Below are 55462 nucleotides of genomic sequence, written 5' to 3' on the forward strand. Positions count from 1 at the left end.
CCGGCCTCGGCCTCGTGCTCGGCCTTCAGCTCCCGGAACAGCTCGCGGACGGCGGCCAGGCGGGCCCCGGGGTCGGCCACGTCCACCGGCAGGTCGGCGAGCATGCAGGAGACCCGGTTGTCGCGGATGGCCGCCTCCCCGGGGGCGCGCACGTCGACCGGGACCAGGGAGCGGATGCGGTGCCGGGTGGGCCGCTCGCCCCGGTCCAGCAGCAGGCTCCGGAGGCCGGCGGTGACGGCCGCCATGACGACGTCGTTGAAGGTTCCGCCGAGCCGGTGGCGGACCGCGGAGACGTCGGCCACCGTGCCCCTGGCGACGGCGAAGCGGCGTTCCGCGGACAGGGGGCCGGTCAGGGAGGAGGCACCGGTCGGCCGCAGCGCCGTCGCCAGGCCGGCCGCGCCGCGGGCGGTGGCCGCGGCGGCCCGGGCCAGCGAGGCGGGGTGGCGGACCGCGCCGGCGACGGCCCGCACCTGCACGGCCGGCAGGAGGGCCAGGTCGCGGGCGGCCAGGAGGGCGAGGCCGGCCGCCGACGGCTCGGGTTCCGGGCGCCAGCCGTCGGGCACCCCCGGCCCGGGCTCCGGCGTCGGATCGAACACCACCCGGTACAGGTCGGTGCCCGAGACCCCGTCGACCATGCAGTGGTGGACCTTGGAGACCAGGGCCCACCGGTCCCCGGCCAGGCCGTCGACCAGCCAGTACTCCCACAGCGGCCGGCTCCGGTCCAGGCGGGTGGACATGATCGCGCCCATCAGCCCGGTCAGCTCCCGGTCCCCGCCCGGCGCGGGCAGCGTGGCGGTGCGCAGGTGGTCGTCGAGCGCGAAGTCCCGCGCGTCGGTCCACACCGGCGGACCGAGGTCCAGCGGCACCTGCCGGGCCCGCTGGCGGTACCGCGGGATCAGGGGCAGCCGGCCGGCGAGGGCGGCGCGGACGTCGTCCCGGGCCGGCGGCGGGCCCTCGAAGACCGCGATCGAGCCGATGGCGAGCGACGCCCCGGGCTGGGCGTCCTCCAGCTGGAGGAACGCGGCGTCCAGCGGGCTCATGCGGTCCACGGCCGGCCGCTCAGAGCACGAGGTGCGCGGGCTCGCCGGTGTTCCGCTCGACGTCGGAGGTCGCGACCCCGAGCAGGCGGTTGCCGAGGTCGCGCAGGGCCCGCGCGACCGCGATCTCGTCGCCGATCTCCGGGACGTCGCGGTCGGCGGGGTCCAGCCGGGCCAGGCCGATCCCGGCGAGCCAGTTCCCGCCCCGGCCCTGGAGGCGGGCCACCGCCCGCGTGCGCCCGTCGTGCTCGTCGACCTCGACGGAGACGGTCCAGGTGGCCCGGACGTCCGTGGCGGTGCTCATGGCGACCTCCTCGCGTGGGTGGCGTTCCACGGTGACCGCGCCGTGCCCGCCGGCGCCGCGGCCGGAGGGACCCTCCGCCGGGGACCTTCGGCACTGACCCGGGCGTGGGGACGATGGCCTCCCCCGGCCGGGGTCGAAGGCCCGTCGACGTCGCCCGGGCGCCGCCGGACCCTTCCGCCGAGGGGACCGACCGGGGAGGAGCGCCACCATGGACGCGGCAGCGATGGCATGGACGGCGGAGGTGCTGGCCGGGCCCGGCAGGGGGGTGCTCGCCGCCGACGAGAGCACGCCGACGATGGGGCGTCGGCTGGCGGCGGTCGGCGTCGAGAACACCGAGGAGCGCCGGCGCGGCTACCGGCAGCTGCTGTTCACGACCGAGGGGCTCGCGGCCACCATCAGCGGGGTGATCCTGGCCGACGAGACGATCCGGCAGCGGACCGACGACGGCACGCCGTTCCCCGAGGTGCTCCACGCGGCCGGCATCGTGCCCGGCATCAAGGTCGACCGCGGGACGACGCCGCTGGCCGGCTTCGCCGACGAGGTCGTGACCGAGGGCCTCGACGGGCTCCGCGTGCGGCTGGAGGAGTACGCGTTCCTCGGCGCGCGCTTCGCGAAGTGGCGGGCGGTCGTCCGGATCGGGGCGGAACGGCCGACGACGACGTGCCTGGAGACCAACGCCCACGCGCTGGCCCGGTACGCGGCCCTGGCCCAGGAGGCCGGCCTCGTGCCGGTGGTGGAGCCCGAGGTGCTGATGGACGGCCCGCACGACATCCGGCGGTGCGCCGAGGTGAGCCTGGCGACCCTGCGGGCGGTGTACGACCAGCTGGCGCGGCACCGGGTGGTCCCGGAGGCGACCCTGCTCAAGACGAACATGGTGCTGCCGGGCTCGGAGTCCGGCGCTCCCGAGGACCCGGAGGAGGTGGCGGACGCGACGATCGACGTCCTGCGCGAGGCGGTGCCGGCGGCGGTGCCCGGGGTCCTGTTCCTCTCCGGCGGGCAGAGCGACCTGCGGGCGACCCGGAACCTGGATGCCGTCAACCGCCGCGGCCCGCAGCCGTGGGAGCTGAGCTTCTCCTTCGGGCGTGCCCTGCAGGCACCGGTCCTGCGCCGCTGGGCCGCCGGTGACGAGGCGGGCGCGCGGGCCGCCCTGCTGCACCGCGCGGCCATGAACGGCGCGGCGCGGCGCGGCGTCCACCGGCCCGAGGACGAGCTGCTGCGCGAGCCGACCGCCTGACCTCGGCCGGCGCCCCGGCGCCGGTCAGCCCCGACGGCGCTGGAGGGGCACCTGCAGCGTGCCGCGCGGATCGAGCCGGAAGTCGGCGTCCCGGACCCGGACCGGCAGCTCCGGCACCACCTGGGCGGAGTCGCCCACGGTCAGCGTGCGATGGGTGATCGCCACGTCGAGCTCCGGGTGCTGCCGGTAGTGCAGGCGGAACCGCATGCCGGTCAGCCGCTCGGGCAGGTAGGGGTCGAAGCCCAGCGCCCCGCCGTGGGTCTGCAGCCCGGTGAAGCCGCGCTGCAACAGGTCCACCGTCCCCGCCATCGCGCCCAGGTGGATCCCCTCGCCGGTCGTGCCGCCCTGCAGGTCGGCGATGTCGCTCTCCAGCGCCTGCTGGAAGTACGCCCAGGCGCGGGCCCGGTCGCTGCGGGCCAGGACCCAGGCCTGCACGACGCGCGACAGCGTCGAGCCGTGGCAGGTGCGGGCGGTGTAGTAGGCGACGGTCGTCGGGATGGTGCGCCGGTCGTGCGCGTAGCCGAGCCGGTCGAGCACCGCGTAGAACTCGTCCGCGGTCAGCAGGTGGAACAGCATGAGCACGTCCGCCTGCTTGGACACCCGGTACCGGTTGGGCGTGTCGCCCTCGGCCTCGAGGATGCGGTCCAGCCGGCTGATGTCGCCGTAGCGCGCGCGGTAGCCGGCCCAGTCGAACTCGGCCAGGTCGGCGTAGCCGCGGAACTGGCTGAGCACGCCGTCGGGGTGCCAGCACAGCCGCAGCCGGCGGCTCACGTGCTCCCAGCGCAGCAGGTCCCGCTCGCCGATGCCGAGCCGGTCCAGGAGGTGCTCGCGCCGGCGGGCGGGGAGCTCGGCCACGCACTCCAGCGCCCGCGTGAGGGTCCAGGCCGCCATGACGTTGGTGTAGGCGTTGTCGTCCAGCCCGGGCCCGTCGCGGCCGGGGAGGGCGTCGTGGTACTCGTCGGGCCCCATGACGCCGCACAGGTCGTACCGGTCGTCGGTCCGGTCGTAGGTCGCCAGATCGGCCCAGAACGAGGCGACGTCGAGGAGCAGTTCGGCGCCGTGCTCGACGAGGAACTCCGTGTCGCCGGTGGCCTCGTGGTAGCGCCAGGTGTTGTAGGCGACGGCGAGACCGATGTGCCGCTGGAGGGCCGAGTTGTCCGGTACCCAGCGCCCGGATCGGGGGTTGAGGTGGACGGTGGGGGACTCCTCCCGCCCCGTGGCCCCGCTCTGCCACGGGAAGAGCGCCCCCCGGTGGCCGGCGGCGCGCGCCGCGGCCCGCGCCTGGGGCAGCCGCCGCCACCGGTACATCAGCATGGCTCGGGCGACCGACGGCAGGCGCAGCACGAGGAAGGGGAGGACGAAGACCTCGTCCCAGAAGACGTGGCCGCGGTAGGCCTCGCCGTGCAGGCCGCGGGCGGGGATGCCGGCGTCGAGGTCGACCGAGTGCGGGGAGACCGTCTGCAGGATGTGGAAGACGTGCAGCCGCAGCACGAGCGAGGTCCGGGACGGGCCCTCGATCCGGACGTCGCAGCGCTCCCACAGGTGGGCCCAGGCCTGCACGTGCCGCTCGAGCAGGCGGTCGAACGACGGCGCCCGGCGGGCCTCGTCGAGGGCGGCGGCGCCCGGTTCGCCGATCGCGCGGTCCCGGGAGGTGCACAGCGCGACGACCTTCTCCACGGTCACCGCCCGGCCCGGCCGCACGTCGACGTCGAACTCCACGGCGGTCAGTCCGTCGCCGGCGGTCGCCCGGTGTCCCGGCTCGTGCTCCACCCCGTCCACCAGGAGGCGGTGGCGGGCGGCGAGGCCGACCCGGATGCGCGACTGCACCGTCTCCACCACCAGGGTGAGCAGCCCGGCGCAGTGGCCGCCCGTGACGAAGGCCAGGTGACGGCCGTCCAGGCCCCGGTACCGCGCCACCCCGGCGTTCTCGACGCGGCCGTCGAGGGCCGAGCGGACGGTCAACCGCCCCGACCAGTTCTCCGGGACCACCGAGCAGTCGAGGGCGGCGAGCATCGGGTCGGCCATGGACACCAGGCGTCGCTGCGCCACCCGGCTCCGCCGGCCCGCGCCGTCGGTCACCACGAACCGGCGGGTGAGCACGCCCCGCCGCAGGTCGAGCTCCTGGACCTGGTCGCCGGCGGTGAGCGCGGCGTCCCCCAGCCAGTCGCCGTCGTCGATCCGGAACGTCAGGGGCTGCCAGTCGGGGAGGTTGACGATGCTCTCGTTCTCCACCGCCCGGCCGTCCACCCGGTCGGCACACCGGTCGACCACCCCCGCGGCGTACGTGCCCGGGTAGTGCACGCCGTCCGCACGGGACTCCGGCGCCGCCCCCCGGGTGACGAACCGGCCGTTCCCCACGGCACACAGCACCTCGCGCACCGCCTCGCGGCCCGGATCGGCGCCCTCGTAGCGCAGCACCCAGTCGCTGTCGGCCGACTCCGCGGGCGAGGAGGTCATGCCGGCGGCACGGACCCTCGGCCCGGCGCCGGCACGGGGGAGCGCGCCCGACCCGGGGCGGAACGGCGGCCGGTCACGGGTGGGCGCCCACCGGGACCACGGCGACCGGGCACCCGGCCCGGTGGAGCACCGAGTGCGTCGTCGACCCGAGGCGCGCCAGGCCGCGCCGGTGGCGGTGGCCGAGGACGAGGAGCTGGGCGGTCATGCTCGCGGCCAGCAGCGCCGAGGCGGCGCGGTCGCGGACGACGACCTCGCGGACGACCAGGTCGGGGTCCTTCTCCACCCAGCCGGCGAGCGTCTCCGACAGCAGCCGCTGCTCGTCGGCGAGCACGCCCGCCCAGTCCACGAGCGGGCCCATCGACCGGAACGCCGTCTCCAGCACGGCGTCCTGCCACGCGTGGACCGCGACCAGGTCGGTTCCCCGGGCGAGGGCCTCGGCGACGGCGAACGCGAGCACCTCCTCGTCCTCGCGCCGTCCCTCGATGCCCACCACGACCGCGGTCCGGCCGCGGACCACGACCGCCGTCTCGTCGGGCAGCACGAGCAGGGGACACGGCGCGGCGGTGACCAGGCCCGCGGCGGTCGAGCCGAGCACCAGGCCGGCGACGCCACCCACGCCCCGGGCACCGACGACCAGCAGCTGGGCTCCGGTGGCGGCGGTGGACAGCGCTCGCACGGCATCGCCGTCCTCCACCGACCAGGACACCCGCTCGGACCCGAGGACGTCGGCGGCCTCGCCGGCCAGGTCGCGCAGCAGGACCTCGGCCCCGCCGCGGACGACGGCTCCGAACTCGGCGGACTCGCCCGAGGACAGGGCGAGATCGCGGATCGGCCAGGTCGTGACCGTCAGCAGCCGCAGCGGTGCCTGCCGCAGGCGCGCCTCGTCGGTGGCGGCCGCCGCCACGGCCCGGGAGGACTCTGAGCCGTCGATGCCCACGACGACCGGGGCGGGGGTGGTCGCTGAGCTCATCGGTGCTCCTCGGCCGGGCGCGGGCACGGGTTTCCGTGGTGCTCGCACCGGAGGCAGGGAGCACACGTCGACGCTAGGCAGGGGCGGAGGCCGGGTCCCAGGGTCGACCGACCGGGCGTCGCATGACCCAGGACCCCCCGGGGCGGGACGTCCGGCCCGCGTCCGCGCCGCGCCCGGGGCCGCAGAGTGGGGCGCGGAGGCCCGGCGCTCGCCCGGGCGGGAAGCCGAGGACGACGGTGGCGACGCAGCAGACATCCGCGGCCGGCGACGCGCACGGCGGCACGGACACGAGCCCGGAGCGGTGGGTCGTGGGGGTGGACGGATCACCCGGTGCCCGCGCGGCCCTGGTGTGGGCCCTGGCCGCCGCGGCGCGTGCGGGCGCGAGGCTGGAGCTGGTGAGCACCTATCCGGCGGACTTCTACTGGACCGATCCCTACCTGCTGGACACCGTCCGGCTGGACGAGATCCGCGCGGACACCGCCGGGCTGGTCCGGGCGGCGCTCGCCGAGGCCCGCCGGGACCCGGCACTCGCCGCCGTTCCCGGGGCCGCCGAGGTTCCCACGGACGTCGTCGTCGGCGGGGGCGCGGCGGCGGCGCAGCTCGTCGAGCAGGCGCAGGGCGCGCAGCGGCTCGTCGTGGGCAGCCGCGGGCGCAGCGGCGTGCGCAGCACCCTGCTGGGGTCGGTGGCGCTGCACTGCGTCGCGCACGCGCCGTGCCCGGTGGTGGTCGTGCACCCCGGCGCCGTGCAGCCGCCGCCCCGGGTGGTCGTCGGCATCGACGACACCGACGTGTCGCGGGAGGCCCTCCGGGAGGCGGCCGAGGAGGCGCGCCGGCTGGGCGCGGAGCTCGAGGTCGTCGCGGCCTGCCCGCTGGAGGTCGTGTGGAGCAACATCTACAGCGTGGTCGCGCCGCCGGCCGAGGAGACCCGGGCGCGCGCCCGGGAACGCGCCGAGATCGTCGTGGCCGAGGTGCTCGGCGCGGACGCGCCGGTCCGGCTGCGCGTGGAGGACGGCGAACCGGCCGAGGCGCTGCCGCGGGTGGCCGCCGGCGCGGTCCTGCTCGTGGTCGGCAGTCGCAGCCGCAGCCGCATCGCCGGCATGCTGCTCGGGTCGGTCGCGCTGCACTGCGTGGTGCACGCGCCGTGCCCGGTCATGGTGGTGCACCCGCAGCCGGCACGGGCGGCCGGCCGGCCGGCGGCGGACCCGGCCGCCGCGGCTGCCCGCTGAGGCGCCCGTGCGCGCCTGGGTGGTCGGCACGCCGGCGCCCATCGGGACCGGGCCGCTCGACCGGGTCGAGCGGCCCGCACCCGAGCCCGGACCCGCGCAGGTCCGGATCGACGTGCGCTGCTGCGGCGTCTGCCGCACCGACCTGCACCTGGCCGAGGGCGACCTGCCGCCGCGCCGGCCCGGCACCACCCCGGGGCACGAGGTCGTCGGCCGGGTCGGCGCGCTCGGCCCGGGCGCGACCCGGTTCGCCGTGGGGGAGCGGGTGGGCGTGCCGTGGCTGGGACGCACGGACGGCACCTGCCGGTTCTGCCGGCGCGGCGACGAGAACCTCTGCACCGCGCCGCTGTTCACCGGATGGGACCTCGACGGCGGGTACGCCGACGCGTGCCTGGTGGACGAGCGGTTCGCCTACCGGCTGCCCGAGGGCCTCGCCGACGAGCAGGCCGCGCCGCTGCTGTGCGCCGGGATCATCGGCTACCGGGCGCTGCGCTGCGCCGACGTCCCACCCGGCGGCCGGCTCGGGATCTACGGCTTCGGCGGCAGCGCCCACCTCACCGCGCAGGTCGCCCTGGCGCAGGGGCTGCGGGTGCACGTGCTGACCCGGGGCGAGCGGGCCCGGCGGCTGGCCGGTGACCTCGGCGTCGACTCCGTCGGCGGCGCGACCGACGCGCCGCCGGAGCCCCTGGACGGCGCGGTGCTGTTCGCCCCGGCCGGGGAGCTCGTGCCGGTCGCGCTGCGGGCCCTCGACCGGGGCGGCACCCTCGCCGTCGCCGGCATCTGGGTGTCGGCGATCCCGGCGCTGGACTACACCGCGGACCTGTTCCAGGAGCGGCGGCTGCGCAGCGTGACCGCCAACACCCGGCGCGACGGCGAGGAGTTCCTCCGGCTCGCGGTCCGGCTCGGGGTGCGCGCCACCACCACCGTCTACGCGATGGACGACGCCCCGCGCGCCCTGGCCGACCTGGCGGCCGGGCGCTTCGCCGGCGCGGCGGTGCTGCACGCCTGATCCCGCCGGAACCCCGGCCGCCTCACACCCACCGGGTCCCCCCGCGACCGTCGGAGACCGGCCGGGGGACCGCCGTCCCGCCCGCCGTCGGCGCTGCGGGGGCCGGCCACCCCAGGCGGCTGGGCAGCGGCGGTGTCGCCGGTCGGGGTGGCCGCGTGCTGTTCTCCACGACGTCGTCGCGCAGGCGGTGCGGGGGCGCCGGGGTCGGCGCCGCCCGGCCGATGCGGAGCAGCATCTGGGGATGCGAGCTCGCGGTCAGCGCGGACCGGAGCCGGGTCCGGGTGACGGGGACCTCGATCGCCTGGGTCAGGGGGCCGGCGGCCCAGCCCTGCCGGGTGAGTTCGAGCAGCACGCGCTCCAGCGCCTCGCCCGCGCGCAGCCACGAGGCCTGGTCGTCGCGGGGGGTGGCGAGCAGCACCATCGTCTGCCCCGAGGTCGACGCGGTCTCGGGTGGGAGTGCGCCGGCGCCCGCGCTGTCGAAGTCGCGGAGCGGGACGTCGTCGTGCTGCAGGCCGTCGACGTGCGGCACCACCGCGGCGGGCACGCCGTCGCCGCTGCCCGGTGGCCGGGTCGTCCAGCGCCGCACCTCTGCGCGGTACGCGGGGTCGGCGTTCTGGACGGCGTCGGCCTGCTGCGTCAGCCGCGCCACGAGCTGCCGGTGCGCCTCCCGGCTCACCCCGATGAGCCGCGCGCCCTCGGCGGCGACCGCGTCGGCGAGATCGCGCAGCAGGTCGTCGGGCAGCGCGTCTCCGCCGAACGCGCGCCGGTTGGTGCGGCGCCGCCGGACCGAGGGCGCGAGCGCCGCCTCGGCGGCGTCCGGCGCTCCGTCGACGGGGCGGACCACTCCCAGCAGGTCGGGGTCCGCGGGGTCGGGGAGCCGGTCGACCTCCACGGCCCAGCCCGAGGCGGCGAGCGACACCCGGGCGTTGAACAGGGCGGCACCGACGCTCTGGGCGAGGGCGCGGCCCACCGGGTCCAGCGTGAGCAGCTGCCGGGTGCGGTCGGCGTGCAGCTCGAGCCGGTCGCCGCGCAGGACCAGCCGCCAGGGCTGGGTGTTGTGGATGGACGGCGCGAGCAGGGCCGAGTCGACGGCGTCCTCGAGCGCGTCGGTCAGGGTGCGGCGGGCCCGGCCGGTGGGCGGCGGGGGCGCGGGGCTCGTGGGGGTGGGCATGGCTGCTCCTCGGTGCGGTGTCGCCGGTCCAGGGTCCGACGCGACGGCCGCCGGGCGCCGGGGGCTGCCGTCACTGCGCCGCGGGCCGAACGTCCCGCGTGGCCGCCGCCCTCCGCGGGCGGGTGCGCAGGGTCTTGGCCAGCCCGTCGACGAGCAGCACCGCCGGGACGGCGAGCAGCGCCACGAGCAGCCCGGGGAGCGGCGGCGGCCGCTGGCCGAGCAGGTCGGCGACCGGCGGGACGGCGAGCATCCCGACCAGGACGAGCAGCTCGACGGCGACGGCCCACACGAGCAGCCGGTTGCTCCGCCAGGGCAGCCGCCACGCCGGCCGGTGGGTGCTGCGGCACGCGAAGGCGGTGGCGAACTGGCCCAGGACCACGGCCGTGAAGGCCGCCCCCGAGGCGCCGGCGAGCGTCCCGGACGGGACGTCGTCCCCGTAGGACCAGCCGGCGCCCAGCAGCACGGTCAGGAACGCGCCCATCGCCACGGTCGCCTCGACGGGGCCGAGGACCAGGAGCGCGCGGCGCAGCAGGCCGCGGTCCACGAGGCGGCGGCGCGGGGGCGGCCCGTCGAGCACGCGGGGGGAGGGGGGCTCGGCGCCCAGCGCGAGGGCCGGCAGCAGGTCGGTGGCGATGTCCAGGCTGAGCACCTGCAGCACCGACAGCGCCAGCGGCACCCCGCCGCCGGTGGCGGTGAAGACCACGAACGGCGTCAGCTCGGCCACGTTGTCGGTCAGGTGGTAGGTCAGGAACCGGCGGATGTTGGCGAACGTCGTCCGGCCCTGCCGGACGGCCGCGACGATGGTCGCGAAGTCGTCGTCCAGCAGCACGAGGTCCGCCGCCTGCCGGGCGACGTCGGTGCCACCGACGCCCATGGCGATCCCGATGTCGGCCGCGCGCAGCGCCGGGCCGTCGTTCACCCCGTCGCCGGTCATGGCGACCACGTGGCCGCGCTCGCGCAGGGCCCGCGCGATGCGCAGCTTGTCCTCCGGCTGGACGCGGCAGAGCACCATGCCGTCGGCGTCGAGCAGCTCGCCCAGCGCGGCGTCGTCGGCGGGGAGGTCGGCGCCGTGCACCACGCGGCTGCTGCCCTCGCGCCACAGGCCGGTCTGCCGGGCGATCGCCTCGGCGGTCGGGCCCGAGTCGCCGGTGACCATGGCGACGGCGATGCCCGCCCGCCGGCACTCCGCCAGGGCGCCGACGACGCTCGCGCGCGGCGGGTCCTCCAGACCGATCAGGCCCAGGAGCTCGAGGTCGCGCTCGGCGGAGTCGGCGTCGGCGTCCGCGGCGAGCGGGCCGGTCCGCCGGGCGACGGCCAGCACCCGCAGCCCCCGGGCGGCCATGCGCACCGCCTCCTCGGCGGCAGCGGGGTCGGGAGCGCACAGCGGCAGCACGCCGTCGGGCGCACCCTTGAGGGAGAGGACGCCGTCGGCCCAGACCGACATCCGCCGCCGCCGCGGGTCGAACGGGAACCGGCGGGTGCCTGCGGGCGCCCCGGAGGCGGTGCCGTCGGTGCCCAGCCGCCGGGCGAGCGCGTCGATGGCCGCCTCCATGGGGTCGCCCACGGCCACCCAGGTGTTCCCGTCGGCCGCGATCCGCCCGGTCGAGCAGAGGGCCGCGGTCCGGGCGAGCACCCGGGCGGCCGCGACGGCCCCGGCCGGGCCCTCGACCGCGGCCACGGGCTCGTAGCCCTCGCCGCGGACCGCGAGCGTGCCGGCCGGCGTCCAGACGTCGAGGACCGCCATCCGGTTCTCGGTCAGCGTGCCGGTCTTGTCGGTGCAGATGACGCTCGTCGCGCCGAGCGTCTCCACCGACTCCAGCCGGCGCACGAGGGCGTGCCGGCCGGCGAGCAGCTGGGCGCTCTGGGCCAGGGAGAGCGTGACGGTGGGCAGCAGCCCCTCCGGTACCAGCGCGACGGTGACCCCGACGGCGAAGAGGAAGCCGTCGTCCAGCGGCAGCCCGAGGACCAGCCCGCCGGCGAAGCAGACGGTGCCGATGCCGAGCGCGAGGACGGTGATGGTCCGGACCAGCCGGTCCAGTTCCCGCGCCAGCGGGGTCCGGGCGCGCTCCACCGACCGGGTCATCGTGGCGATCGACGCGAGCCGGGTGTCGCCCGCGATCGCGGCGACGACCGCGGTGCCCTCGCCCTCCACCACGAAGCAGCCGGCCGCGACCGGATCGCCCGGGGCCTTGCCGACCGGCTCGCTCTCGCCGGTCAGCATCGCCTCGTCCACCCGCAGGCCGTGCACGTCGAGCAGCCGCAGGTCCGCCGCCACCCGGTCGCCGGCCTCGGGCAGCACCAGGTCGCCGACGACGAGGTCGGCGGCGTCGATCTCCTGCCGGTGCCCGTCGCGCACGACCGTCGCGCGGTGCGGCACCAGGTCGCGCAGGGCCTGCGCGGCGCGGTCGGCACGGTGTTCCTGGACGAAGGCGAAGACGCCGTTGAGGACGACGACCACGGCGATCGCGACGGCCAGTTGCGGGAGGCCCCCGAGCAGCGCGAGCACCGACGCCGCCCAGAGCAGCAGCGCGAAGAAGTGGCTCAGCTGGGCGAGGAACAGGCGCAGCGGGGACGGCGGCCGCTCGACCGGCAGCCGGTTGCCGCCCGGTGGTCGGCGGGCCGCGGCCTCGGCGCTCGTCAACCCGGCGAGGGCTGCTCCGGACTGCGGAGGGGCCCCCGTGCCGGCGCTCACCGAGAGCTGAGCCGCTGCATCTCGCGGTCGATCGCCCGCTCGCTGATCGGCCGGCTCGGCGGGCCGAAGGTCGCCCACGCGTGGAACGCCAGGCCGATGCCCCACCCGGCCATCGGGAAGAGCGGCCAGGGGAACCAGGCGTCGGCGGTGAGCCCGACGACCAGCCAGACGGTCCAGAGCAGCCCGTTGACCCCGACGTAGGCGATCAGGTGCTCGGCGAACTCCCGCTTGGCGCGCAACCGCCGCACGGCGGCCGTCCTCAGGTCCGCGGGCGGCTCGGACGGCGGGCGGTCCGGGACCGGGCGGTCGTCAGGAGTCGAGGGATCGTGGACGGACATGGCCTCTCCCGTGCTGCCGTCGCCGACCCGGTGGCCGGCTCGTCCCAGGATCGGGTCGGACGCGCACCCCGCGCGGCGGCCGGAGGTCACGCCCGCACGGGCCAGCGGCCCTCCCGGCCAGAGACCTCCGGCCCTCCCCGGCCCGGGCTCCGGCGGGAAGCGTTCGCCCGACCGTTGTGGCCGGCCGACCCGTCGCCGGCCCGCGGCACGGACACCCGTCCGGCAGCGCACGGACTCCCTGGAGGTCCCGATGAGTGCAGATCGCCCCATCCGCATCCGCCGTCCCGTCGCGGTCGGGCCCGTCGTGGGCGGACCGGTCGCGCTGCGCGCGCTCGCGGTCGGCGCCCTCGCCGTGGGCGCCTTCGCGGTCGGGTCGCTCGTGGTCGGCTCGGTGGCGGTGGGCCGTCTCGCCGTCGGCCGGGCGGACCTCAAGCGGGTCCGGATCGCCCGCCTGGAGGTCGACGAGCTCGTCGTCCACTCGGTCACGGGCCTGCCGGTGGGCGGCCCGCCGGCCTCGACGCCGCCCGGGCCTGAGGGCCTCGCGAGGTAGAGCCCTTCGCCCGCTCCCCGCGGCGGACCGGGGGCAGCAGGGTCGCAGGGCGAGCCCCGGCGCACCGCCGGGCCGGCCGGGGGAGGACCCGTGAACGCTCCCAGCACGTCAGCCGCCGTCCCTCCCACCGGCGTCGGCGCCGGCTCGGGACACCCCGTCGTGCGGACCCGGTCGGGCCGGGTGCGCGGCACGACGACCGCCGGCGTGCACGCCTTCCTGGGCATCTCGTACGCGGCCCCGCCGGTGGGTGAGCTCCGCCTCCGTCCCCCGCGGCCGGTGCAGCCGTGGGAGGGGGTGCGGGACGCGACCGCGCTCGGGCCGGAGCCCCCGCAGCCGCAGTTCGGCGAGGACCCCACCGGACTGCTCTTCGACCCGGCCGTCCCGGGGGACGACTGCCTCAACCTCAACGTCTGGACGCCCGACCCCGGGGCCGGCGGCCTGCCGGTGCTGGTCTGGACCCCCGGCGGCTCCTTCCACTTCTCCTCCGGGGGCAGCTACGACGGCAGCCGCTTCGCCCGGGACGGGGTCGTGTGCGTGACGATCAACTGGCGGACCGGCGCGGACGGCTTCCTGTACCTGGGCGAGGGGGACGACGGGGCCGACCTGGGCCTGCTCGACCACGTCGCCGCGCTCACCTGGGTGCGGGACAACATCGCGGCCTTCGGCGGCGACCCCTCCCGGGTCACCCTGTGCGGCGAGTCCGCCGGCGCCATGTGCATCGGCGCGCTGCTGTCCATGCCCCGCGCCGCGGGGCTGTTCCGGCGCGCGATCCTGCAGAGCGGCGCCGCGCACCACGTCCTGCCCGCGCCCGAGGCCGCGCGGATGGGCGCCCACCTGGCCGACGCCCTCGGCGTGCCGCCCCTGCGGGCGGCGCTGGCACGGGTGCCGGTCGACCGACTGCTCGAGGCACAGGCGCAGATCGACGCCGAGGTCCTGGCCCATCCGGACCCGGCGCGCTGGGGCGCGGAGGTGGTGGCGAGCACGATGCCGTTCCACTCCGTGGTCGACGGCGACGTCCTGCCGGGACCGCCGATCGACCGGATCGCCGCCGGCGACGCCGCGGGGATCGACCTGCTGGTGGGCACCAATTCCGACGACTGGCGGATGTTCCCCGTGCTCGGCGGCTTCATCGACGCGGTGACCGAGGAGGCGCTGGCCGGACCGGTGGACCGGTACGGGTCCTGGAGCCTCGCCGCCTTCGGGCTGGCGCCGGGGACCGCGCTGCCGGCGTACCGGTCCGCCCGTCCCGGCGCCGCTCCCGGGGACCTGCTGGCGGCGGTGCTGACCGACTGGTGGGTGCGTGTCCCCGCGCTCCGGCTCACCGACGCGCACGCCCCCGCCCCGGCCGGGACCTACGCCTACGAGTTCGCCTGGCCGTCCCCGGCCTTCGGCGGGCGGCTGGGGGCCTGTCACGCCCTGGAGATCCCGTTCGTGTTCGACACCCTGGACCTCGGGCGCCGGCAGATGCTCGGCGGTGCGCTCGGCGACGACCCGCCCCAGGAGCTGGCGGACACGGTGCACCGCGCCTGGGTCGACTTCGTGACCACGGGTGACCCCGGGTGGCCCCGCTACGACCTGCTCCGGCGCCGGGTCCAGCGGTTGGACGTCCGTTCCCGCGTCGTGGAGGACCCGTACGCAGCCGAGCGCGCGCTGTGGGAGGGGATCCGCTGACCGCTCCGGCCGGGCGCTGGTCGGGACCGACGGCCCGGGCCTTCGGGCCCTCCGGCAGCAGCCGGGCGGCCCCGCGGTCGGCCACGGTGGCGCGAACGAACCCGCGACGAGGAGGCCCCATGGTCCGCGCGCTGCCCGACGGCCGGACCCGGAACCGGGCTCGTGGAGTGCTCGTCGTCGTCCTGCTGCTCGGCGGCCTGGTGGCGTGCGGCGGCGACGACGACGGCGACGGCGACGACTCGGGAGCCGACGCAACGCCGTCCTCGTCCGCGGCCGCGCCGTCCCCGACCGACGCCGACGGCGACGACGGCACCGGCGACGACGGCGGCTCGGACGGCGGCGACGGCACCGGCTCCCCGCAGCCGCCGTTCCCGGCCGACACCCGGCCCGACACCCAGGACGCGTCGGGCGACGCGCTGGGGAACGTGACCGACATCCGCATCGGCCGGCACGAGGGCTACGACCGGGTGGTGCTCGAGTTCGAGGGCACCGGGACCCCCGGCTGGGACGTCCGGTACACCGACCAGCCGGCCCGGCAGGGCAGCGGCGAGCCGGTCGACCTGGCGGGGGAGGCGGCGCTCCAGGTCACGGTGACCGGGGTGGGCTACCCGCCGGACACCGGCATCGTGGAGTACTCGGGGCCGCCACGGCTGTCCGCCGCGGACACCGAGGTCGTCACCGAGGTGTTCTTCGACGGGACCTTCGAGGGGGTCACCGCGGTGCTGGCCGGCACGCGGGCGGAGGTGCCGTTCCGGGTGTACCTGCTGGAGGCGCCGGCGCGGATCGTGATCGAGGTGGCCGATCCCGCCTGAGCGGTGCCGCCCGGCCCCGGTGGAGGGGACCTTGGGCCGTGCCCGGGCCGGCGCCCGCCCCCCGAGCATGGACGCCGGACCGCTCCGCCGGGGGCGGGAGGAGAGCCGAGGTGCGAGGGACGATGATCCAGACCAGCACGGCAGCCGACACCAGGACGCTCGCGACACCGGCCACCTCGGTCGCCCGGCTCTTCCACGACCGGGTCGCGGCGAGCCCGGGCGCCGAGGCGCACCGCTTTCCGGACGGCGACGGCTGGACGTCACTGACGTGGCGCGAGACCGCCGCCGCGGTCGAGGCCCTGGCGGCCGGCCTGCTCGCGCTCGGGATCGGGCCGGAGGACCGGGTGGCGATCGCGAGCGGCACCCGGATCGAGTGGATCCACGCCGACCTGGCGATCATGTGCGCCGGCGCGGCGACGACCGCCGTCTACCCCTCCAGCGGCGCCGAGGACGTGGCCTTCATCCTCGCCGACAGCGAGTCGCGGATCGTCTTCGCCGAGGACGACGCCCAGATCGCGAAACTCCGCGCCCAGCGCGACCGGCTGCCCGACCTGATGCGCGTGGTCACCTTCGACGGCGAGACCGACGGCGACTGGGTGATCGGCCTGGCGGACCTGCGGGAGCTGGGGACCGGGCACCTCGCCGAGCACCCCGCCGCGGTGGACGACGCGGTGGCCGCCGTCGGGCCGGAGCACCTGGCGACCCTGATCTACACCTCCGGCACGACGGGCCGGCCCAAGGGCGTGGAGCTGCCCCACCGGTGCTGGACCTACATCGGCGCCGCGGCCGAGGCGCTCGGCACGCTCAGCAGCGACGACCTGCAGTACCTGTGGCTGCCGCTGGCGCACTCGTTCGGCAAGATGCTCGGCGCCGTGCAGCTGCAGGTCGGGTTCGCCACGGCCGTCGACGGCCGCATCGACCGGATCGTCGCGAACCTCCCCGTCGTCCGCCCCACGTTCATGGCGGGGCCGCCGCGGATCTTCGAGAAGGTCTACGCCGGTGTCGGCCAGACCGTGCGGGCCGACGGCGGCGTGAAGCTCCGCCTGTACACCTGGGCGATCGCGGTCGGCGACCGGGTGCGGCGCGCCCGCCTGGAGGGGCGGCGGATCGGGCCGGCCCTCCGGGCCGAGCACGCGCTGGCCGACCGGCTGGTGCTGTCGACGATCCGCGCCCGGCTCGGGGGCCGGATCCGCTTCCTCATCTCGGGCAGCGCCGCGCTCTCCGCCGACGTCGCGACGTGGTTCGCGGCGACCGGGATGCCGGTGCTCGAGGGCTACGGGCTCACCGAGACCGCGGGCGGGGCGTGCGTGGCCGACCTCGACCGGCCGATCCCGGGATGCGTGGGCGCGCCGGTGCCGGGCACGGAGATCGCGATCGCCGACGACGGCGAGATCCTGATCCGCGGCCCCCTGGTCATGCGCGGCTACCACGGCCGGGCCGAGGCCACCGCCGAGGTGCTGCGCGAGGACGGGTGGCTCGCCACGGGCGACGTCGGGGAGCTGGACGCCGAGGGGCGGCTGCGCGTCACGGACCGGAAGAAGGACCTGATCAAGACCTCGAGCGGGAAGTACATCGCGCCCCAGTCCGTCGAGGGCATCTTCAAGGCGGTCTGCCCGCTGGCCAGCCAGATGGTCGTCCACGGCGACGGCCGCAAGTACGCGACCGCGCTGATCGCCCTCGACCCCGAGGCGCTGGCCCGCTGGGGCCAGGCGGAGGGCCGGGGGACCTCGGACTACGCCACCCTCGTCGCCGACCCCGCGGTCCAGGAGTACGTGCGGGGCTGCGTCGAGGAGCTGAACGCCCGGCTCAACCGCTGGGAGACGATCAAGGACTTCCGCGTCCTCGACCACGACCTGTCGGTGGAGGGCGGCGAGATGACGCCGAGCATGAAGGTGAAGCGGAAGGTCGTCGAGACGAGGTACGCGGCGCTGCTGGACACGATGTACGAGACTCCCGGCCCGGCGCCGGGAACCGGTGGGTCCGGCCGGTCGGGGAGCAGGGCGGGCGCCGCGACGGCCGACCCGGGCCGCGGACCGCAGGCGTCATGACCACGACCGGGCTCCGCAGCACCGGCGTCGACGTGCCACGGGCGTCGCGCGACCGCAGCCTGGCGGGCCTGCTCCTGCTCGTGGCCGGCTCGGCGGTCGTGCTCGGCATCATGACCGCGGAGGTCCTCTACCCGACCGACTACGACGTCCACCGGAACACGGTGAGCGACCTCGCGGCCATGCGTCCCGACGACGTCGTGCGGCAACCGTCGGCGGCGGTCTTCAACACCACGATGATCGTCTGCGGCGTGCTCATCGCGATCGCCGCCCTGCTGCTGCACCGCTCGCGCGCCGGCCTGCGCGCCGTCGTGCCGATCGCCGGGCTCGGCCTCGGGATGGTCGGCGTCGGGCTGTTCCCGGGCAACACCGTGATGGCGGTCCACCAGCTGGTCTCGATCGCGACCTTCCTGTCCGGCGGCCTCGCGGCGATCCTGACCGCCCGGCTGACCGCCCGGGCGCTGCGCCCGGTGCACCTGGTCCTCGGCGGGACCGCCCTGGCGTTCCTGATCGGCTACACGTTCCTGGAGGACCTGGCGGTCTTCGACCGGCTCGGGGAGGGCGGGGTGGAGCGGTGGATCGTCTATCCGGTCGTCCTGTGGATGGTGGCGTTCGGCGCCGCGCTCGCCGCGGCCCGGCCGGACGACGCGGCCGCGCGGCCGGAGGCCGCCCGATGACCGCCGCCGGTCCCCAGGTCGGCTCGCTCGCCTGGATCGACCTCACGACCCCGGACGTCGACGCCGCCGGGAGCTTCTACTCCCGGCTGCTCGGCTGGGAGCTGGAGTCCGCGGACACCCCGATGGGCCGGTACGTCACCGGCTCGGTCGGGGCCGGACCCGTCGGCGGGATGATGGCGCCGGCGCCCGGGGAGGACGCCGCGCCACCGGCCTGGGCGCTGTTCTTCGGCGTGGCCGACGCCGACCGGGCCGTCGACGCCGCCCGCCGCCTCGGCGCCACGGTGCTGCAGCCGCCGATGGAGATCCCCGGCGGCGGGCGGATCGCCGTGGTCACCGACCCGGCCGGTGCCGTGGCCGGCCTCCTGGAGCCCGGCGACGGCGGCTCGACGGTCCGCGGCGAACCTGGGGCGGTGGCGTGGGTGGAGTGCCAGAGCCGCGACGTGCCGGCCAGCGAGGCGTTCTACGCCGAGCTCCTGGGCTGGCACGCCCGCCCTCCGTCCGACGGCTACCGGGTCCTCGAGCTCGGCGGCGAGCAGGTCGCCGGGCTGATGGCCATGCCCGACGAGGTGCCGTCCGCGGTGCCCGGCTACTGGCTGCCCTACTTCGCCGTGGACGACGTCGACTCGGCGTGCGGCCGGGTGGAGGAACTCGGCGGCGGCGTCCTGGTGCCGCCGAGAACCGTCCAGGACCTGCGCTTCGCCGTCGCGCAGGACCCCGCCGGAGCCGTGTTCGGCCTGCTCCGGACCCCGGGTCAGCGGGCGGCGTTCCAGTAGCCGGTCAGCCGCACGCGGTCCCGGGCCAGGCCCGTCTCCTGGCGCAGGGAGGTGCGCAGCTCCCGCATGCGGGCGGCCTCCCCGGCGCCGAAGACGAACACCCCGTCGCGGTCGGCGAGGAGCGGGCTCTCGGCGAGGGCGGCCCGCACGCCGTCGAGGAGCGCGGGCGTCGTGCCCGGCGCCGCCCCGGACCGATCGACCCAGCGCACCTCGACGCCGGGCCGCACGGGGAGGTCCGGCCGGCCGCCCGCGTCGGCCGTCTCCGCCACCACGACCGCCCGGGCGTCGGGGGCCAGCCCGTCCAGGACGGCGGCCACGGCACCCAGCGCCGTCTCGTCGCACACCAGCAGGTGGGTGCGCACGCCGGCCGGCGGGTCGTAGCTGCGGCGGGTGCCCCACACCGCGATCGGAGTTCCCGGCCCGGCCGCGGCGAGGCGGCTGCTGACCGCGCCCTCGTCGCCGTGCAGCACGAGCCACACGTCGCCCTCGCCGGAGGCGGGGCGCCGCGCCCGCATCGTGTACGCGGCCCGCGGCGCTGCCTCGAGGGGGATCCCGGCCAGGTCCTGGACGCTGAACCCGGGCCGGAGCACCTCGGCCGGCGGATCGGGCATGAGGACGACGTACTCGTCGCCGCCGCGCAGCGGCAGGGGAGCGAGCCCCGCCAGGGTGATCTCGAGCAGGTTCGGTGCGAGCAGGCGGCAGGCGGACACGGTCGCCGCCACGGTCGTCATCGTCTGGTCCTCGAGGAACTCGGCCTCGATCGAGGTGAGCGGCTCGCCCGTGCCGACCACCCCGCGGGCGGCGGCGACCAGCCCCATGAGCGCCCCGTAGATCTCCAGTGACGTGCGGACGGGCGTTCTGAAGGGGATCTGCACCGGCCGCTGCGAGCCGTCGGTCGTTCCGACGGCCAGGCGCAGCCCGTCGGGTCCCACGCCCAGGATGTCGACCGACCGGGCGTCGGGCTCGGCGCCGAGCGCCCGGGCGACCAGGAGCACCGTGTCGGGGTGCTCGTCACCGATGTGGTCCAGACCCTCGGCGAGCTCGGCCGCCTCGTCCGCCGGGAGGTCGAAGTCGACCGCCGGGAGGACGGCTGCCGTGGTACCGGTCACCGGGTGCCGCCGGTGGAGGCGGGGGGCGTCGTGCTCGCGGGCATGGGGGCCTTCCGGTCGGTCGGGAACGAGGGCGGACCTGGCCGGGACGGACCGCCCCCCGACCGTCGTCGACGGGGCGCGCTCACCCGGCCGGGCTTAGGCTAGCCTCACCTCTGCCTTCAGGGCAGGGGTGTCCGCCGGCGACGGCCCGCACCCCCGCCTCGAGCCCCACCCGGCCACGCCGTCCGGGGCGTCGCACCGGCCCGCGATTCGCTGCCGGTGCGACGTCGGTGGCTCACGGGGTCGAGTGCAGGGCCTCCGGCTTCAGCTGGACCTTGACGCAGCCGTCCGACTTCTCCTGGAACATGCGGTAGGCGTCCGGCGCCTCGGCCAGGGAGAGCCGGTGCGTGGCGAACGTGTCCACGCCCAGCGGGTCGTCGTCGGTGAGCAGCGGCATGATCTCGGGGATCCAGCGCTTCACGTTGCACTGACCCATGTGCAGGGCGATCTGCTTGTCGAACAGCGTGAGCATCGGCATCGGGTCGGCGGTGCCGCCGTACACGCCCGACAGCGAGATGGTGCCGCCCCGGCGCACGATGTCGATCGCGGAGTAGAGGGCGTTGAGCCGGTCCACCCCGGCGGTCTCCATGATCGGTGCCGCGACCGCTCTGGGCAGCAGACCCACGGCCTTCTGGACGAACGTCGTCGCCGGGGAGCCGTGGGCCTCCATGCCGACGGCGTCGAGCACCGAATCCGGGCCGCGGCCGCCGGTCATCCCGCGGATGACGTCGCCCAGGTCGTCCCCGTGCTCGCCGAGGTCGACGACCTCGATGCCGCGGTCCCGCACGCGCGCGAGCCGCTCGGGCACCCGGTCGACGCCGATGACGCGGTAGCCCTTGTGGGCGCCGATCCGGCAGGCGAAGTCGCCGATCGGGCCGAGCCCGAGGACGACGAGGGTGCCGCCGTCGGGCACGTTCGCGTACTCCACGCCCTGCCACGCCGTCGGGAGGATGTCGGAGAGGTAGGCGAACCGGTCGTCGGGCGGACCCTCGGGGACCACGATGTGCGTGAACTGCGCCTGCGGGACCCGGAGGTACTCGGCCTGCCCACCGGGCACCTCGCCGTAGAGCTTGGAGAAGCCGAACAGCGACGCGCCCATGCCCTGGTCGCGGACCTGGGTCGTCTCGCACTGCGTGTACAGGTGCTGCCGGCACATCCAGCAGTGCCCGCAGGAGATCTGGAACGGGATGACGACCCGGTCGCCCACCCGCAGGTCACCGCACTCCGTGCCCACCTCGACGACCTGACCCATGGCCTCGTGGCCGAGCACGTTCCCGACCCCCATGAAGGGGGCCAGCGGCTCGTAGAGGTGCAGGTCGGAGCCGCAGATGTTCGTGGTCGTGACGCGGATGACCGCATCCGTCGGGTTCTGGACGAAGGGATCGGGCACGTCCTCCACCCGCACGTCACGCTTGCCGTGCCAGGTCACTGCCTTCACGAAGGGCCACCATTTTCGTCTCGGAGCTCGGACTCCTGAGGTCCCCGCACCCGTGTCCGCCGAAACGGCGCGGCCGGCCCGCCGCGCGGGGACCTGGTGCCGGCCGGCCGTGCGCTCCTCGCCCCCGTGGGGGTCATCTCTGCTGGGTGATGCGCTCCTCGCCGACGCTTCCTACCGTCGCGTGCGGCGCGGGCGACGGCCCGCCCCGGAGCCCGCACCGGTCGGAGGGGACACGGGAGCGCGATGGACCACTCGGCGGGGGGAGACGAGCTCGCTCGACCCGAGAGCTACACCTGGCCGCTGCTCGTGGTGGTGGTGGCGGTGCTGCCGCAGGCGGTGGTCCCCGCGCAGTACCGGGTGGGTCCGCCGCTGGTGGTCCCGGTCACCGAGACCGTCGCGCTGCTGGTGCTGCTGGCCATCGCGGCTCGCCCCGGCCCCGTTCCGCGCAGCGCCCGCTCCGCCCTGCTCGTCCTGTTCGGCCTGCTGGCCGCGGCCAACACCTTCGCCGCCGCCCGGCTGGTGACGCTGGTGCTGGGCGACGGGGAGTTCGAGGGCGTCGAGCTCACGGCCGGGCGGCTCCTGGTCGCGGGCCTCCTGGTCCTGGTGATCAACGTGGTGACCTTCGCGCTGCTCTACTGGGAGCTGGACGGCGGGGGGCCGGCCGGACGCGTCGCCGAGCGGGCGCCGTACCCGGACTTCCAATTCCCGCAGACGGGCACCCAGGGCCTGGCGGAGCCGGGCTGGCAACCGCGCTTCGGGGACCACCTGTACGTCGCGTTCACCAACCTGGTCGCGTTCGGCCCCACCGACGCCATGCCGCTGACCCGTCGGGTCAAGGGCCTCATGGCGCTGCAGTCGACGATCTCCCTCGGCGTCCTCGTGGTGGTGCTCGCCCGGGTGATCAACATCCTGCCCGGCTGAGCGGTCAGACCGGCCCGGGGCCGCCCTCCGGGGTGATCACGTACCACCACCCGCCGTTGAGGAACACGTCGTGGCAGAGCACCTCGCCGGGCCCCTCGTTCGCGTAGGTGTAGAGCGGATGGCCGGCATAGGTGACCTGCACCGTGCCGTCCCTGCGCTGCGTGGTGCCCAGGAGTGCGGAGTCGGCGGCCCCGTCGGCCTGCGGGGTGCCGTCGGTGAGCACGGGCGGCCAGGCGGCGGCGCACTCGTCGTAGCAGTCCGGGGAGTTCGGCCGCTCCCGGTCGAACAGGTAGATCGCCTGACCGTTGCCGTCGAAGAGCATCACCCCGAACTCGCTGTCGCCGGTGACGATCGTCGTCCCGGGGGCGGGACCGGGGGAGGGGGGCGGGGACGGCGTCGTCGGCGGCGGCGGCTCGGACGTGCCCGGGGTCGCGGATGTCGGGGTGCCCGTCGCCGACGCCCCGGTCGGCTCGTCGTCGCCGCACCCGGCCACCAGCAGACCGGCGGCGAGGGCGAGCGCGGACAGGGCGGTGCGGGCAGCGGGCACGTCGGCCTCCTCGACAGCGGTGCGGCGGAGCCACTCTCCCAGGGCCGGGTCGGCGGGGGACCGGGTGCGCGAGCGGCTGTCGGGGGGGCACGGCACTCTCCGGGGCCCGTTGACGCGCACCGGCGCGAACCCCGATCGTGGGCCTCCCGTCCCGGTGGACCGACCCGGAGGCACCGCCATGTCCGAGCAGGCCGGAACTCGCCGCACCTCCGGGCGCCCGCCGGGCAGCGCCGTGCCGGACGGGAGCGCCGTGCCGGACGGGAGTGCCGTGCCGGACGGCAGCGCCGCGACCGTCGGCAGCAGCGCCGTCGTCGGGAGCGCCGCCACCGCGGGGAGCGTGGCCGTCGTCGGCAGCGCCGCCACCGCGGGGAGCGCCGCCGTCGTCGGCAGCGCGGCCACCCTTGCGAGCGCCGCCGTGTCGCTGAGCACGGGGGTCGCCGGCAGCGCCGGGGTGATCGGCAGTGCCGGGGTCGCCCTCAGCGCGGGCGTCGTCGGCAGCGCCGGCATCGTCGCCGGCCTGGCCAACGTCGGCTGCACCGCGTGCGTGGCATGCATCGCGTGCGTCGACTGCGTGGGCTGCGTCGGCTGCGTGGGGTGTGTCGGGCTCCGCGGCGCCGTGGGCGCGGTCGGCGTGCGCCGCCGGTAGGGCACCGGCGGGAACCGGGCCCGGGGATCCCGGCGCGGCTACGGCGTGGTGGCCAGGTAGACCGTGTTCGTGGCCGAACCACCCTGCAGCGGGTTGGCGAAGCCGACCACCGCCGCATCGACGTCGACGAAGACCTCCGACAGCGCCGCCAGGTACTCCCCGTCCGGCGGATCGTTCGACCACAGCGAGAAGACGCCGCCGGGCCGCAGCGACGCGGCCAGCCGCCGGATGCCGGCCGGGCCGTAGAACGGGGCGGAGGCCTCGTGAAGCAGGTGCCCGGGGGAGTGGTCGATGTCGACGACGACGGCGTCGAAGAGCCGCCCCGGGGCGTCCGGATCCACCCTGCCCTCCTCGACCATCGCGAAGAAGTCGCCGTGCACCAGCCGGCACCGCGGGTCCGCGGCGACGGCCCGCCCCACCGGCAGCAGCCCCTGCTGGTGCCACGCGATGACCGGCTCGAGCAGGTCGACGACCAGGACCTCGTGGACCCGGGGGTCGGCGAGGACCGCCTGCGCGGTGTAGCCGAGACCCAGCCCCCCGACCGCGACGTCGAGCCGGTCGCCCTCGAGCCGCTCCAGGGCGAGCCGGGCGACCTCGACCTCGGCGACCGTGAACAGGGAGGACATCAGGTACTCGTCGCCCAGCTTGACCTCGAACACGTCGGCCCCGGTCACCGGTTCCCGCCGCCGGCGGAGGGTGAGCTCACCGATCGGGGTCGAGCACCAGGCGAGCTCCTCGAAGCGTGTGCCCACGCGGCCCCTTCCCCTCGTCGATCGACCGGCGCGGCCCGGCTCCCGTGGCACTGTCCCTCCCCGGGCCCCGTGGCGCACCTCAGTGCGCCGCGCCGGCCCTGAGCGCGGCCTCGACGAGCCAGCCGGCGACCTCGTCGTCGATGTCCCGGAGGTCGTGCACCTCCAGATGGTGCATCCAGTGCGCCGGGGTCGGGTGCGCCACCTCCTTCCAGCGGGGCGAGGGATCGTGCCGGCCGAGCACGATCGACAGGACGACGTCGGCCGCCGGGCGGTGCAGGTACTGCCCCGGGCGCCAGAGGTGGGCGAAGCTTCGGTGGCGCCGGAAGGCGACCTGGCTGGTCGTCGCCCGCACCCGGACGTCGCCGACGTCCCGGAGCAGGTCCGAGACGCGAGCGAGCACGGCCGACCCGAGCGGCGAGTCGGCGAAGAACTCCTCCGGCGTCATGTGCTGCGCGCGTCGTGCCGGGCGGTCGTCGCCGCCGCGCGCCGGTCGGCGGCCAGCACGGCCATCGCCGCGGCGATCACACCGACGGAGACCACCGCTGCCACCGCGCCCTCGCCGCCGCGCGTCCCGCTGACGACGTTCACCGCCGTGTGCGCCAGGGCGACCACCAGGAGGCTGCCGCTGCGCTCGTACAGCCGGCCCAGGACGACGGCGCCGCTGGCCAGGCCGATCAGCCAGCCGGGCACGACGACGGGGGAGAGACCGGCGAGGCCGCTGTCGATCCAGAACAGCGGGAGGTGCCACAGCGCCCACGGGACGGTGAGGATCAGGGCGGCGTCGCGCAGCCCGAGCCGCCGGCGCAGGCGCGTCCACGCCAGTCCGCGCCAGCCGACCTCCTCGCCCAGTCCGCCCACGACCAGGAGCAGGAGGAACACCACCGGCCACGGCCAGGCCGGCACCCCGGGCATCTCCGCGAAGTCGCCCGCCGAGGGCCCGTCGCCGACCACGGTCACGACGGCGGCCGCGACCGCGCCGAGGAGCAGCGGGGTGAGCGCCAGGACCCACCAGCGGATCGCGCCCGGCCGGCCCCGCAGCCGGCGCAGCCCCGCCCGTCCGCCCGTCGCCGCGGTCACGAGCAGCGCAGCCAGCATCGGACCGACCAGACCCGGGACGTGGCTCGCCGTCCCGCCGGCGAGCGCGACCGGCACCCACCACGCCCAGGAGAGGGCGACGGCCAGGACGACGTAGGCGACCAGTGGCCGGTCGCGGACCACCTCGCGCAGCACCTCGCCGAGGTCGGCACGGCTCACGTCCGCGTCCTCCTCCTGGCACCTGCTGTCCCGGGCGACGCTAGCCCGGGGGGCGCCCCGGAGGGGACGGACCAAGGACCTGCGCGGGAGGGCCGGACGGCCACGGGTGGCTGGTCGGAACGGCGTCGGGCGTCGTCCGACGGCAGGGAGGAGCGTTCTCGGCGTGCAGGCGGGTGGTTCCCTACCGCAGGCCCCAGGCGAGCGCCATCGGCTGCTCGACGGGCATGCGACCGTTCACGACGCCGGGCGCCCAGCCGCCCAGGACCTGGCGCTCCATCGCAGCCCTGGCCTCCTCGGGGGCCTCGGCGACGAGCGTGCCCATCGGCGTGAGATCGATGTAGTTCCAGAGGAATTCGACCGGTCCGGGTAGGTCGAGGACGGCGAAGTACTCCGTGCACGTGACGTCACGGAAGCCGGCCCCGGTCAGCAGATCCGCGAGCACCGACGGGTCGTGGAGGGAGAACACCGCGCTCACGAAGGCTCCGAGGTGCGGATCCAGGTTGTCGGCGATGGCCCGTTCCATCACCTCGAACAGGGGCTGGATCCGACCGGGGGTGTTGACGACGACCCGGCCACCCGGTGCCAGCACCCGGTGCAGTTCGCCCAAGGCGCCCGCCCGGTCCTCCATGAACATGAGCCCCATCTGGCAGAGCGCCACGTCGTAGGACTCGTCGGGCAGGGGGAGCGACGCCGCGTCGGCCACCTGCCAGGCGATGGGTGCGCCGCCGGACGGGACCGACTCGGCGATCTCGATCATGTCCGGAGCGAGATCGATGCCGGTCACCGACCCGGTCGGACCGACCTGCTCGGCGGCTGCCCTGGTGATGACTCCCGTTCCGCAGGCGACGTCGAGCACCCGCGCGCCGGGCTGCAGCGCGGCCGTGCGCAGGAACTCGGCGGACACGGGCGTGGCGATCGAGGGCACGAAGAAGCGCTGGTAGAGCTCGGCTGCGGTACCCGAGTAGTGGCGGTAGGTCGCGGTGGTCATCGCGGTCTCCTCGCAGGGCAGGAGATGGGGACGAGGGGACCCTAGGAAGCGCCGCTCGGTCCCCGCATCGCACGATCGACACATCCGGTCGGTGGTGCGCATGGGTCATGCGCACCACCGCCGGTCTACAGCAGGTCGTGCTCGTAGGCGTAGGCGACGGCTGCTGCTCGGCTCCTGACGCCGAGCTTGGCGAAGGTGTTCTCGAGATGCCGGCGCACGGTGTGCTGGCTGATCCCCAGCCGGGAGGCGATCTGGCGGCTGGTGCTGCCTCCGGCCACCAACACCAGCACCTCCCGCTCGCGCTCGGACAGCGGGCCTCGTCCCACCTGCCCGCCGGCGAGCCGGCACACCCGCCTCAGGTCCGGCCCTGCTCCCAGCGACGTGAAGATCGCCCGGGCGGTGCCGAACTCGAGCGCCGCCGATGCGCTGTCGCCCGATGCGGCGCAGCCGAGACCCATGAGCACTGCGCTCCGGGCGGCGTCGTACGGCATGCCGAGTCGCTGCCACGTCGTGCGGGCTTCGCGCAGGTGCACCATCGCGTCGGTGGTCCGGCCGGACGCGAGCAGGGCGGCACCCGTCGCCTGACCTGCCATGGCCTTCAGCACGGGGGAGCTCGTCTGGTCCGCGATCGAGGTCAACTCGGCCGCGGCCTCGGTCGCGCCCGTGACGTCGTCCACGGCGACCCGGATCTCCACCGCGGCGGCCAGGAGGCCCGGCCGCCGGAACGGCTGGCGCGCCTCCCGCAGGGCCCGCCCGATGCCGGCCGCCGCCGACGGTGCGTCTCCGCGCACCAGCTCCAGCAGCGCCAACCCCGGCATCGGCTCGTAGCCGGCCCGGCCGGCCCTCCGATACGCAGCGGCCGCTGCCGGGAGGTCACCGCGCACGCGGCACAGCTCGCCCTCCTGGTAGCGCGCCAGGCCGAGTGCCGGATGGGGCGGATCGCTCAGCCGATCACGGGCCTCCGCCACCGTCGCGAGCGCGCCCGCCCAGTCCCCGGCCGCCTGGCGCAGCTGGGACTGGTGCACCAGGCACTGGCCGCGATAGGGGACCAGATCCGGCTGCGCCCGGCACCACCCGTCGAGTGCTGCCGTCCATTCCGCCGCCCGGGCCAGATCGAAGAGCTGCAGGCACTCGAGGATCACCGCGCAGTACGCGATCCCCGACACGATCGGCCCCACCTCGCCGGAGCAGACCGCGAGCATCACCTCGTCCAGCCGCGCCAGCCCGCCCGCCTCGTCTCCCGATGCCACCAGCGCCTGGCCGTGCCCGAGGGTCGACAGCGCCGCCAGATCGGCGTCCTGGAAGCGCGAGGCGATGTCTCCGGCCTGCACGGCGAGCCCTCGCGCGCCGGCGGCGTCGTCGGCGTCGAGAGCGGCCAGCACGCCGGGGATCAGCAGGTAGCCGCGTGCCGGGCAGTCGAGGTCGGGGCCGAGCACGGACCGGCCACGGCTCAGCCAACCCCCGGCGTGCGCCATCTGTCCGCGCATCATCGAGCAGAAGGCAGCCCAGAACGCGCACCGGGCCGCGTCCGCCGGTTCCCCCACGTCGGCGTGGCGGTTGTACGCGTGCTCCCAGGTGGCAGCCGCCTCGCCGTCCTCGCCGAGCAGGTAGGCGGCTACGGCGCGCCGCTCGAGGTCGGCGGGGGAGAGGTCTGCGAGCGGGACCCGGGACAGGAGGCGGTACGCGACTGCCCAGGTGCGCTCCGCGAACGGGTCAGCGGCCGCTGCTCCGGCCATGCGGACCAGCGTGGCACACAGACGAGCCGATGTGCCGTGGACTCCTCGTCGTGGACGGAGTGATGACCCGGTACCGGCCACGGCGTGCGGACCGGTAGCCGTCCAGCTCGGAGCGCAGCCGCTTGCCGACGCGGGAGGGGTCAGCTGCCAGGGGGCCGTACGGGAAGCCGACCACTTGCACGGCAACGGGCTCGGGGAGGTCGTGCTCGATGGCCCGCGTGGCGGCCGCGGACAGCAGGCAGCGCGGCGACAGGCTGGTTCTCAGCACCCTGGCCGCGGGCGTGCTGCCGGCGCTGACGGCAAGACCCGTAGTCACCGCGGAGCTCGCTCTCGTGGTCGCGGTGAGCACGATCCCGGGCGAGCTGGAGCGGCTACCCGCCGCCGTGCTCGTGAACGTCGTCCTGCTCGCCGCGGCGATCTACCTTCACCCGGTGCAGGGTCTGCTGGGCACCGAGGCGGTCGGTCCGGTGGAGCTGGCCGCCGACGTGGTCCGGGCCCTGCCGGCGGCGTCGGCCGTGTTCGTCTGCCGGCGTGTCGGAGCGGGTCGGTGACCGGCGACGTCGGCGCCTGGCTCTCGACGGCCGCGGGTGCGGCGCTGGTCCTCTTGGTGCTCCGGGATGTCTTCGACCGGCTTTGGCACCCCAGCGCGCGGGGTGGCCTGAGCCAGTGGCTGCTCGCGGGCGTGTGGGGGCTGACCGCGCCGGTCCGCCGCCGGCCCGGCCGCAGCCCGCGCGGGATCGAGCTCACCGGATCCGCGGCGATGGCGGCCGTCGTCGGCAGCTGGGTCGTCCTCGTCGTCGTCGGCTGGACCCTCGTGTACCTGCCGCGCATGCCGGAGGGCTTCCTCTTCGGCGGCGGGGAGCAGGGCGCTGCCCCGGGCGGCGCCCTGCTCGACGCGCTCTACCTGTCGCTGGTGACCCTGAGCACCCTGGGCTTCGGGGACGTGGTCCCGGACGCGGGGTGGCTGCGGGTCGTCGTCCCGCTGGAGGCGCTCGCCGGCTTCGCGCTGCTCACCGCGGGGGTCACCTGGGTGCTGCAGATCTACCCGGTGCTCAGCCGTCGCCGGGTGCTGGCGGCGCGCCTGGCGCTGCTGCGGGAGTCGGTGGAGGGCGCTGGCGTGCAGCCGGACGTCCGGCTGCTCGAGGACCTGGCCGTCGAGCTGGTGCGCGTCCGGGTCGACCTGGTGCAACACGCCGAGACGTACTACGTCGCCGACGGCCAACCGGAGGTCTCGCTGGCTGCCGGACTGGAGGTGGCGGCCGCGCTGGCCGACCAGGGGCGGCGCTCGCCGGATCCGGAGGTCCGCGGGGCCGCGGCACTGCTGGGGAGCGCGCTCGCCTCCCTGGCCCGCCTGCTGGACCACGACTTCCTGCGCACCGGCGGGCCGGTCGAGCAGATCGTGCGCGCGTACGCGGCCGACCACGGCCATCCGTTCGGCGAGCGGTCGGCCTGACGACGGACCACCCGTCAGGTGGTCAGCGACAGGGCGGCTCGACGGAGTCGATGGTCTCGTCCACCGGGCGCCGCCCTGTCGGCGGAACCGGAGGGGCGCTGATCGGCGCCCACCCCAGGCGCAGCACGACCTGGGGGGAGCGCCCCTCGGCGAGGAACGCGGCGCTGCTCGATTCGATGTACCAGGCCTCGACAGCTGGTGCGCGATCAGCGCCGTGAGCATTCCCGGGAGGTGCCGCATCGGGCCCAGGTGCCCCTCGCCGGGGTAAAGGACCAACTGCGCGTCGGGTACGTGATCGGCCGGCCGGCGGCCGTGGGCGATGGGGATCGTCGTGTCGCATGCGCCGTACCGGAGGTTGGACCGGCGCCGTCGCAGGAGTGGCAGAAGTCCTCGGCCGCCGGGGCGGAGGGACCTGCCCCCACCGGTCCGTGAGGGCCGGGACCCGTGACCCGAAGAGCCCCGTGCTGCACGAACTGCCATGGGCCCTCCCGGCGGGGCCCTTCGCCCCCTCTCCCGGACGAGGCGGCAACCGACGATGGTGATGCACCCGCTCGCAGGGAGGGGCTCATGCAGTGGGACCTGGGACTGCAGGGACTGGCGGTGCTTGCCGCCATGTCGCTCGGCTTCGGTGTGATCGCCGGACTGATCGCCGGCAGGGACGTGGCCCACCGCCTGCTGGCAGCGGGGATCACGACCGTGGCGTGCTTCGGAGCCGGTTTGGTCACCAGCGAGGTGCTGTTCGGCTGGGCCACCGAGGAGGATCTGCAGCCGAACGTCGACGGCCTGTCACGGGACGAGGTGCTCCTGTCCAGCGTGCTCACGACCGCCGTGGTCGTGCTGGTGATGAGGCATGTCGCGCGCCGGGCACGAGACGGCGCAGCGCGCGGCGACCACGCGGGCAGCCACCGCCACGAGGACATCGGGAGCGCACCCGGCACGGGTGAGCGGTTCGACCGGAGGTGACCGCCGGTCGGTGACTGCCCTCCCTGGGCCGGATGGTCGTCCGGCGGTGCTCCCGCGCCGACGGCCGGAGGACGACGGCGGATCGTCCGCCGAGGACGGGGTGTGGACCGATCCCGCCCTGCCCCACCCGGGTGCGGTCGCGGAGCGGTGTGCCGGTTCGGGGAGGCTCGTGGCAGGCGTTCCCCGATCCGCGCTTCGAGAGGGCCGGCCCGCGCTGCTGCGCCGGCGGCCAGCCCGTCCTGCTCTGCTCGCCCCGTTGCCGGGCCGGCTGCGACCACCGGCGCCGTCGCCCGCCGGCTCGGGCTCGTCGAGGGAGTGCTCGTCACTGGTAGCGCAGCGCCTCCGCTGGATACGTGCTCGCGGCCCGCCGTGCCGGCCCGTAGGTGGCCAGCATCGCGGCGGCGTAGACGGCCACGAAGACGCCCGCGAACTCGCCCCACGGCACGACGAACTCGATCCCCGAGTACGTGGGCTGCGTCGCCGCGTCGGCGATCACGTTGTGGGCGCAGACCAACCCCAGGACGGAGCCGACGACGATCGCGACGAGCGAGATGAACGACGCCTCGATGAGGAAGCTGCTCTGCACCATCCGGCGCTGGAAGCCGATCGCGCGCATCACGCCGATGTGCGCCCGTCGCTCGACGACGGAGCGGGCGCTGATGACGCCCAGTGCCGCGATGCCGACGATGAGCCCGAGGGCCATGAAGCCGAGCACGATCCGCTGCATCGTGCGGTTCGCGGAGATCGTGTCGGAGAGCAGGTCGCGGAACGCGTCGGCCTGCATGCCGTTGGCGAGGAACGACGACTCCAACATCCGCGCGGCGGCTGCCGGATCGACCCCGTCGGCGAGCGTGAGGTCGAAGATGGTGGGCACGGCGCGCTCGCCGAAGGCCGCGGAGACCGACTGCTGCGAGGCGGAGATGCCCAGCATGCCGAGCGAGGCGGTGTCCTTGAGGACGCCGATCACGGTGTAGTCGACGGTGGCCCCCGTCTGCGGGTCGCGCAGCCCGAGGTGCACCGGAGTGAACGAGTCGTCCTCGATGTGGAAGCCGCTCAGCTTCAGGTCCACGATGCTGCCGAACGACCAGTTGTCCCGGCGCGGCACGACCATCGCGTCGACGACGGCGAGGTGCGGGTCGTCCGCGAGCGCCTGCCACACCTGCTCGGCGGAGTCGTACCCGGTCGCCATGGTCGCGAAGCCGTACGTCGTGTGCGCGAGGAAGGAGTCGTCCAGGCCACGGACGACGTAGGGAACCGGGTCCTGCCCGGTACCCACCTGCGCGGCGTCGACCGGCACCACCGACTGCGCACCCACGTCCCGCACCGCATCCGCCGGCAACCCGGGAACGTCCCGCACGGCCGACTCCATGTCGGGCACCGGGCTGAACGGGGACGTCGACGCCTGCACGTCGAAGCCGCCGCCGTAGGACTCCACATCGTCGAAGGCCCCGGTGAACGCGTTCGTCGTGGTCGAGCCGACGACCAGCGTGAAGACGACGAGGGTGAACATCGCGAGGGTGATCCCCGTCCGGAAGCGGCTGCGCAGCGGATAGGCGATCGAGGTCTTCAGCACCGGTGCGACCGATCGGATCCGCCCGAACAGCGCCATGACCCCGGCCAGCAGCAGATCGGCGTTGTAGACGATCAGCCAGGACATGCCGAGCACGACCATCAGGCCGGCGACCACCCACATGGAGAAGTCCATCGAGGCGTCCGGCACGAGCGACCGGATGAGCCCGAACGGCAGGGACCACCAGACGACGAGGAACGCCCCCGCGATCGTGTAGGCGGGGCGGGGCGGGGCGCCCGCGGCGCGGGCGAGGGAGGCGACGCTGATCGCCACCAAGGAGACGCCCAGCATGAACGTCGTCACCTGCCCGCTCGACCGGCCGCTGACGGCCAGCAGCAGCCCCGCGAGCAGACCGAGGGCGACGCGCAGCCAGGTCAGCCTGCGCGCCCGCCGGCCCGGCTCGGTGAGGTTGCGGATGGCGGCGACGATGTCGAGCCGGCTCACCCGCCACGCGGAGGCGGCGACGACCACGAGGGTGAGCAGAAGGCCGATGCACCCGCCGACGACGATGCTGGACGTCTGCGCCGACCGTTCGATGGACAGGCCGCTGCTGCTGTCCAGCGCGCTGGACATGATCGAGACCATGGCGAAGGCGACGCCGACCCCGAGGATCACGCCCGCGATCGCGGCCGCGACGTCGTAGATCAGGCCCTCGAACAGGAAGGTCTGCACGAGGTGGCGCCGCTGCATCCCGACGGCACGGGCGATGCCCATCTCGCCCCGCCGCTCCGCCGCGAGCATCACGAAGATCAGGAAGATCAGGAGCAGCCCGGCGGAGATGGAGAACGTGCCGAACGTCGTGAACAGCTGCATGAAGGTGTTGCCGATCTCGTCGGCATCGTCGATCGCGTCGCTCTTCACCGGCACCGCCTCGAGCCCGTACGGGGCCACGATCGGGGTCGCCGCACTCACCACCGAGGACGAGTACCGCTCGCCCCCGAAGGCGCCGCCGTCGTTGGACACGAGGACGCGGTTGACCTGACCCGGCCGGTCGAGCATCGCCTGGGTGGTGCCCAGCGGCGCGAGCATCCCCGCCTCCGTCGTCCCGCCGCCGTCGAACGTCACGACGGCGCGCACGGTCGCCGGGCTCTGCGCCGACCCCGCGAGCACCAGCAGCGGGTCCCCGGGCCGGGCGTCCAGGGCGTCCGCGGCCTCCACGTCCAGGTAGACCTCACCGGGCCCGAGGTCGCTCAGGCTCACCCGGCGCCCGTCGCTGGTGATGGGGCCGAGGCCGCGCATGTCGGCGGGGGAGAAGACGGTGACCTGCGGCTCGTTCTGCCGGCTCCTGCCGTCCTGCACGGCGACCTGCTCGATGACGGCGGGGGTGGTGGCATCGACGTGCGGGACGTCCGCGAGCTGCGCGGCGACCTGGTCGGCCGTCGCCTGCGGGAAGTAGCCGATCGGAACGGGTGCGCCCAGCATGTCGGCGGTGGAGGACTGTGCCCCCTCGACGGCGATCATCTCGTCGGTGTTGCCGAGCGACGAGGTGACCGACGACCGGATCGTGTGCGTGATCGTGTCACCGGTGACGAGCGCCGAGGTGATGATCGCGGTGGCGAGCATGAGGCCGAGGACGATGAGCGCGCTGCGGCCCTTGCGCCGCCATGCGTTCCGCCAGCCCAGCGTGAGCAGGATCGGCTGGCGCAGCACGAGCACGCCGACCACCACGAAGGCGACGGCCAGCACCGAGCCCAGGACGACGGCGAGGCTGCGGGTCGGGACACCGAAGAGGTCCTGCATCGACTCCTCCTGGACGAGGCGATCCTCAGCGTCGGATCAGGCGCCCGTGGGGGCCGGGACGTCCGCGAAGCGGACCTGGTAGCACTCCCGCCCCGGCGGCGCCTTGAAGACGGTGACGAACTCCGACAGGACGTCGGCGTAGAACCCGACCGGTGAGGACACGTCGGCCGCCTCCGCCGTCGACCACAGCGTCATGACCAGGCCACGGCCCTCAGGGGTGCTGAGCATGTAGATGCCCTCGTAGCCGTTCTGCTTCCGCAGCTCGGGCAGGGCCTTCTCGAGGTAGGTCTCGAGCGCCGCGTCGACGCTGACCCGGGTGGTGTCGATCTCCAGAACAGTGACCCTCGCGTACACGGCTCATCCCCCCAGGTACTGCTCTTCGACGATGCGGCCGTCGAGCATGCGCAGCAGCCGGTGGGCCCGGCGTCCGACGGAGATGTCGTGCGTCACGATGACGAAGGTCAGCCCGCGCTCCTCGTTGAGCCGGCACATCAGCTCGCTGATCTCGGCGGCGTTGTCGCTGTCGAGGTCGCCGGTCGGCTCGTCCGCCCAGACGATGGCCGGATCGTTGACCAGCGATCGGGCGATGGTCACCCGCTGGCGCTCTCCGCCGGACATCTCGTCCGGCACGTGCTGCGCGCGGTCGGCCAGGCCGACCAGGTCCAGCGCGTCCATCGCCCGGCGGCGTGCCTCGCCCAGAGGACGGTGCGCCAGCAGCAGGGGGAGCTCCACGTTCTCGACCGCGGTCAGCACCGGCATCAGGTTGTAGAACTGGAAGACGAAGCCCATGTGCAGGGCGCGGTAGGTCGTGCGCTGCCGGTCGGTCATGGAGGCCAGCGACACGTTCTCGACGAGGACGTCGCCGGCGTCGATGGAGTCGAGCCCGGACAGGCAGTTGAGCAGCGTCGTCTTGCCGCAGCCGCTCGGACCCATCACCGAGACGATCTCGCCCCGGCCGACGGTGAGGTCGATGCCGTTGAGCGCCAGCACCTGGACCTTGCCCGTGTCGTAGACCCGGCGGACTCCGCGAGCCTCGACTATGGGGGTCCGCGCCACCGGTCCGGAGCCCGGGCGCACCTCGGACGGGGTCACCAACGACGACGCCATGGCCGCCTCCTCATCGGAGAGCCGGAGAACGTGCGTCATCGTGGGTCGGCGCGCAGGGCCCCGGAGAGAGGCGAAGGTCGGCTCCGACCCGTGATTCCGTGCGACGTTGGGCCCAGGTACTTCGACCGCGTCCGCGCCCGCCGGCGCGCTGGGGAACCCGGACCGCGGACCGGCGCGCCGTCAGCGCCTGCCGGCGCCGGGGCCGGACGGCGACCGCCGGTGCCGGCCGCGCTCCTGCAGCGTCCGGCTCCCATGGTGTTGCAGGGCTTCGATCGTGGCTGCCCGGCCGGCGACCATGAACGCCGGCCAGTCCGACGGGTCGATGAACTGCCTGTAGAAGCCGGTTCCCCGCACCCTCTCCGGCCGGCCGGGCCACATCTGCTCGTTCCCGGGGTGGCCCGCGAGGAGGCCGCGCGGAGGGGGCGTCGGCGTAGGTGGGCTGAACTCTCCCCAGCGGCCGGCTGGTGACGCGGAGGCTCGAACGTCGCTCCAGGGGCCCGCGGGCCGCTACCTTGCCGCTGCGAGCGTCTGTGTCTCTCGTGGGAGGTCTCCGGACGGCACACGTCGGTGTCGACCGGAGACGGGACCCAGGTGGAGGTGTCCGGTGTCCGTGTCGCCGCCGTGGTCCCCCTCTCCGCACCGCTGGGGTGGGCAGCCCGGCCCAGCCCAGCACGGTCGCTCGGCGTCGGTTCGATCGGACGGCGGCCGCACCGCCCGGGTGGCCGCGGGACCTCTCAGTCCAGGAGGAAGACGTGAAGACCCGCAGCGCAGTGCTCCACACGCAGCCCGGCCGGTACGAGGTCACCGAGGTCGACCTCGACGGACCTCGGCAGGGCGAGTTGCTGGTCAAGATGTCCGCCGTCGGGTTGTGTCACACCGATGACCACGACGTCCCACCCGGGTCCTCTCCGCCGCTGCGCCTGCCGCTCGCCGGCGGCCACGAGGGCGCCGGCGTCGTCGTCGGCGTCGGTCCGCACACCCCGGGGTGGGCGGAGGGCGACCACGTGGTGCTCAGCTTCATCGCGGTCTGCGGGCGCTGCCGAATGTGCTCGAGCGGCCGGCAGAACCTCTGCGACCTCGGCGCACGGAACTTCATGGGCGCTCGGCTGGACGACCCCACCAGCTTCCGGATGTCCTATCAGGGCGAGCCCGTGGGCCAGGCCTTCGGCCTCGCGGCGCTCAGCGAGCACACCGTCGTCGACGCTCGGGCGGCGGTGAAGATCGACCCCGACCTGCCGCTCGACAAGGCCGCGCTCGTCGCTTGTGGCGTCCCCACAGGATGGGGATCGGTCACCAACATGTCCGACGCCCGCTCCGGCGACGTGGTCATCGTCATGGGCATCGGCGGGATCGGGATCAACAGCGTGCAGGCCGCCCGTGCCATCGGCGCCCGCGCGGTGATCGCCGTCGACCCCGTCGAGTTCAAGCGGGAGACCGCCAAGCAACTCGGCGCGACGCACGCCACCGACGGCATGGCGGAGGCCACCGAGGTCGCCCGGTCCCTGACCAATGGGCAGGGCGCCGACGCGACCGTCGTGGCCGTCGGCGTGGTCACCGGCGACCACATCGCCGAGGCAGTGACCTCCATCCGGAAGGGCGGCACCGTCGTCGTCTCGGGTACCGGGACCATGCGCCAGTCGGGCATCCCGATCAGCAACACCCTGCTGACGGTGTTCCAGAAGCGGCTCCAGGGCGCGCTCTTCGGCGGCTGCAACCCCCAGTGGGACGTCCCGAGCCTGCTGAGCCAGTACGTGGCCGGGACCCTCAACCTCGACGAACTCATCACCCGGACCTATTCGCTGGAGCAGGTGGCCGAGGGCTTCGACGACATGAAGGCGGGCCGGAACATCCGCGGCGTCGTCCTGCTCGACTGAGGGCGGATCCGCCCCTGTGGGATAGGCGCGGGGGCCGTCCGACCTCGGACATGGAAGCGCCCCGAGTCCTCACGGGGACCCGGGGCGATTCTGTGTCCGAGGGGCGACACGCTACATGCGCACACGGCTGTCGACTCTCGCCTCTTTCCGATGGCGGTTGTCAGCCGTAGACGTCGGCGCGGTGCGAGATGCGGATGACCCGTACGAGAACGTGATCATCGTGGATCGAGTAGATCACTCGGTACTGGCCCCTGCGGGCGGACCAGTAGCCCTCCAGATCGAACCGCAGGGGCTTGCCGACTCGGTGAGGATCGGCGGCGAGCGGTCCGAACAAGAAGTCGACGACCGCGACGGCGACCGCTTCGGGGAGGTCACCTTCGATGGCGCGCTTGGCCGCCGCGGACAGGACGACGGTGTAGGTCTGCGGTTCGCTCACCGCCGGCGTGCCGCCAGTGCGGCACGCACGTCGGCTTCGTCGTAGACCTCGCCGCCGTTCATCTGCGACTCGGCTTCTCGGATCTCGACCGCGGCCTTCGGGTCGGACAGGATCTCGAGCGTCTCAACCAGCGATTCGTAGTCCTCGACGGCGAGGATGACGGCGACCGGGCTGCCGTTCCTGGTCACGGTCACTCGTTCGTGCGTCCCAGCGACCTCGTCGATGACGCGACTGAAGTGTGCTTTCACGGAAGCCAGCGACTGGGTCGACATGACCAGGATTATGGTCAATCGGCTACCTGTGGTCAACGAGCACCGCGCGGAGGGGGCGTGGGCATCTCCAGCGGCGGCTGAACGACAGGAGCCCGGAACCTGAATGGTTCCGGGCCCCTGTCGTTCGACAGTCTTGGTGTGCGTCGACCGGTGTCCGAGGGGGGACTTGAACCCCCACGCCCGATAAAGGGCACTAGCACCTCAAGCTAGCGCGTCTGCCATTCCGCCACCCGGACGAGTGCCAGCCCAGACTACAAGACGCCTCCGGCCGATCGACGCACCCCCGAGGGCTTCCCCCGGCACGGGTGTCGGCCCTAGCCTCCGCAGCGGTCTCCAGCCCCGGAGGTGGTCGTGACCGCGACGCAGCCGCGTCCCCTCGCCGTCCGCGTGCGCGCCGTCGTCCTGCTCGGTCTCGGGGTGGCGGCCGGCGCGGGCGCGATCACGGTGCTGTCGCTGATCATGCGGTCGGTCAGCGCGGTCGGGGGGTCGTGCGCCGACGGCGGCCCGTACGTCTCCGCCCAGCCGTGCCCGGACGGCACCGGTGCGGCGATGCTGCAGGTGCTCGGCCTGGCGCTGCTCTGCTTCGTCGGCGTCCTCTACGGGACCTCGGTCCTGAAGGCCCCGAACCCGCTCTGGCTCGGCTGGCCGGCGCTCTTCCTCACCCTCGGCTGGAACTTCCTCGAGGACGGGTTCGACCCGCCCGACGGCTCCGGCGGGGTCATCGGCGGCTTCGTCTTCTGCGGCGTCCTGTTCGTCCTGATGGGTGCCGCGCCGCTGCTCCTCGGCATCGGGATGCTGCGCACGAGCGGCCGGGACCGGAAGCGGCAGGCCGGGCCACCGCCGGCCGTCGTCTCCCATCCGCACCTGGAGCGGCCCGGCCCGATCGCCCCGCGTCCCCCGGAGGAGCCCGACCTCCCCGGCGGCGACGACCCGCGCGCGTCGGCCCTGTCGGTCGCCGGGCGGCTGGAGCGCCTGGCCGCCCTGCACGCCTCCGGCGAGCTCACCGCCGAGGAGTACCGGCTGGCCAAGGCGGCCACCCTGCGGGAGGAGGCGCCCCGATGACGGAGCCGACGGCGAGCACCTGGCGGTGGTGGCTGTTCTACCTGGCCGCCGTCGTGGCGGGGGTCCTGGGCGGGAACGCGCTCTTCACCTGGGTGAGCACCTGAGCGCCGGCGGGCCCGCATAGGCTCGCCGGATGGACGGCGCGCCGACGAACCCGCTGCAGGCCCAGCCCCTGGCCCGTGCCCAGGCCGAGGTCGCCGAACTGCTCAGCGACCTGATCCGGATCGACACCACCAACACCGGTGACACCGCCACCGGCCAGGGCGAACGCATCGCCGCGGAGTGGGTCGCCGGCAAGCTCGACGAGGTCGGCATCGGCTCGCAGATCTTCGAGTCCGAGCGGGGGCGGGCGAGCCTCGTCGCCCGGATCCCCGGCACCGACAGCAGCCGCCCGCCGCTGCTGGTGCACGGCCACCTCGACGTCGTCCCCGCCGACCCGGCCGAGTGGAGCGTGCACCCGTTCTCCGGCGAGGAGCGCGACGGCTACGTCTGGGGTCGCGGCGCGGTCGACATGAAGGACATGGACGCGATGGTGCTCGCGCTGGTCCGCGACTGGCAGCGCACCGGGGTCCGGCCGCCGCGGGACATCGTGCTGGCCTATCTCGCCGACGAGGAGGCCGGCGGCACGCTCGGCGCCCGCTGGATGGTCGACACCCACCCGGACCTGTTCGCCGACTGCACCGAGGCGATCAGCGAGGTGGGCGGCTTCAGCATCACCGTCCGCGACGACCTGCGGCTGTACCTCGTGCAGACGGCGGAGAAGGGGCTGGCCTGGATGCGGCTGACCGCCTCCGGCCGCCCCGGGCACGGCTCGTTCGTGCACGACGACAACGCCGTCACCCGCCTGTGCCAGGCCGTCGCCCGCATCGGCGCCACCCGGCTGCCCACCGTGCTCACCCCGCCGATGCGTGCCTTCCTCGACGCGGTCAGCGACGCCTACGGCGTCGAGATCGACCCCGACGAGCCCGAGGAGGCCCTCGCCCGGCTCGGCTCCATCAGCCGGATGATCGGCGCGGCCCTGCGCAACACCGCCAACCCCACGATGCTCGACGCCGGCTACAAGACCAACGTCATCCCGGGGACGGCGAGCGCCACCGTCGACGGGCGCTTCCTGCACGGCCAGGCCGAGGAGTTCGAGCGGCAGCTGGCGGGGCTGATCGGCGAGGGCATCCAGCGCGAGTGGATCGTCCACGACCAGGCGGTGGAGACGACGTTCGACGGCCCGCTGGTGGACTCGATGGTCGCCGCGCTGAAGAGCGAGGACGACGGCGCCCGCCCGGTCCCGTTCACGATGAGCGGCGGCACCGACGCCAAGAGCTTCGAGCGCCTGGGCATCCGCTGCTTCGGGTTCTCCCCGCTGCGGTTGCCCCCGGACCTGGACTTCGCCGCGCTGTTCCACGGCATCGACGAGCGCGTGCCGGTCGAGGCGCTGCAGTTCGGCATCCGGGTGCTGGACCGGTTCCTGCGGTCGGCGTGATCTGATCTCGCTGTGACCTCTCGCACACCCGGCCCCGGTTCCGTCGCGCTCATCACCGGGGGCACCGGCGGCTTCGGCCGCGCCCTCGCCGCCACCCTGCGCGAGCGCGACGTGACCGCCGTCCTCGCCGACCTCGACGGCGAGCGCAACCGGCAGGTCGCCGCCGACCTCGGCTGCCCCTTCGTGGTCCTCGACGTCACCGACCGCGCCGCCAACGCGGCCGTCGTCGCGCAGGTCGAGGCCGAGCACGGCCGCCTGGACGCCGCCTACCTCAACGCCGGCATCTCCGCGGCCAAGAGCGACGACGCCCTCGACGTCGACGAGTTCATGCGGGTCGTGCAGATCGACCTGTTCGGCGTCGTCTACGGCGTGGAGGCCGCGCGCCCGGCGATCAAGCGGGCCGGTGGGGGAGCGATCGTGGTCACGGCGTCGCTGGCCGGCCTCTCGCCGATGGCCACCGACCCCGGCTACAGCGTGGCCAAGGGCGGGGCGATCGCGTTCGTCCGCTCGATGGCGCCGCGACTGGCCGCCGAGGGGACGACGATCTCCGCCGTCTGCCCGGGCTTCGCCGACACCGCGATCATCGACCGCATCCGGCACGAGTTCACCGCCGCCGGCTTCCCGGTGCTGACCGCGCAGGAGGTCGCCGACGCCCTGGTCATGGCCTGGGCCGAGGGCGAGCCGGGCGCGGCCTACGTCGTCCAGCCCGGCGTCGGCACGGTGAACTACCGGTTCAAGGGCGTGCCGGCGGCGCGGACGGCGGCCGGCGAGCCCGCCGCCGTCCCGGAGGCGCTGCGCCCGCCGGAGATGCGCTAGCTCACTCCTCGCGCGGCTTGCGGCACGCGAAGAGCACCGCCGGGGGCACGTTCCACGGCGACATCCGCACGCGGACGTCGGCGAACCGACGGCGCAGCTCCTTGAGGATCAGCGGCGAGTACTGGATGACCAGCACGGCGCCGCCGGGCGCCACGATCCGCGGCAGCACGTCGAGGATCCGCTGCCGCAGCGCCGGCGCGAACGAGGTGTAGGGCAGCGCGGAGACCACGATGTCGGCCTGCCGCCCGTCGAGGTGCTCGTCGAGGTTCTCGGCCGAGTCGCAGACCACGTGCAGTCGCGGGTCGCGGTACCGGCCGGCCAGCAGCTCCGCGAGGCCGGGATCGATCTCGACCGCCACCAGTTCCGCCTCGGGGCCGAGCCGGGCGAGCAGCTCGCCGGTCTGCACGCCGGTGCCGGCGCCGAGCTCCACGACCAGCTTGGCGTTCGGCACGTCGCCGAGGTCGAGCATGTCGCGGACGGCCCAGCGCGAGGTGGGCAGGATCGCGCCCACCTGGCGGGGATTGGCGAGGAAGGCGCGGAGGAACTTCAGGCGGTCGTCGAGGTGCTGGTTCACGGGGGTCCTCCCGGGCCGGGGTCCGGGCGCGGGCTCGCCCGCCGGGCACCTTGACATGCCGGAGGCATCGGATGCCAGCGGAGGGGATCGACGTGAGCGCGTGGCGGAGTCGCGGAGTGACGTTTCCCATCACCCGGGGACTCCGCTCAGAGGTGCGGGCCGGGCAGGTAGGACAGCCGGGAACGGCGGCGGAGGATCACCTTGCGGGTGCCGTCGGCGTGCAGTTGCAGCCGGGCGAGCTCCCAGCCGCCGGTGTCGGCCTGGAGGCTCAACATGGTCGCCGCTGCGGTCCGGGACGTGCCCGGCGGGATCCGCAGCGGCGCGAACTCGTAGTCCCCGGCCGCCTCCACCCAGCCGATCGTGCCACGCAGCTCGCGGCGCGTCACCAGGCGAGCCCCTCGCCCCGCTCCGGCGGCAGGATGGGACGGGACCCGATCGCCGCCGACCCAGCGAGGAGGACGCCGTGACCGAGCCCGGTACCGCGCCCGACGCCGACCGCGCCGAGCAGGAGGCGCTGCTGACCCCGCCCGCCCCCGGCACGGCCGGTGAGGCCGCCCCGGTGGCCGACGGCGTGCCGGAGGCGGACGCGCTGGACCAGCAGCTGGCCACCCGGCCGGGGGAGGCCGCCCCGCCCACCTCCGTCGGCTACCGGGAGGCCGACGACGCCGACGTCCTGGAGCAGGCCGAGGTCGTCCCGGTCGACGAGGACGACGTCCCCGGCTGACCTCTCGTCGCGCGTCCGGGTGACGCGCACCCGGCTGGGCCGGATCAACCGGCATGCTCGGCAACCGTGGCCCTCTGGATCGTGATCTCGCTCGCCGTCGCCGTGCTCGCCCCGCTGACGGCGTTCTTCGTCGGCGGACGCCGCTTCTGGGCCACCGTCGGCGAGCGCGCGCCGGACGGGTTGCTGGAGCGGCACGGGCTCGAGGCCGGGGACACCCTCGCGGTGCAGCGCGCCATGGCGCGCGGCCGTCGCGCCGAGGAGCCCCGGATCCGCCCGGCGGTCGTGGAGTGGGCCGGCAGCACCCTGGCCGCGGTGGAGGAGTCGGAGCGGCTGCACGCCCGGCGCCGGGCGGTGGCGGCCGCGCTGACCGCGCTCGGGGCCGTGGCGCTGGTGCTCGCCGTCGTCCTCGGGCTGACCGACGGCGGCGCCGGTGGGGGCTTCTGGCTGGTCGTCGTCCTCTCCCTCGGGCTGCTGCTCAACCTGGTCGTGCTGCCACGCGTGCTGCGGCGCAACCTGCGCCGGGCGGTCAGCAGCAACGCCTGACGACTTCCCCTCCGGGCCTCGCTTTGGTTAGGCTGCCCTAACTCAATCGCCCGGAGGCTCCGCATGACCGCATTCCCCGGCCGCGGCCCCGCCGCCCTGGACCACTCCGCCGCTCCCGCCGAGCGCGCCCGCACGGTGGCCGCCCGCGCCGGCGCTGCCCTGTGCATCGCCGGCCGGGAGCCGGCTCGGCCCCTGGCGCACGCGACCACCGTGGCGGGGCAGGTGCTGCTGCTGGTGCCCGCCGGCGGGGAGGCCGTCGCAACGGTCGAGGCCAGCCCCGGCGCCGACGTGAGCGCGCTGCTCATGGTGAGCGACCGTGCCCCGGTGCCGCTGCGCGACCCGGTCCGCGGGCAGGTCTGGCTGTCGGGCTGGCTGACCCCGGTGGCCGACCGCGACCTGCGCGCGGCCGCGCTGGAGTTCGCCGACGTCCGCCCCGCGGGGGACCTGCTCGACGTCGGCGGCGCCACGACCCTGCTGCGGCTCGACCTGGCCGAGATCGTGCTGCGCGAGGGGGAGCGCTGCACCGAGGTGGGGCCCGCCGACTACGTCGCGGCCCGGCCCGACCCGCTCCTCGAGGTCGAGACGCGGATGCTCACCCACGTCGACCGCTGCCACCCCGAGGTGCTCGAGGGCCTGGCCCGCCTCCTCCCCGCGGACACCGTCGGCGCGGACGACGTCGTCCGGCCCCTGGCGCTGGACCGATTCGGCTACCGGCTGCGCATCGAGCGGCCCGGCGGGCACACCGACGCGCGGGTGGCCTTCCCCCGGCCGCTCACCTGCGCCGGGCAGCTGCACGCGGCCACCCAGCACCTGCTCGCCCGCGCCTGAGGGGACTGACGCGCGCGACATGCTCCGGGGCCCGGGGGGACTGTCGCGCGCGACGTGCTCAGGCGTCGGCGAGGGTCTCGGCGAGCAGCCCGGCCAGCCGGGTGCGCCGGGGGCGGACGTCGACCTCCCGCACGGCCCGGGCCAGTGCGGCCCCGGACGCGTGCACGATCGACAGGTGCGACTGCGCCCGGGTCAGCGCGGTGTAGACCAGCGGCCGCGACAGCATGCCGCCGGCCTCCGGGGGCAGCACGACGACGACGCCCGGCCACTCCGACCCCTGCGCGCGGTGCACGGTGATCGCCCAGCCGTGCCGCAGGTCCGAGAGCGCGTTGGTGGGCACGGTGACCGGGCCCGAGGCGAAGGCGACGTCCAGCGACCCGTCGCCGGTGCCGGTGACCACGCCGGTCTCGCCGTTGGCGAAGCCGATGGGCTCCAGGTCCAGGTGGTTGGCGGTGGCCACCACCCGGTCGCCGACGTCGAAGCCCCACACCGTGCCGTCCCCGGGGTTCAGCTTCGCCTTCAGCGCCTTGTTCAGCTCGATGGTGCCGGCAGGCCCGCGGTGCACCGGCGTCACCACCTGCACGGTGCCCGGGTCGATGCCCAGCGCCCGCGGGATCGAGTCGGTGACCAGCTGCACCACCCGCCGGGCCGCCTCCGCGCTGCCGGTCGCCGGGACGACGACGACCTCCCGGTCGGGGGAGTCCACCGGCGGCAGCTCGCCGGCGCGGACGGCGTTGGCCAGCCGCGCGATCGCACCGCCCTCGGCCTGCCGGTACAGCGTGGTCAGCTCGGTCACCGGGACGGTCGTGGAGTCGATGAGGTCGCCGAGCACGTGGCCGGGGCCGATGGAGGGCAGCTGCGCCGGGTCGCCCACGAGCACCAGGTGGGTGCCGTCGGGACAGGCCTCCAGCAGCGCGGCGGTCAGCTCGACGTCGAGCATCGACGCCTCGTCGACCACGACGACGTCGGCGTCCAGCGGCCATTCCTCGTTGCGGGCGAAGCCGCCGGTCGTGCCCTGCGCGCCGAGCAGCCGGTGCACCGTCACCGCGGGGTGGTCGGTCAGCTCCTCCAGCCGCTTGGCCGCGCGGCCGGTGGGAGCGGCCAGGGCCACCTCGCTGCCCTTGGCCATGAGGAGCTTGACGACGGCGGCCACGGTGCGGCTCTTGCCGGTGCCCGGACCGCCGGTGAGCAGCGACACCCCGGCCCCCAGGACCGCGGCGACGGCGGCCTTCTGGGACTCGTCCAGCCCCTTGGCCACCGAGCGGACGGCGGCCGGGTCCGCGATCCGCTCCGCGGTGGCCATCAGCCGGGCGATGTTCTCGGCCACGGCCTCCTCGGCCATGCCGTAGCGCGCCAGCGACAGCATGCGCAGCGCCGGGTCCGGCTCGGGCGGCTCGGTGTCGGACTCCTCGTCCCACTCCGGCTCCGGCGGCTCGTGGTCGAGCACCTCGCCGGAGTCCACCGCCGCCGCGATCGCCGCGGCCGGATCGGCGATCCCCTCCGCGCGCAGCGCCGCCACCACGAGGTCGACCGGCAGCACGGTGTGCCCGTCCCGGGTCGCCGTCCGCAGCGTGAGCGCGACGACCGCCCGGCCGCGGCGGGTGTCCTGGCGGTCGGCGCCCGGGAGCAGCGCGATCGCCAGCCGGTCGGCGTCGGCGAGGCTCACGCCGGTCAGCCCCAGCAGGGCCCACGGGTCGTCGCGCAGTCGGCGGGCCGCATCGGGACCCAGGGCGTCGGCGGTGCCGGCGGCCAGCTTGGCCTCCAGGCCGGCGCTGACCAGCAGCGTCACCACCTCGTAGGTCGGGGCGGCCGCCAGGAAGCTGGAGAACAGCCGCTCGGCGCGCTGCTTGCCCACCCGCGGCAGCTTCAGCAGCTTCGCGGCGGTCACGTCGTCGGGCGAGGTGATGCCGATGCCGGGCAGCTCGGCCGCCGTCCGCTTGCCCAGCCCGGGCCACAGCCCGGCGGCGCAGAAGGCGGCGAAGACCCGGTCGGCCGCGACGGGGGCCGGCGTGGTCACCGGCGCTCCGGATAGCCGAAGTCGGGCGCGGAGACGTCCTCCAGGGCCGTGCGGATCGCCGCCGGGAGCCGGACGACGTCGGCGTCCAGGGAGGCCTGCAGCTGCGCGGCCGTGCGCGCGCCCACCACCGGCGCGACGACGCCCGGCCGGTCGCGCACCCACGCCAGCGCCACGCCCAGCGGGGTGGTGCCCAGCCCCTCGGCGGCGGTGATGACCGCCTCGACGATGCGGTCGGAGGTGGCCGAGCGCAGCCCGTCGATGAAGCCCTGCCACTGCGGGGAGGCGCCCCGGGACTCGCTCGGGGTGCTGTGCCGGTACTTGCCGGTGAGCAGCCCGCGGCCCAGCGGCGACCACGCGAGCACGCCCAGCCCGAGCGCCTCCGCGGCCGGCACGACCTCGCGCTCGACGCCGCGCTGCAGGAGCGAGTACTCGACCTGGGTGCTCACCAGCGGCACCCGGCCGGGCCACGCGCGCTGCCAGGTGGCGGCCTGCGCGGTCTGCCACCCCGTGAAGTTGCTGACCCCGACGTAGCGGGTGCGGCCGGAGGTGACCGCCGTGTCGCACGCGGCCAGCGTCTCCTCGATCGGGGTGTGCTCGTCCCAGGCGTGCAGCTGCCAGAGGTCCACGTGGTCCACGCCCAGCCGGTCCAGGGAGGCGTCGAGGGCGCCCAGCAGGTGCCCGCGGGAGGCGCCCCGGCCCATCGGCCCCGGCCGGGTGCGGCCCACGGCCTTCGTGGCGACGAGGACGTCCGACCGCGGGACGACGTCGGACAGCAGCCGGCCCAGGGTGCGCTCGCTCTCGCCGTCGCAGTAGACGTCGGCGGTGTCGACCAGCGTGCCCCCGGCGTCGACGAAGGCGGTGAGCTGCATCGCGGCCTCGTCCTCGTCGGTGTCCCGGCCCCAGGTCATGGTGCCGAGCGCGAGCCGGGAGACGACCAGGCCGCTGCGCCCGAGAGCCCGTTGTTCCACGAGGGGCCAACCTACCGGCGCGCGGGCGCCTCGGGCCGGGGCGCGCGGGGGTGCTGGGGACGGCGCGCCGGGCGGGCACCGTGTGACCGGCGCGGCGCCGCCTAGGGTGGTGCCCCGTGCCAGTGGAGTCGCGGGAGTGCAGGAACCGTCACCGAGCGACTCCGAAGGCGAGGGGCTGACCGCGATGGGCTGGTTCGAGGCGGTCGTGCTGGGCCTGGTGCAGGGCCTGACCGAGTTCATCCCGGTGTCCTCCAGCGCGCACCTGCGCGTGGTGGGGGAGGCCTTCGGCTGGGACGACCCCGGCGCCGCGTTCACCGCGATCATCCAGATCGGCACGGAGCTCGCCGTCCTGCTCTACTTCCGCAAGGACATCTGGCGGATCATCCGGCAGTGGGTCCGGTCGCTGGGCCGGCGGGAGCTGCGCGGCGACCCGGACGCCCGGATGGGCTGGCTGATCATCGTCGGCAGCATCCCGATCGTCGTCCTCGGCCTGCTGTTCCAGGACGACATCGAGACGACGCTGCGCGACCTGCGGATCGTGGCCATCTCGCTGGTGCTGTTCTCGCTGATCCTGTTCTGGGCCGACCGCGTGGGACGCAAGCAGCGCGAGCTGACCGACCTCACCGTGCGGTCGGGCCTCACGTTCGGGTTCGCGCAGGCCATGGCGCTGGTGCCCGGCGTCTCCCGCTCCGGCGGCACGATCACCGCCGGGCTGTTCCTCGGCTTCACCCGCGCCGCCGCGGCCCGCTACTCGTTCCTGCTGGCCATTCCGGCGGTGCTCGGCTCCGGGGCCTTCCAGACCTACGAGGCGCTGGCCGGGGACACCGAGGGGGCGCCGATCTCCTGGGGCCCCACGATCCTGGCCACGGTCGTCGGGTTCGGCGTCGGGTTCGTCGTCATCGCCTGGCTGCTGCGCTACCTGGACCGCGGCAGCTTCACGCCGTTCGTCGTCTACCGGGTGGCGCTCGGGCTGCTGCTGCTCGCGCTGGTCGGGGCCGGCGTCCTGGACCCGCTGCCGCCGGAGACCACGCCCTAGTCGCTCGGGGATCAGGTCCCCTGATCCCCGAGCGTCCTCCCGCACGGTGCGCGGCGGGGGAGGACGCCCCGGGGTGAGGGAGGACGTCGTCCGCGCGGGAGGACGGCGGGGCGGGGCCACTCACTAGTCTCGGGCCCGTGACCACCGTCATCCTGCTGCGGCACGGCCGGACGACGGCCAACACCGGCGGCATCCTCGCCGGCTGGACCCCCGGCATCGGCCTCGACGAGACCGGGCAGGCGCAGGTGACCGCGGTCGCGCAGCGGCTGGCCCCCGTGCCGCTGGCCGCCGTCGTCAGCAGCCCGCTGGAGCGCTGTCGGGCGACCGCCGCCGCCGTCCTCGCCGGCCGCGACCTGGAGACCGCCACCGACGACCGCCTCGGCGAGGCCCGCTACGGCGACTGGACCGGCCGGCCGCTCAAGGAGCTGGTCAAGGAGCCGCTGTGGAAGGTCGTGCAGGCCCACCCCTCGGCGGCTGTCTTCCCCGGCCCGGAGGGGGAGGGCCTGGCGCAGACCCAGGCGCGGGCGGTGACCGCCGTCCGGGAGTGGAACGCGCGGTTGGGGCCCGACGCGGTCTGGCTGGCGTGCTCGCACGGCGACGTGATCAAGGCGGTCCTCGCCGACGCGCTGGGGCTGCACCTGGACCAGTTCCAGCGGATCGTCGTCGACCCGGCGTCGGTCTCGGTGGTCAGCTACACCGAGACGCGACCGTTCGTGCTGCGGATCAACGACTCCGGCGGCGATGTCGCGTCGCTGGTCCCGCCGCCGAGGAAGAAGGGACGACGGCGCCGCGCCGCGGACTCCGACGCGGTGGTCGGCGGCGGGGCCGGGGCGACCGTGTGACCCCGGCGTCCTCCGCCGGACCGTCGTCCGCCCGCGTAACCTGAGCGCGTGCCGCGCCAGGTCCACCTCTTCGAACGCCCGTCCCGGTTCGTGGCGGGCACGGTCGGCCAGCCCGGTGACCGCACCTTCTACCTGCAGGCCGCCGACGACGGCCGGGTGGTGAGCGTCGCGCTGGAGAAGAGCCAGGTCCAGGTGCTGGCCGACCGGATGGCCGAGCTGCTCGACGAGGTCGCCACCCGCCCGGGCGCCGTCGTCCCGCCCGATGCCGACGTCGACGACCTGGACCCCCTGACCGCGCCGGTCGACGAGGAGTTCCGGGTCGCCGCCATGGGGCTGGCCTGGGACGCGCAGACCCAGGCCGTCGTCGTCGAGGCCGTCGCCGCCGGGGAGGAGCCGATCGAGGAGGACGCGATCCTCTCCGACAGCGACGAGGGGCCCGACGCCCTTCGCGTCACCATCAGCCCCGGTGCGGCCCGGGCCTTCGTGGCCCGCGCCCGCCGGGTGATCGCCGCCGGGCGGCCCTCCTGCCCGCTGTGCTCGCTGCCGCTGGACCCGACCGGGCACGTCTGCCCGCGGCAGAACGGCTACCGCCGCTGAACGCGCCATGAGCGAGCAACCCGCCGGCGCCGACCCGGACCTGCGCGCGCCCCACGGCGCCGAGGAGGGCCGCCGGCTCCTGCTCGACGGCGAGATCGACGTCGAGGGGCGGATGCTCGACGCCTCGAACGTCACCCTCTTCGGCACCATCCGGACCGACGCCCTGGCCGCCGAGTGCGTCTACAAGCCGGTGGCGGGGGAGCGGCCGCTGTGGGACTTCCCCGACGGGACGCTCGCCGGCCGCGAGGTGTCGGCGGCGCTGGTCTCCGAGGCCACGGGCTGGGACGTCGTCCCGCCCACGGTGCTGCGCGAGGGGCCCTTCGGCCCCGGCATGGTCCAGCTGTGGGTGGACGGCGACGAGACCGTCGACCTGGCCGCGTTCGTGCGCTCCGACCACCCCGGGCTGCGGGCGATGGCGGTGTTCGACGCGGTGGTGAACAACGCCGACCGCAAGGGCGGGCACATCATCCCGACCCCCGAGGGCCACGTGTACGGCGTCGACCACGGCATCTGCTTCTCCGTCGAGCCCAAGCTCCGCACCCTGCTGTGGCGCTGGGCCGGCAGGCCCCTGCCCAAAGCCGCCCTGGAGGTGCTGGAGCGGCTCGGCGACGACCTGCGCGGTGACCTCGGCGAGCAGCTGCACGACCACCTGACCCGCCGCGAGGTGCGCGCCACCCAGCGGCGCGTCGCCGAGCTGCTGCGCACCGGACTGCACCCCGAGCCCAGCGGGGAGTGGCCCGCGCTGCCCTGGCCGCCCTTCTGACCGCGGCCCCCCGGACCGCACCGCGGCCGGGTGCCGTCCCCCCGGGGCGCTGAGTCCGGCCGGCGGGCGGTGGCCCTAGGTTCGGGACATGGCACATCGGTCACGCCTGGCGATCCTGCTGCTGGACCTGCCGCCCCAGCAGCACGCGGCCGGGTCGGCTTTCTGGGCCGGGGCCACCGGCCGGACCGCGGCGCCGGACCCGCAGGACGCCGACTGGGCCTCGCTGGGCTCCTTCGCCGACGGGTTCCACCTCGAGGTGCAGCGCACCGGGGAGGGGACGCCGCCCCGCTGGCACGTCGACGTCGAGACCGACGACATCCCGGCCGAGGTCGCCCGCCTCGAGGCCCTCGGCGCCCGCCGGCACCGGGACATGGGCTCCTTCTGGCAGCTGACCGACCCCGCCGGGCTGGTGTTCTGCGTCGTCGCCGTCCAGACCGGCGAGGCGTTCGAGAAGTACGCGGCGACCTGGCCGTGAGCACCACCCGCGTCACCGCGCACCTGGCCGCGCCCCGCGACGCCGTCTACCGGGCGCTCACCGAGCCCGCGCTGATCGTCGGGTGGCGGTTCCCCGAGGGGATGACCAGCGCCGTGGACGACGCCGGCCACGGCACGTTCCGCGTGACGCTGACCTACGAGGAGCCCGGGCAGCAGGGCAAGACGACGGCGCACAGCGACACCTACCGCGCCCGCTTCGCCCGCCTCGTGCCCGGCGAGCTCGTCGTGGAGGTCGACGAGTTCGAGACCGACGACCCGGCGCTGCGCGGCGAGATGACGACGACCATCACCCTCCGCGAGGTCGCCGGCGGCACCGAGCTCACCGCCGTGCACGACGGGGTCCCCGAGGGCGTGTCGCCGGAGCAGAACGAGGAGGGCTGGCGCATGGCACTGGCCCGCCTCGCCCGGCTGCTCGAGGGCTGACCCGCCGCGGGGCGGGTGGGTTCCGGCCACGACCCGGCAGGACCGTCCGCCGCCGCCTCTACGCTCGTGCCGTGCTCTCCTGGCCCGCCCCCCTCCTGCCGACCCTGCCCGGTACCGGTCCCGCGCTGCGCCTGCACGACACCGCGCGCGACGAGGTGGTCGCCACCAGCCCCGACCGCGTGGCCCGCATGTACGTCTGCGGCATCACCCCCTACGACGCCACGCACCTCGGCCACGCCGCCACCTACCTGGCCTTCGACCTGGTCAACCGCGTGTGGCGGGACGCCGGGCACGCGGTGCACTACGTGCAGAACGTGACCGACATCGACGACCCGCTGCTGGAGCGCGCCGCGCGCGACGGCGAGGACTGGGTCGTGCTGGCCATGCGGGAGACGGCCCTGTTCCGCGAGGACATGACGGCGCTGCGCGTGCTGCCGCCGGACGACTACGTGGGCGCCGTCGAGGCCATCCCGCGGATCGTCGCCCACATCGAGTCGCTGCTCGACGAGGGCCTGGCCTACGCCCTGGACGACGGCACCGGTGACGTCTACCACGACGTCGCGCGGGCGCCCGGGTTCGGCGGCGAGTCCGGCTACGACGAGGCGACGATGCTGCGCTTCTTCGCGGAGCGCGGCGGCGACCCCGACCGGGCCGGCAAGCGCAACCGGCTCGACCCGCTGCTGTGGCGCGGGCAGCGCCCCGGCGAGCCCTCGTGGGCCGGGCCCCGCGGGACGCAGGGCCGCCCCGGCTGGCACATCGAGTGCGCCACGATCGCCCTCGACACGATCGGGATGGGGTTCGACCTGCAGGGCGGCGGCAGCGACCTGGTGTTCCCGCACCACGAGTACTCCGCCGTCCACGCCGAGGCCCTGACCGCCACCAAGCCGTTCGCGAAGGCCTACGTGCACGCGGCGATGATCGGCCTGGACGGCGAGAAGATGAGCAAGAGCCGCGGCAACCTGGTGTTCGTCTCCAAGCTCCGCGGCGAGGGCGTGGACCCCATGGCCATCCGGCTGGCGCTGCTGTCGGGCCACTACCGCACGGACCGGGCGTGGACGCCGCAGTTGCTCACCGAGGCCGAGCAGCGGCTGGCCACCTGGCGCCGGGCCGTGGCGCTGCCCGCGGGAGCGGCCGCCGCCCCCGTGCTGACCGGGCTGCGGGAGCGGCTCTCCGACGACCTGGACACCCCCGGCGCCATCGCCGTCGTCGACGGCTGGGCGGCCCGCACGCTGGCCGCCGGCGAGGGCCCCGCCCAGGACGAGGGCGCCCCCGGCATCGTCGGCGACGCGGTCGACGCGCTGCTCGGGATCTCGGTGCAGGACGCCTGATGTGCGACTTCCGGTTCACCGACCGCCCCGCCCGCGAGCGGGAGGAGGAGCGCCTGGCCCCCGCCGCCGCGCGCGCCTCCGCCTCTCGCGGCCGGGTGCGGTCCGAGCCGGAGGACACGCTGCGCACCGCGTTCGAGCGCGACCGCGACCGGATCCTGCACGCCAAGGCCTTCCGCCGGCTCAAGCACAAGACGCAGGTCTTCCTCAACCCCGACGGCGACCACTTCGTCACCCGCCTCACCCACACGCTGCAGGTGGACCAGGTGGCCCGCGCCCTCGCGCGCGCACTCGGTCTGAACGAGACCCTCGCCGAGGCGATCGCGCTGGGCCACGACCTCGGCCACTCGCCGTTCGGGCACCTCGGCGAGGACGCCCTGGAGCCCTACGTGCCCGGCGGGTGGCACCACGCCGCGCAGGGCGTGCGCATCGTCGAGGTGCTCGAGGACCTCAACCTGACGTGGGAGGTGCGCGACGGCATCCGCGCGCACAGCTGGAAGATCAGCCCGCCGCCGGCCACCCGCGAGGCCGAGTGCGTGCGCTACGCCGACCGGATCGGCTACCTCTCCCACGACGCCCTGGACGCCGTCCGCGCCGGGGTGCTGCGCCCCGGGGACCTGCCGGCCCGGGCGCGCGCGGTGTTCGGGGAGCCGGGCAGCGCGATGGTCGGGGCGATGATCGACGCCGTCGTCGCCGGGTCGCTGGCCGACGGCGACCGCGTGGTCATGGCCCCCGAACCGCTGGAGGCCATGCACGAGCTGCGCGCCTTCATGTTCGCGCGGGTCTACTCGTCGGAGATCGCCGCGGGGCAGAAGCAGCTCGCCGTCGACGTGATCCGCCGGCTGGTCGACCACCACCTGGCCCACCCCGAGCTCATCCCGGCCAGCTATCGCGACACCGCCGCCGACCTGACCACCCAGGTGGTCGACCACGTGTCGGGCATGACCGACCGCTTCGCGCTGACCACCCACGACCGGCTCTTCGACGCCGACGCCACCTCGCTGATGCGGCCCCTGCTGCCCGCCGCCTGACCGGTCACGGCCGGCCGGCCGCGGCCAGCCCGCGGTCCAGCCATCCCTGCAGGGCCGCCTCGTCCCCGCACCCCGCCGGGTCGACCAGCACGTAGGCCACCAGCGGCCTGCCGCCCATCGTCAGCGGGCCCACGTGCGGTTCGGTGGCGGCGGCCGCGACCGCGTTCCGGCCGACCCGGACCGCCAGCCCCGCCGACGTCACCCCGCAGGCGAGCCGGCCGCCGACGGTGAACGACACCCCGCCGACCATCCGACCCTCGACGACGTCGGCCCGGTCGGCCAGCAGCAGCCGCACGCGTGCCAGCAGCTCGGGATGCGGGGGCACCTCAGCCCTCGATCACGCCGATGTGCACCGTGCCGTCGGCGTCGACCCGCAGGCCGGGATTGTGCGCGACCTCCCAGCGAATGCCGGCCGGATCGGCGACGTAGGCGTGGAAGCCGCCGAACGCCGCCGGCTGCGGCTCCTTGAGCACGCGGGCACCCGCTGCGACGGCGTCGGCGACCACCTGCCGCACCTGCTCGGGGCTGCCGACGTTGTGCGCCAGGGTGAAGCCGCCACCCGGGACGACGGCGTCGGCCGGCACCCCCATGTCGGCGGCCAGGTCGGCGGCGCCGAACAGGGCGAGCAGGAGGCCCGCGTTCACCTGCACGAACAGGACCTCGCCCGGGACGTCGAGGGCCGGCGTCCAGCCCAGCCCGTCGACGTAGAAGCGGCGGGCCGCGTCCAGGTCCGGGACGGCGACGGTGAGCAGGTCCAGGCGGGCGTCCATGGGCCCACCCTGCCCGATCCCACCGACGGACGTCCTCGGGTCAGCTCATGTCGACGGGGCCGAGGTCAGCTCGTGCCGCCTCGGCGGCGCAGCGCAAGGACCCCGTCGCCCCCCACCGCTCGCGGGCTCGCGGCGGGCCCCTGCGACGGGGCCGACGTCAGCTCGTGCCGCCTCGGCGGCGCAAATACCTTTCGAACTCGCGGGCGATGGAGTCACCGTTGGCCTGGGACAGGTCGACCTCGGTGGCCCGCTCCTCGAGGGAGCGCACGTACTCGACGACCTCGTCGTCCTCCTGGGCCATCTCGTCGACGGTCTTGACCCACTCCTCGGCCTGCTCCGGCAGGGCGCCGAGCGGCACCGCCAGCTCCAGCACCTCCTCGACCCGCTGCAGCAGCGCCACCGTCGCCCGCGGCGACGGCGGCTGGGAGACGTAGTGCGGCACGGCCGCCCAGAAGCTGATCGCCGGCAGCCCGGCCTGCACGCACGCGTCCTGGAAGACGCCGAGGATGCCGGTGGGCCCCTCGTAGCGGCTGGTCTCCAGGCCCCACCGCTCGGCCGACTCGGGGTCGTAGGCCGATCCGGTCACCGGCACCGGGCGGGTGTGCGGCGTGTCGGCCAGCAGGGCGCCGAGGGCCACGACCGTGCGCACCTCCAGCTCCTGGCACAGCTCGATGAGCTCGTCGCAGAAGCTGCGCCAGCGCATGTTGGGCTCGATGCCCCGGATGAGGACGACGTCGCGGTCGGCCCCCGGCGGGCGGGCTACCGAGATCCGCGTCGTCGGCCACTCGATGCGCCGGCTCACCCCGCCGACGAGGGAGACGGTGGGCCGGTTGACCTGGAAGTCGTAGTAGTCCTCGGGGTCCAGAGCGGCCAGCGGGGCGGCGTCCCAGATGAGCTCCAGGTGCTCCAGCGCCCCCGTCGCGGCGTCACCGGCGTCGTTCCAGCCCTCGAAGGCCACCACCACCACGGGGTCGGTGAGCTGGGGCAGGTCCTCCGACGGGGACTTCGGGTCGATCACCCCTGCAAGCCTACGTCGGTCGGCTCCGCCGCCGGGGCCGCGCGGGCCCCACGCGTGCCGCGGTCGCCGTCCGGGCGAGGCCCGTCCGGGGGCCCGGAGAAACGCAGTCGGACGACGGGCGCCGGGGATGCGACGATGGACGTCGTGCCCGACACCCCGGATCTACGCCCGGACGCCACGGCGGAGCTGACCGCCCTCCTCCGGGAGCGGATTCTCGTCCTCGACGGCGCCATGGGCACCGCGATCCAGCGCGACCGCCCCGACGAGGCCGGCTACCGCGGCGAGCGGTTCGCCGACTGGCCGAGCGACGTCCAGGGCAACAACGACCTGCTCAGCGTGACC

Annotated in this window: 57 protein-coding genes and 1 tRNA gene (2 of these 58 only partly in view); 30 read left to right on the plus strand and 28 right to left on the minus strand. The window is 75.3% G+C overall.

Translation table 11 applies throughout. The features are described from left to right. A protein-coding gene (locus BMY88_RS09670) for a wax ester/triacylglycerol synthase family O-acyltransferase (protein ID WP_211435581.1) crosses the window boundary here: on the minus strand, positions 1-1040 show its 5' portion. 364 nt of this gene lie to the left of the window's left edge; 1040 of the gene's 1404 nt are visible here — the first part of the coding sequence; it begins with the start codon at positions 1038-1040; its stop codon lies beyond the left edge, outside the window. 19 nt (positions 1041-1059) lie between these two features. Further along, complete coding sequence (locus BMY88_RS09675; RefSeq protein WP_091942559.1) at positions 1060-1341, minus strand: DUF1876 domain-containing protein; 282 nt, start codon at positions 1339-1341, stop codon at positions 1060-1062. Positions 1342-1549: 208 nt separating this feature from the next. On the opposite strand from BMY88_RS09675, the gene BMY88_RS09680 reads away from it, so the two are divergent. Continuing rightward, positions 1550-2575 carry a class I fructose-bisphosphate aldolase gene (locus BMY88_RS09680; RefSeq protein WP_091942561.1) on the plus strand — a complete coding sequence of 342 codons (1026 nt, stop codon included), beginning with the start codon at positions 1550-1552 and terminating at the stop codon, positions 2573-2575. Positions 2576-2599: 24 nt separating this feature from the next. Here BMY88_RS09680 and BMY88_RS09685 read toward each other — a convergent pair whose 3' ends face one another. Both BMY88_RS09685 and BMY88_RS09690 read right to left on the minus strand, forming a co-directional pair. Continuing rightward, positions 2600-5032: a glycoside hydrolase family 65 protein gene (locus BMY88_RS09685; RefSeq protein ID WP_091942563.1), complete on the minus strand. Its 2433-nt coding sequence runs from the start codon at positions 5030-5032 to the stop codon at positions 2600-2602. A 73-nt stretch (positions 5033-5105) separates the two neighbouring features. Beyond that, entirely contained in the window at positions 5106-6002 is an 897-nt protein-coding gene (locus BMY88_RS09690; RefSeq protein WP_170861041.1) for a universal stress protein, read from the minus strand. A 236-nt stretch (positions 6003-6238) separates the two neighbouring features. On the opposite strand from BMY88_RS09690, the gene BMY88_RS09695 reads away from it, so the two are divergent. Beyond that, complete coding sequence (locus BMY88_RS09695) at positions 6239-7228, plus strand: universal stress protein (protein ID WP_170861042.1); 990 nt, start codon at positions 6239-6241, stop codon at positions 7226-7228. Between the two features lie 7 nt (positions 7229-7235). After that, entirely contained in the window at positions 7236-8234 is a 999-nt protein-coding gene (locus BMY88_RS09700) for a zinc-dependent alcohol dehydrogenase family protein (protein ID WP_091942569.1), read from the plus strand. 22 nt (positions 8235-8256) lie between these two features. On the opposite strand, the gene BMY88_RS09705 is transcribed toward BMY88_RS09700, so the two are convergent. The 3 genes from BMY88_RS09705 to BMY88_RS23805 form a co-directional block, all read right to left on the minus strand. Next, the gene (locus tag BMY88_RS09705) at positions 8257-9405 is read right to left on the minus strand and encodes an Acg family FMN-binding oxidoreductase (protein WP_091942571.1); all 1149 of its coding nucleotides are present in this window, start codon (positions 9403-9405) and stop codon (positions 8257-8259) included. 70 nt (positions 9406-9475) lie between these two features. Next, complete coding sequence (locus BMY88_RS09710) at positions 9476-12046, minus strand: cation-translocating P-type ATPase (RefSeq protein ID WP_211435582.1); 2571 nt, start codon at positions 12044-12046, stop codon at positions 9476-9478. 47 nt (positions 12047-12093) lie between these two features. Further along, a complete protein-coding gene (locus tag BMY88_RS23805; protein ID WP_170861043.1) occupies positions 12094-12345 on the minus strand; it encodes a 2TM domain-containing protein in 252 nt (83 codons plus the stop codon). A 340-nt stretch (positions 12346-12685) separates the two neighbouring features. Here BMY88_RS23805 and BMY88_RS09720 point away from each other — a divergent pair, with 340 nt between their 5' ends. From BMY88_RS09720 to BMY88_RS09745, 6 genes are all read left to right on the plus strand, one after another. Continuing rightward, the gene (locus BMY88_RS09720) at positions 12686-12985 is read left to right on the plus strand and encodes a hypothetical protein (RefSeq protein WP_139220452.1); all 300 of its coding nucleotides are present in this window, start codon (positions 12686-12688) and stop codon (positions 12983-12985) included. Between the two features lie 90 nt (positions 12986-13075). Beyond that, complete coding sequence (locus BMY88_RS09725; RefSeq protein WP_091942578.1) at positions 13076-14656, plus strand: carboxylesterase/lipase family protein; 1581 nt, start codon at positions 13076-13078, stop codon at positions 14654-14656. A 119-nt stretch (positions 14657-14775) separates the two neighbouring features. Beyond that, a complete protein-coding gene (locus BMY88_RS09730) occupies positions 14776-15468 on the plus strand; it encodes an AMIN-like domain-containing (lipo)protein (RefSeq protein ID WP_091942580.1) in 693 nt (230 codons plus the stop codon). A gap of 122 nt (positions 15469-15590) precedes the next feature. Further along, entirely contained in the window at positions 15591-17516 is a 1926-nt protein-coding gene (locus BMY88_RS09735; RefSeq protein WP_091942582.1) for an AMP-dependent synthetase/ligase, read from the plus strand. Then, positions 17513-18190: a DUF998 domain-containing protein gene (locus tag BMY88_RS09740; protein WP_091942584.1), complete on the plus strand. Its 678-nt coding sequence runs from the start codon at positions 17513-17515 to the stop codon at positions 18188-18190. Before BMY88_RS09735 ends, BMY88_RS09740 begins: the two co-directional genes overlap by 4 nt. Beyond that, entirely contained in the window at positions 18187-18963 is a 777-nt protein-coding gene (locus BMY88_RS09745) for a VOC family protein (RefSeq protein ID WP_091942586.1), read from the plus strand. The genes BMY88_RS09740 and BMY88_RS09745 overlap by 4 nt, the downstream gene beginning before the upstream one ends. Here the strand turns inward: BMY88_RS09745 and BMY88_RS09750 are convergent. Beyond that, positions 18942-20072, minus strand: a complete 1131-nt coding sequence (locus tag BMY88_RS09750) for a siderophore-interacting protein (protein ID WP_091942588.1) — start codon at positions 20070-20072, stop codon at positions 18942-18944. The genes BMY88_RS09745 and BMY88_RS09750 overlap by 22 nt on opposite strands. Positions 20073-20349: 277 nt before the next feature. Beyond that, positions 20350-21552: a zinc-dependent alcohol dehydrogenase gene (locus BMY88_RS09755; protein WP_091942590.1), complete on the minus strand. Its 1203-nt coding sequence runs from the start codon at positions 21550-21552 to the stop codon at positions 20350-20352. A 243-nt stretch (positions 21553-21795) separates the two neighbouring features. On the opposite strand from BMY88_RS09755, the gene BMY88_RS09760 reads away from it, so the two are divergent. Further along, positions 21796-22473 carry a hypothetical protein gene (locus BMY88_RS09760; RefSeq protein WP_091942592.1) on the plus strand — a complete coding sequence of 226 codons (678 nt, stop codon included), beginning with the start codon at positions 21796-21798 and terminating at the stop codon, positions 22471-22473. 4 nt (positions 22474-22477) lie between these two features. Here BMY88_RS09760 and BMY88_RS09765 read toward each other — a convergent pair whose 3' ends face one another. Then, complete coding sequence (locus BMY88_RS09765; protein ID WP_211435583.1) at positions 22478-23020, minus strand: COG4315 family predicted lipoprotein; 543 nt, start codon at positions 23018-23020, stop codon at positions 22478-22480. A 178-nt stretch (positions 23021-23198) separates the two neighbouring features. Here BMY88_RS09765 and BMY88_RS09770 point away from each other — a divergent pair, with 178 nt between their 5' ends. After that, on the plus strand, positions 23199-23666 hold the full coding sequence (locus BMY88_RS09770; RefSeq protein WP_211435584.1) for a hypothetical protein: 468 nt from the start codon (positions 23199-23201) through the stop codon (positions 23664-23666). Positions 23667-23704: 38 nt separating this feature from the next. Here BMY88_RS09770 and BMY88_RS09775 read toward each other — a convergent pair whose 3' ends face one another. The 5 genes from BMY88_RS09775 to BMY88_RS24390 all read right to left on the minus strand — a co-directional run bounded on the left by BMY88_RS09775 (position 23705) and on the right by BMY88_RS24390 (position 28396). Continuing rightward, a complete protein-coding gene (locus BMY88_RS09775) occupies positions 23705-24418 on the minus strand; it encodes a polyamine aminopropyltransferase (protein ID WP_091942596.1) in 714 nt (237 codons plus the stop codon). A gap of 79 nt (positions 24419-24497) precedes the next feature. After that, positions 24498-24863, minus strand: a complete 366-nt coding sequence (locus BMY88_RS09780) for a DUF5655 domain-containing protein (protein ID WP_170861044.1) — start codon at positions 24861-24863, stop codon at positions 24498-24500. Next, positions 24860-25672 carry a CPBP family intramembrane glutamic endopeptidase gene (locus BMY88_RS09785; protein ID WP_091942598.1) on the minus strand — a complete coding sequence of 271 codons (813 nt, stop codon included), beginning with the start codon at positions 25670-25672 and terminating at the stop codon, positions 24860-24862. Before BMY88_RS09785 ends, BMY88_RS09780 begins: the two co-directional genes overlap by 4 nt. Positions 25673-25853: 181 nt before the next feature. Then, the gene (locus tag BMY88_RS09790) at positions 25854-26660 is read right to left on the minus strand and encodes a class I SAM-dependent methyltransferase (protein WP_170861045.1); all 807 of its coding nucleotides are present in this window, start codon (positions 26658-26660) and stop codon (positions 25854-25856) included. A gap of 125 nt (positions 26661-26785) precedes the next feature. Beyond that, positions 26786-28396 (minus strand): helix-turn-helix domain-containing protein, encoded by a 1611-nt coding sequence (locus BMY88_RS24390; protein ID WP_091942602.1) that lies wholly within the window; start codon positions 28394-28396, stop codon positions 26786-26788. Between the two features lie 209 nt (positions 28397-28605). Between BMY88_RS24390 and BMY88_RS23810 the strand changes: the two genes are divergently transcribed. The 3 genes from BMY88_RS23810 (at position 28606) to BMY88_RS09815 (ending at position 30812) form a co-directional block, all read left to right on the plus strand. Then, entirely contained in the window at positions 28606-28947 is a 342-nt protein-coding gene (locus BMY88_RS23810) for a hypothetical protein (RefSeq protein WP_170861046.1), read from the plus strand. Then, positions 28944-29849 carry a potassium channel family protein gene (locus BMY88_RS24650; protein WP_091942606.1) on the plus strand — a complete coding sequence of 302 codons (906 nt, stop codon included), beginning with the start codon at positions 28944-28946 and terminating at the stop codon, positions 29847-29849. The genes BMY88_RS23810 and BMY88_RS24650 overlap by 4 nt, the downstream gene beginning before the upstream one ends. 567 nt (positions 29850-30416) lie before the next feature. After that, positions 30417-30812: a hypothetical protein gene (locus BMY88_RS09815; RefSeq protein ID WP_211435585.1), complete on the plus strand. Its 396-nt coding sequence runs from the start codon at positions 30417-30419 to the stop codon at positions 30810-30812. A gap of 322 nt (positions 30813-31134) precedes the next feature. Here the strand turns inward: BMY88_RS09815 and BMY88_RS09820 are convergent, their stop codons facing one another. From BMY88_RS09820 to BMY88_RS09830, 3 genes are read right to left on the minus strand one after another with little or no spacing between them, the layout of a single operon-like run. Continuing rightward, the gene (locus tag BMY88_RS09820) at positions 31135-34122 is read right to left on the minus strand and encodes an ABC transporter permease (RefSeq protein ID WP_091942608.1); all 2988 of its coding nucleotides are present in this window, start codon (positions 34120-34122) and stop codon (positions 31135-31137) included. 36 nt (positions 34123-34158) lie between these two features. Next, positions 34159-34476 (minus strand): hypothetical protein, encoded by a 318-nt coding sequence (locus BMY88_RS09825; protein ID WP_091942610.1) that lies wholly within the window; start codon positions 34474-34476, stop codon positions 34159-34161. Positions 34477-34479: 3 nt separating this feature from the next. Beyond that, a complete protein-coding gene (locus tag BMY88_RS09830; protein ID WP_091942612.1) occupies positions 34480-35229 on the minus strand; it encodes an ABC transporter ATP-binding protein in 750 nt (249 codons plus the stop codon). 752 nt (positions 35230-35981) lie between these two features. Between BMY88_RS09830 and BMY88_RS09840 the strand changes: the two genes are divergently transcribed. Further along, entirely contained in the window at positions 35982-37103 is a 1122-nt protein-coding gene (locus tag BMY88_RS09840; RefSeq protein WP_091942616.1) for an NDMA-dependent alcohol dehydrogenase, read from the plus strand. A 160-nt stretch (positions 37104-37263) separates the two neighbouring features. Here the strand turns inward: BMY88_RS09840 and BMY88_RS09845 are convergent, their stop codons facing one another. The 3 genes from BMY88_RS09845 to BMY88_RS09855 all read right to left on the minus strand — a co-directional run bounded on the left by BMY88_RS09845 (position 37264) and on the right by BMY88_RS09855 (position 38047). Then, complete coding sequence (locus BMY88_RS09845; protein ID WP_091942618.1) at positions 37264-37539, minus strand: type II toxin-antitoxin system RelE family toxin; 276 nt, start codon at positions 37537-37539, stop codon at positions 37264-37266. Continuing rightward, positions 37536-37811 (minus strand): type II toxin-antitoxin system Phd/YefM family antitoxin, encoded by a 276-nt coding sequence (locus BMY88_RS09850; RefSeq protein WP_091942889.1) that lies wholly within the window; start codon positions 37809-37811, stop codon positions 37536-37538. Before BMY88_RS09850 ends, BMY88_RS09845 begins: the two co-directional genes overlap by 4 nt. A gap of 151 nt (positions 37812-37962) precedes the next feature. Then, positions 37963-38047, minus strand: a tRNA-Leu gene (locus BMY88_RS09855). Between the two features lie 115 nt (positions 38048-38162). Between BMY88_RS09855 and BMY88_RS09860 the strand changes: the two genes are divergently transcribed. From BMY88_RS09860 to BMY88_RS09870, 3 genes are all read left to right on the plus strand, one after another. Beyond that, the gene (locus BMY88_RS09860; RefSeq protein ID WP_139220454.1) at positions 38163-38873 is read left to right on the plus strand and encodes an SHOCT domain-containing protein; all 711 of its coding nucleotides are present in this window, start codon (positions 38163-38165) and stop codon (positions 38871-38873) included. Positions 38874-39006: 133 nt separating this feature from the next. After that, a complete protein-coding gene (locus tag BMY88_RS09865) occupies positions 39007-40350 on the plus strand; it encodes a M20/M25/M40 family metallo-hydrolase (protein ID WP_091942620.1) in 1344 nt (447 codons plus the stop codon). Between the two features lie 12 nt (positions 40351-40362). Then, positions 40363-41166, plus strand: a complete 804-nt coding sequence (locus BMY88_RS09870; protein ID WP_091942622.1) for an SDR family oxidoreductase — start codon at positions 40363-40365, stop codon at positions 41164-41166. A gap of 1 nt (position 41167) precedes the next feature. Here BMY88_RS09870 and BMY88_RS09875 read toward each other — a convergent pair whose 3' ends face one another. Together BMY88_RS09875 and BMY88_RS09880 are read right to left on the minus strand one after the other, a co-directional pair. Next, positions 41168-41740, minus strand: coding sequence for a class I SAM-dependent methyltransferase (locus BMY88_RS09875; protein ID WP_091942624.1), 573 nt, complete (start codon positions 41738-41740; stop codon positions 41168-41170). A 146-nt stretch (positions 41741-41886) separates the two neighbouring features. After that, entirely contained in the window at positions 41887-42126 is a 240-nt protein-coding gene (locus BMY88_RS09880) for a DUF5703 family protein (protein ID WP_244524563.1), read from the minus strand. A gap of 77 nt (positions 42127-42203) precedes the next feature. Here BMY88_RS09880 and BMY88_RS09885 point away from each other — a divergent pair, with 77 nt between their 5' ends. From BMY88_RS09885 to BMY88_RS09895, 3 genes are all read left to right on the plus strand, one after another. Then, positions 42204-42464, plus strand: a complete 261-nt coding sequence (locus BMY88_RS09885) for a hypothetical protein (protein ID WP_170861047.1) — start codon at positions 42204-42206, stop codon at positions 42462-42464. 66 nt (positions 42465-42530) lie between these two features. Beyond that, complete coding sequence (locus BMY88_RS09890; RefSeq protein ID WP_091942626.1) at positions 42531-43007, plus strand: hypothetical protein; 477 nt, start codon at positions 42531-42533, stop codon at positions 43005-43007. A 63-nt stretch (positions 43008-43070) separates the two neighbouring features. Beyond that, positions 43071-43835: a DUF2470 domain-containing protein gene (locus BMY88_RS09895; RefSeq protein WP_091942628.1), complete on the plus strand. Its 765-nt coding sequence runs from the start codon at positions 43071-43073 to the stop codon at positions 43833-43835. A 58-nt stretch (positions 43836-43893) separates the two neighbouring features. Here the strand turns inward: BMY88_RS09895 and BMY88_RS09900 are convergent, their stop codons facing one another. Together BMY88_RS09900 and BMY88_RS09905 are read right to left on the minus strand one after the other, a co-directional pair. Next, positions 43894-45852, minus strand: coding sequence for an AAA family ATPase (locus BMY88_RS09900; RefSeq protein ID WP_091942630.1), 1959 nt, complete (start codon positions 45850-45852; stop codon positions 43894-43896). After that, positions 45849-46820 (minus strand): aldo/keto reductase, encoded by a 972-nt coding sequence (locus tag BMY88_RS09905; protein WP_091942632.1) that lies wholly within the window; start codon positions 46818-46820, stop codon positions 45849-45851. The genes BMY88_RS09900 and BMY88_RS09905 overlap by 4 nt, the downstream gene beginning before the upstream one ends. A gap of 136 nt (positions 46821-46956) precedes the next feature. Between BMY88_RS09905 and BMY88_RS09910 the strand changes: the two genes are divergently transcribed. The 8 genes from BMY88_RS09910 to BMY88_RS09945 all read left to right on the plus strand — a co-directional run bounded on the left by BMY88_RS09910 (position 46957) and on the right by BMY88_RS09945 (position 53332). Beyond that, positions 46957-47856: an undecaprenyl-diphosphate phosphatase gene (locus BMY88_RS09910; protein WP_244524564.1), complete on the plus strand. Its 900-nt coding sequence runs from the start codon at positions 46957-46959 to the stop codon at positions 47854-47856. 137 nt (positions 47857-47993) lie between these two features. Beyond that, the gene (locus BMY88_RS09915) at positions 47994-48698 is read left to right on the plus strand and encodes a histidine phosphatase family protein (RefSeq protein ID WP_091942635.1); all 705 of its coding nucleotides are present in this window, start codon (positions 47994-47996) and stop codon (positions 48696-48698) included. A gap of 48 nt (positions 48699-48746) precedes the next feature. Continuing rightward, entirely contained in the window at positions 48747-49295 is a 549-nt protein-coding gene (locus tag BMY88_RS09920; protein ID WP_091942637.1) for a DUF3090 family protein, read from the plus strand. A gap of 7 nt (positions 49296-49302) precedes the next feature. After that, positions 49303-50058 (plus strand): SCO1664 family protein, encoded by a 756-nt coding sequence (locus BMY88_RS09925; RefSeq protein WP_091942639.1) that lies wholly within the window; start codon positions 49303-49305, stop codon positions 50056-50058. 88 nt (positions 50059-50146) lie between these two features. Beyond that, positions 50147-50533 carry a VOC family protein gene (locus tag BMY88_RS09930; RefSeq protein WP_091942641.1) on the plus strand — a complete coding sequence of 129 codons (387 nt, stop codon included), beginning with the start codon at positions 50147-50149 and terminating at the stop codon, positions 50531-50533. Continuing rightward, positions 50530-50976 carry an SRPBCC domain-containing protein gene (locus BMY88_RS09935; RefSeq protein ID WP_091942643.1) on the plus strand — a complete coding sequence of 149 codons (447 nt, stop codon included), beginning with the start codon at positions 50530-50532 and terminating at the stop codon, positions 50974-50976. The genes BMY88_RS09930 and BMY88_RS09935 overlap by 4 nt, the downstream gene beginning before the upstream one ends. 71 nt (positions 50977-51047) lie before the next feature. After that, positions 51048-52304 (plus strand): cysteine--1-D-myo-inosityl 2-amino-2-deoxy-alpha-D-glucopyranoside ligase, encoded by a 1257-nt coding sequence (mshC, locus tag BMY88_RS09940; RefSeq protein WP_091942646.1) that lies wholly within the window; start codon positions 51048-51050, stop codon positions 52302-52304. Beyond that, positions 52304-53332: an HD domain-containing protein gene (locus BMY88_RS09945; RefSeq protein ID WP_091942648.1), complete on the plus strand. Its 1029-nt coding sequence runs from the start codon at positions 52304-52306 to the stop codon at positions 53330-53332. Before mshC ends, BMY88_RS09945 begins: the two co-directional genes overlap by 1 nt. Positions 53333-53336: 4 nt before the next feature. Here the strand turns inward: BMY88_RS09945 and BMY88_RS09950 are convergent, their stop codons facing one another. The 3 genes from BMY88_RS09950 to BMY88_RS09960 form a co-directional block, all read right to left on the minus strand. Then, the gene (locus BMY88_RS09950; protein WP_091942650.1) at positions 53337-53657 is read right to left on the minus strand and encodes a TfoX/Sxy family protein; all 321 of its coding nucleotides are present in this window, start codon (positions 53655-53657) and stop codon (positions 53337-53339) included. A gap of 1 nt (position 53658) precedes the next feature. After that, entirely contained in the window at positions 53659-54102 is a 444-nt protein-coding gene (locus BMY88_RS09955; protein ID WP_091942652.1) for a VOC family protein, read from the minus strand. Positions 54103-54259: 157 nt separating this feature from the next. Continuing rightward, entirely contained in the window at positions 54260-55120 is an 861-nt protein-coding gene (locus BMY88_RS09960) for a PAC2 family protein (protein ID WP_091942655.1), read from the minus strand. A 135-nt stretch (positions 55121-55255) separates the two neighbouring features. Here BMY88_RS09960 and metH point away from each other — a divergent pair, with 135 nt between their 5' ends. Further along, a protein-coding gene (metH, locus tag BMY88_RS09965) for a methionine synthase (RefSeq protein WP_091942657.1) crosses the window boundary here: on the plus strand, positions 55256-55462 show its 5' portion. It continues 3603 nt past the right edge of the window; 207 of the gene's 3810 nt are visible here — the first part of the coding sequence; its start codon is at positions 55256-55258; its stop codon lies beyond the right edge, outside the window.

The sequence above is a fragment of the Trujillonella endophytica genome, assembly GCF_900110555.1.
GTDB lineage: Bacteria > Actinomycetota > Actinomycetes > Mycobacteriales > Geodermatophilaceae > Trujillonella > Trujillonella endophytica.

Coding starts and splice junctions, on each gene's coding strand:
- BMY88_RS09685 (WP_091942563.1), bottom strand. CDS start 5,032: ATGACCTCCTCGCCCGCGGAGTCGGCCGACAGCGACTGGGTGCTGCGC.
- BMY88_RS23810 (WP_170861046.1), top strand. CDS start 28,606: ATGGCCCGCGTGGCGGCCGCGGACAGCAGGCAGCGCGGCGACAGGCTG.
- BMY88_RS09930 (WP_091942641.1), top strand. CDS start 50,147: ATGGCACATCGGTCACGCCTGGCGATCCTGCTGCTGGACCTGCCGCCC.
- BMY88_RS09730 (WP_091942580.1), top strand. CDS start 14,776: ATGGTCCGCGCGCTGCCCGACGGCCGGACCCGGAACCGGGCTCGTGGA.
- BMY88_RS09790 (WP_170861045.1), bottom strand. CDS start 26,660: ATGACCACCGCGACCTACCGCCACTACTCGGGTACCGCAGCCGAGCTC.
- BMY88_RS09865 (WP_091942620.1), top strand. CDS start 39,007: ATGGACGGCGCGCCGACGAACCCGCTGCAGGCCCAGCCCCTGGCCCGT.
- BMY88_RS09815 (WP_211435585.1), top strand. CDS start 30,417: ATGCAGTGGGACCTGGGACTGCAGGGACTGGCGGTGCTTGCCGCCATG.
- BMY88_RS09820 (WP_091942608.1), bottom strand. CDS start 34,122: ATGCAGGACCTCTTCGGTGTCCCGACCCGCAGCCTCGCCGTCGTCCTG.
- BMY88_RS09740 (WP_091942584.1), top strand. CDS start 17,513: ATGACCACGACCGGGCTCCGCAGCACCGGCGTCGACGTGCCACGGGCG.
- BMY88_RS09760 (WP_091942592.1), top strand. CDS start 21,796: ATGGACCACTCGGCGGGGGGAGACGAGCTCGCTCGACCCGAGAGCTAC.
- BMY88_RS09675 (WP_091942559.1), bottom strand. CDS start 1,341: ATGAGCACCGCCACGGACGTCCGGGCCACCTGGACCGTCTCCGTCGAG.
- BMY88_RS09705 (WP_091942571.1), bottom strand. CDS start 9,405: ATGCCCACCCCCACGAGCCCCGCGCCCCCGCCGCCCACCGGCCGGGCC.
- BMY88_RS09720 (WP_139220452.1), top strand. CDS start 12,686: ATGAGTGCAGATCGCCCCATCCGCATCCGCCGTCCCGTCGCGGTCGGG.
- BMY88_RS09955 (WP_091942652.1), bottom strand. CDS start 54,102: ATGGACGCCCGCCTGGACCTGCTCACCGTCGCCGTCCCGGACCTGGAC.
- BMY88_RS09850 (WP_091942889.1), bottom strand. CDS start 37,811: ATGTCGACCCAGTCGCTGGCTTCCGTGAAAGCACACTTCAGTCGCGTC.
- BMY88_RS09690 (WP_170861041.1), bottom strand. CDS start 6,002: ATGAGCTCAGCGACCACCCCCGCCCCGGTCGTCGTGGGCATCGACGGC.
- BMY88_RS09780 (WP_170861044.1), bottom strand. CDS start 24,863: ATGACGCCGGAGGAGTTCTTCGCCGACTCGCCGCTCGGGTCGGCCGTG.
- BMY88_RS09895 (WP_091942628.1), top strand. CDS start 43,071: ATGACCGCATTCCCCGGCCGCGGCCCCGCCGCCCTGGACCACTCCGCC.
- BMY88_RS24390 (WP_091942602.1), bottom strand. CDS start 28,396: ATGGCCGGAGCAGCGGCCGCTGACCCGTTCGCGGAGCGCACCTGGGCA.
- BMY88_RS09735 (WP_091942582.1), top strand. CDS start 15,591: ATGATCCAGACCAGCACGGCAGCCGACACCAGGACGCTCGCGACACCG.
- BMY88_RS09925 (WP_091942639.1), top strand. CDS start 49,303: ATGAGCGAGCAACCCGCCGGCGCCGACCCGGACCTGCGCGCGCCCCAC.
- BMY88_RS09945 (WP_091942648.1), top strand. CDS start 52,304: ATGTGCGACTTCCGGTTCACCGACCGCCCCGCCCGCGAGCGGGAGGAG.
- BMY88_RS09745 (WP_091942586.1), top strand. CDS start 18,187: ATGACCGCCGCCGGTCCCCAGGTCGGCTCGCTCGCCTGGATCGACCTC.
- BMY88_RS09830 (WP_091942612.1), bottom strand. CDS start 35,229: ATGGCGTCGTCGTTGGTGACCCCGTCCGAGGTGCGCCCGGGCTCCGGA.
- BMY88_RS09770 (WP_211435584.1), top strand. CDS start 23,199: ATGTCCGAGCAGGCCGGAACTCGCCGCACCTCCGGGCGCCCGCCGGGC.
- BMY88_RS09680 (WP_091942561.1), top strand. CDS start 1,550: ATGGACGCGGCAGCGATGGCATGGACGGCGGAGGTGCTGGCCGGGCCC.